Consider the following 57,671-nt stretch of genomic DNA (forward strand, 5'->3'; position numbering starts at 1 on the left):
TAAGTGTGGCGAAGGTAAATGTGGTTCTAATCACTAAGCGCTCATTTAGCTTTTAAAAGGGCCGTAAAGGCCCTTTTTAGTAGGAGGTAGTATGTTAAATGAATCAGTAGCTGATTTTGGGCTGATTGGCTTAGGTTTGCGCCGAGAAATGCTTGATGAAATGCTCATTGATGTTCCTAAACCTATTGAGTTTTTAGAAGTTGCACCTGAAAACTGGCTAAAGCTTGGGGGGCGTTTTGGTAAACAATTTAAACAGCTTACCGAACAACATGCCTTTGTTTGTCATGGTTTATCGTTATCGATTGGCTCACCAGCAGCGCTTGATATTGAATTTGTACAATCGCTTAAAACCTTTTTTAAAGAGCATAATATTCGTTTATTCAGCGAGCACTTAAGTTATTGCTCGGGCGAAGGACATATGTACGATTTAATGCCCATACCATTTACTGAAGATGCTATTAAGCATGTTGCTTCTCGTATTAGGCAAGTACAAGATATTTTAGAACAGCCAATTGCTATTGAAAACGTGTCTTACTATGGCGCCCCTGGGCAACAAATGACAGAACTTGAATTTACTAATGCTGTTTTAGAAGAAGCTGATTGTAAACTGCTGCTCGACGTGAATAATATTTACGTTAATTCGATTAATCATGGTTATAACGCTGAGCAATTCCTAGCTGAATTACCAACAAAACGGATTGCCTATGGGCATGTTGCGGGCCATTACACTGAGGCCGAAGATCTACTGGTTGATACCCATGGTGCGCCAGTTATCGATCCTGTTTGGCAATTGCTTGAAAAAGCTTATGAAGTTCATGGCGTATTTCCCACCTTATTAGAGCGTGATTTTAATATTCCGCCGATGAGTGAGTTGTTAACCGAGCTAAAAACCATTGAAGCACTGCAGCAAACAGTGAGCAAGCAAAACCAAGCAAGGGTGAAACACAGTGCCTGAACATTTTACTCAAGTACAGCAAGCGTTTATGGCGCATATCCGCGACCCCCAGCAACATGCTAAGCCTAGCGATATTGAAGAGCGTCGGATGGCTATTTACCGCGACTTATTTTTTAATAATGTGGATGGCTTTGTCAGCTCTGCGTATCCAGTATTAAAAAGTTTATATTCAGAGCAAGCTTGGCACAGACTCGTTAGGCAGTTTTTTAGCCAGCATGATTGTAAATCACCTTATTTTTTAGATATTGCAGGGGAGTTTCTGGCTTTTCTTGCTAATGACTATGAAGTGCAAAGCGATGATCCCGCGTTTATGTTAGAGCTAGCGCACTATGAATGGGTTGAGCTTGATGTATCGGTTGCTCAAGAGGTGGCAGAAGAAGTCAGTTTATCGGCTCATCAAGTGACAAGCTCTGCATTATTCTTAAGTTCACTTGCCCGTAATTTGAGTTACAGTTTTCCTGTTCATACCATCAGTGCAGATAATCAACCAAGTGAACCGGCTGCACAACCCAGTTACTTTGTGGTTTATCGTGATAGCGATGACGAAGTACAATTTTTATCGACAAATGCGATGACCGCATTACTTCTTAATATTATTGAATCTCAGCCGGGTGCAGATTTAAATGATGTATGCCAAGCAGTTGCAGAGCATGCGCCTCAATTTAGCCAAGAGCAGTTGTATCAGGGGGCGCTCAATACCTTAAGTGCAATGGCAGAACGCGGCATTGTGGTTTCTAATACCTTGGTTTAAAAATCAGCTAAAAGTCTTTATTGATGTATTTAGTTCGACTATTATGAGCGCCTTATTTTGTCGTGCTTAAATAAAGGTAGTAATTATGTCGAATGATAAAGACTTTAAAGATCCGTTCAATGCAACTTATTTCATTGCGTTTTTAGCTGTATTCGGTGGCATTGGCTGTCTAAACGCTATTCTTGGTTGGATCACTACTTTATCTTAATCTGCGTAAGCAAATTAAAGACAATAGGCTGCATTATGCAGCCTTTTTTATAGCTTATATTTCTTGTTAAGTGATTAATTTCGAAACTTGCTACCGACTTTCTACTAAGGTGATGTTATACTCTCGAGCTTTGTTAGATAAACTTTTTGAGCAGTATAATTATGACTCAAGCAACTTCAACGCTCATCAAACAGAGCATTGCAACGATCGCTGATTACCCAAAGCCGGGCATTATGTTCCGCGACGTAACTACTTTAATGGCTAATGCTGACGCATTTAAAGCAACCATCGACAGCTTTATTGCAGCATATAAAGACCAAGGTTTTACAAAAATCATCGGTACTGAATCTCGTGGTTTTATCTTCGGTGCACCACTTTCTTACGCACTAGGTATTCCATTCATTCCTGTTCGTAAACCAGGCAAACTTCCTCGCGAAGTGATTTCACAAAGTTATCAATTAGAGTATGGTGAAGATATTCTTGAGCTTCATACAGACGCAATTGTCCCTGGCGATAAAGTGTTACTAGTAGATGACTTACTGGCTACAGGTGGCACAATCGAAGCAACGGCAAAATTAGTTGCTAAACTTGGCGGTAACGCAACTGATGCGGCATTTGTTGTTTCTTTACCTGAGCTGGGTGGTGAGCAACGAGTTGCTGATATGGGCATCAAAATCTTAAAGTTGGTTGAATTCGAAGGCGAATAATTAATGAGTTATCAGGTTCTAGCAAGGAAATGGCGACCACAAACCTTTCACGAGTTAGTGGGGCAGTCTCATGTTAAACAAGCATTAGTTAATGCATTAACACAAAATAGACTCCATCACGCTTATCTCTTTACTGGAACCCGTGGGGTGGGTAAAACAACCATTGCACGTATATTCGCAAAAAGTCTCAACTGCGATAAGGGTATCTCTGCTGAGCCATGCGGCCAATGTTCAAGTTGTACTGACATTGAAGCAGGCCGTTATATTGATTTATTAGAAATCGATGCGGCATCACGTACCAAAGTAGAAGATACCCGCGAAATCCTTGATAACGTTCAATACGCACCAACACGTGGTCGTTACAAGGTATACCTAATCGATGAAGTTCACATGCTGTCAAAGCACAGTTTCAATGCATTACTAAAAACATTGGAAGAGCCGCCAGAGCATGTGAAGTTTTTATTAGCGACAACCGATCCGCAAAAACTACCCGTGACGATTTTATCGCGTTGCTTACAGTTTAATTTAAATGCTTTGTCGCAATCAGAAATTCATGATCAGCTTGCCCATGTTCTTAATCAAGAACAGCTAAGTTTCGATGATAAATCATTGTCTATTTTAGCTAAGGCAGCCGATGGTAGTATGCGTGATGCATTGAGTCTTACAGACCAAGCAATTGCGCAAACCAATGGCAATATTAATCATCAGGCTGTGCAAACTATGCTTGGCTTGATGGATACTCAATATAGCCAAACCATGTTAGCAGCGTTACTGTGCCAAGATGGCGATGCATTACTTCAAGAAGTAAAAGCAGTCGTTAGCCGAAACCCTAACTTTGTAGCCTTGCTCGACGATTTAATTGCCCTGACGCATCTTATTCAGCTTGTGCAACTTGTGCCTAGTGCAGCGGCACTTGATGATACTAACCGAGATTTTATTGAGCAGGTGGCACAAACCACTGATGCACAGCAGATGCAGGTTTACTACCAATTGCTATTAAATGGTAAAAAAGATTTGCAATGGGCACCCGATGCTAAACTTGGCTTTGAAATGATCATGTTGCGACTGCTTGCATTCCAACCTACGCAATTTGCACAAAGCCAAACACCAACGAATACCCAGCAACAGGTTAAGCCAAGTGGTGCCGGTGCACTGCGTGATATTTTGAAAAAATCTACGGCGCAACGTGAGCAAGCTGCTTCAGAGCAAGCACCAGTTGCACATAGCTCTGCACAGACAACTGCTGTTCCTTCAGAGCCTCAGCCAACACAAGCTGAGCCTATTCAAGCAGCCAAGGCAGAAACGGCACATAGCCATGAGCCTGCCCAGCAAGTTGAAGCAACAGCAGTAGAGCAGCCTGATGCTGGTCAACAGCCTCAGCAATCTGTTGAAACTGCAATGGTTGCTGAAGTTCAACCTGCGCCACAACAGCAAGAGCCAAGCCACTCAGAGCAAGTGCCAGCAGCTGAGTACTCATCACCAGAGTATTCTTCGCAAGATTACATGGACGATCATGATGCGCAAATGGATTCATCACTTGCAGCGCAATACGATGATGTGATGAATAGCGCCTATGATCAGGGCTTTACTGCCAATGAAGCATCTGCGCCTCAGCAACAGCAAACAGCACCAGCACAATTACAACAGCAGCAAAGTCAGGCGCAGTCGGCCATTGCTCGTATTTTACAAGATCGCAATATTTCAGGTGCTGGGCGTTTAAGTGGTGCAGCAACGCAAACTCATGCTAAAGCAGAACCACAGCCTGAAGCTAAGCCCAAAGCAGAGCCGCCAGTGCAACAAAGCACAGCCGCGACCAACATTCAGCCTCAGCAGCAAGCAATGGCTGCTGAAGTAAAAAAGCCCATCCCCCAGCAAACGGGGGAGAGCAGTAGTAAAGTAAAAAAAGTCGACTTTCGAGAAAAGCATCAAACAATCACCGAAAACTTAGCGCCAGAGTTACTTGAGCAGATCAATCCACAAAAAGCGCCAGAGCCAGTAGTTGAAGAAGCCAGTATTCCGATACCTGATGATTTTGAAAGCCCGATCAGCAGTATTAAATTTGCACACGAACAAGACGAATGGGCGTATTTAATTAAACGCATGGGACTGGGTGGTCGCATGCGCCAATTTGCGCTGCATTCAATCTTTACCAAGCAGAATAATCAGCTGCACATTGAAGTTGATTCATCACAGCGCCATTTAGATAGCGCTGTGCTAAGACAAAAGCTCAATGCCGCATTAAGTGAAATTTATGGCCATAATGTTGAGCTTAGTATCGAGTTTGCTGATGGCGTAATTGATTCACCGTATTTGATTCAACAAAAAATTGATGCGGGACGTCATCAACAAGCGATTGATGTAATAAATAGCGATGAAAATATAGTGCAATTTCAGCAGTTATTTAGCGCTATAATCGATGAAAACAGTATTCAGGCATTGTAATTAGTTACAATAGCCCTTATCTTCATGCCAATTAAAGTAGTTTAGAAAGAGAGACAGTTATGTTTAAAGGTGGAATGGGTAACATGATGAAGCAAGCGCAGCAAATGCAAGAGCGCATGCAAAAAGCCCAAGAAGAAATCGCAAACCTTGAAGTTGTAGGTGAAGCAGGTGCAGGCCTAGTTAAAGTAACTATGCTTGGTAACCACAATGTTCGTCGTGTTGAATTAGATGACAGCCTAATGGAAGACGACAAAGACATGATCGAAGATTTATTAGCGGCAGCGTGTAACGATGCTGTACGTCGTGTTGCTGAAGAAACACAAGAGCGCATGAGCAAAGTAACTGGCGGTATGCAATTACCACCAGGTATGAAAATGCCATTCTAAGTGATTTTGTATGCAACTATCTCCTAGTTTAACACAGCTAATTGAAGCGCTACGATGCCAGCCGGGCATAGGCCCTAAGTCGGCACAGCGCATTGCTTTTCATTTGCTTGAGCGTGACCGTCAAGGTGGTAAACAGCTTGGCCATGCATTAACCAAAGCAATGGATGAAGTAGGGCATTGTCAATCTTGTCGTACTTTTACAGAGCAAGCGGTATGCGATATTTGTTCAAGTGTTAAACGCCAGGATAGTGGTTTATTGTGTGTGGTCGAATCACCAACCGATGTACTCGCTATTGAGCAAACTGGTCAATACCAAGGTCTTTACTTTGTTTTAATGGGTCACTTGTCGCCAATTGATGGCATAGGGCCAAAAGAAATTGGCCTTGATATTCTTGAAAGCAAGTTGCAACAAGGTGGCATTAATGAGGTGATCCTCGCAACCAATCCAAGTGTTGAAGGGGAAACCACAGCCCACTACATTGCTGAGCTTTGTCATAAGTATCAGGTTGGTGCATCTCGTATTGCTCACGGTGTCCCTGTTGGTGGTGAGCTCGACTTACTTGATGGTATGACATTGATGCACGCATTTAGCGGACGACGCGCCGTAAACCAAAACTAATACCTAATATGGTATCAAAAGCCTGCTTTAAGCAGGCTTTTTTGTGTGTAGCCCCCCAATTTAGCCGTAAATTTAATTTTTTGCCTTGAAGTTCAAAAAGCCTGCCCCATATAAAGAGTCATAGTGCAGATTAGACACTTTGTTAATTGGAGATTTACACAATGACTGCAGCACAAAAAGAAACATTAGGCTTTCAAACAGAAGTCAAACAACTATTAAACCTGATGATTCACTCTCTTTACTCTAATAAAGAGATTTTCCTACGTGAGCTTGTATCAAACGCGTCAGATGCGGCAGATAAATTACGTTTCCTTGCGCTTTCTAATGGCGATTTATACGAAAACGATGCGGAACTAAAAGTACGTATCAGTGCCGATAAAGAAGCAAACACGGTCACCATTACTGATAATGGTATTGGTATGAGCCGTGAAGATGTGATCAATTCACTAGGTACAATTGCAAAATCAGGCACCGCAGAATTTTTCCAAAACCTAACTGGTGACCAAAGCAAAGATTCACAATTGATTGGTCAATTTGGTGTTGGTTTTTACTCAGCGTTTATCGTTGCTGACAAAGTAACAGTGCGTACGCGTAAAGCAGGTGAAAGCCAAGGTATTGAATGGCAATCTGCAGGCGAAGGTGAGTACACATTACAAGAGATTGATAAACCATCACGTGGTACTGAAATCATTCTTCACCTTCGTGAAGACGAAACAGAATTTGCTGATGAGTTCCGTTTACGTAGCATCGTAACTAAATATTCAGACCATATTTCTATTCCAGTTGAGATGTATAAAGCAGAGGTACCTGAATCTGAAGGTCCTGACGGCGAGAAAATTCCAGCACAGCCAGGCGAGTGGGAAGGTATTAACCGCGCGACAGCACTATGGACCCGTGACAAGTCAGAAGTAACAGACGAAGAGTACAAAGAGTTTTATAAGCATATCGGTCACGATTGGGAAGAGCCACTAAGCTGGGCACATAACAAGGTTGAAGGTAAAACTGAGTACACTAGCTTGTTATACATCCCGAAAAAAGCACCTTTCGATTTATGGAACCGTGAGCGTCAATCAGGTTTAAAACTGTATGTACAACGCGTTTTCATCATGGATGACGCTGAGCAGTTCATGCCAAGCTACTTACGTTTTGTGAAAGGTTTACTTGATTCAAACGACTTACCACTAAACGTGTCGCGTGAAATCTTACAAGACAACAAAGTAACACAAGCAATCCGTAAAGGGTGTACGTCGCGCGTACTTAAGATGCTTGAGCGTATGGCGAAAAACCGCGAAGAAGATTACCAAACGTTCTGGAACGAGTTTGGTCAGGTGTTAAAAGAAGGCCCAGCTGAAGATGCGGCTAACAAAGAAGCCATTGCTAAGCTACTGCGTTTTGCTTCTACACACACTGATGAAAGCACACAAAATGTATCGCTTGAGCAATATATTGAGCGTATGAAGCCAGAGCAAGACAAGATCTACTATGTAGTTGCTGATTCATTCGCTGCAGCGAAGAACTCACCACACTTAGAGATCTTCCGTAAGAAGGGCATCGAAGTATTGCTATTAAGCGACCGTGTTGATGAGTGGATGATGAGCTACTTAACAGAGTTCAACGAAAAATCATTCCAGTCAATTACTCGTGGTGACTTAGATTTAGGCAACATGGATGACGAAGAAACTAAAAAAGCGCAAGAAGAGTCAGAAAAAGAAGTTGCAGGCCTAGTTGAGCGCATTAAAACTGCACTAGGTGATAACGTTAAAGACGTACGCTTTACGCACCGTCTAACTGACTCTCCTGCATGTGTTGTTGCAGATGAGCACGATATGAGCTCGCAAATGCAAAAGTTAATGGAATCAGTTGGTCAAACAGTGCCTGAGCAAAAGCCAATTTTTGAGCTTAACCCAGAGCATCAGCTTGTTAAACACTTAAATGTTGAACAAGATGAAGACAAGTTTGCCCAGTGGTCACAAGTGCTTCTAGATCAAGCATTACTGGCTGAACGCGGTACGTTAAAAGACCCTGCAGGCTTTGTAACTCGTTTGAACAAACTTATGCTAGATTTAAGCAAATAAGTGTTTTAGCGCAATGAGTTGGAAAAGGGAGCAAGGCTCCCTTTTTTATTGCCGCTAATATAGGCAATTGGTATAAGTTACTTGAGGTATAGCCTTAGTTGTGGAAGAATTCAGGCTCTAAAAACAAAACTCCACTGATCGACCATTTTTAAGATTAGTATCACACAGAGGACAATGATATGCGCATTATTCTTTTGGGCGCGCCGGGTGCAGGTAAAGGTACTCAAGCTCAGTTTTTGATGGACAAATACGGTATTCCACAAATTTCTACGGGCGATATGCTGCGTGCAGCAATCAAAGAAGGTACACCACTTGGTCTTGAAGCTAAAAAAGTAATGGATGCAGGTCAATTAGTATCTGACGAAATTATTATCGGTCTAGTTAAAGAGCGCATTGCTAAACCTGATTGCGAAAAAGGTTTCTTACTAGACGGTTTCCCTCGTACTATTCCTCAAGCAGATGCAATGAAAGAGAATGGCGTGGTAGTTGATCACGTTATCGAATTTGACGTTGCCGACGAAATCATCGTTGAGCGTATGGGCGGCCGTCGCGTACACCCTGGCTCTGGTCGTGTTTATCACGTTGTTTATAATCCACCTAAAGTTGATGGTAAAGATGACATCACAGGTGAAGACCTAATCATTCGTGATGACGACACTGAAGAAACAGTGCGTAAGCGTTTAGGTATTTACCACGACCAAACTAAACCATTAGTTGATTACTACCAAGCAGAAGCAAAAGCGGGTAACACTCAGTACCACAAGTTAGACGGTACTCAAGCTGTTGAAGCTGTTAGCCAACAACTTGGTGAGCTTTTAGGTTAATAGCCTAATTGCTGATATGAAAAAACCGCCTTGGGCGGTTTTTTTGTGTTTGTATCACTGCAAGTTAAAATTGCGCTTTTACAGTTTCTTTAATGCCGCAATAGCACTGTCGTAATCAGGCTCTTTTGAAAGGTTATCGACAAGCTGCTTGTAAACGATGTTATGGTCTTTATCGAGCACAAATACGGCACGGGTTAACAAGCCCATATCTTTGATAATCAAACCGTAGTTCTTACCAAAGTCACGCCATACAGAGTCAGATAAGGTCACTATTTTGTCTATATTCTCGGCTTTACAAAAACGCTTCTGTGCGAATGGTAAATCTGCGCTTAAGGTCAGCATCGCCACACTTGGGTATTCTGAAGCTACTTTTTCATTGAAGTGCTTGGTTTGAATACTACATACACCTGTGTCTAAACTTGGCACAACGCTTAAAAGCACTGCTTGGCCTTGATAGTTGTCTAGTGTGACGGGGGTAAAGTTGCCATCTACTACTTTAAAATTAGGCGCTTGTTGGCCAACTTCAACACCTTGCCCTAGTAAAGTAACCGGTTTAGACTGGGCTGAAACCTTACCTGCGTCTAAACTATTTTCTGATAAATCACCTGCATAACTAAACGTGCACACAGCGCCTAATGCAAACATTAGCGGACGTAACATAATAAAATTCCTTTAAATTAACGCATTTAACTTCAGTGTATTATACTCATGAAGTGGCTCCAAGGATTAGTACAATTTAAAATTGTAAATAACCATTAGTTTGATTAACATGTGCCTGTGACCCTATTTTTTACATATAAAAATAAGAATAAAGTTACTAGTTAATGTTTTTGCTAGTTAGAAAGTGTGGATTTAGAGAGAATATATGTCAACATCGGTATTAGTTTGTGATGATTCAAAGTTAGCACGTCGACAATTAGCACGCTCTTTACCCGATGATTGGGATATAAAAATTGAGTTTGCTGAAAATGGTGTTCACTGTATTGAGCAAATCAAAAAAATTCAGCCGGAAATTTTATTTCTCGATTTAAACATGCCTGAAATGGATGGTTACGAAGTACTGCAAGCCATTCAAGAACAAGACCTTCATGTTCTCACTGTTGTTGTATCTGGAGACATCCAACCTAATGCTCATCGACGTGTGCTTGAGTTAGGCGCAATCGACTTTATTCAAAAACCTTGTTCCGCCGAGAAACTAGCGAGTATTATTGAACATCATGGTATTAAAGATAAAGCCATGCGTGAGCGCCTTGCTAATAAGCTAGGTGAGCAAGTTGATCCCGATGTGCGTGATATCTACCAAGAACTCACCAATGTCGCAATGGGGCAAGCTGGAGACTTATTAGCGCGTCTTCTTAATGTATTCGTAAAGCTTCCTATTCCTAATGTAAATGTTTTAGAAGTCAATGAACTAGATATGGCTTTGCGCTCGATTGATGCCAATGCCGCAACCTCAGGTGTATGTCAGGGTTTTATTGGCGGTGGTGTTTCTGGCGAAGCACTATTGCTGTTAAATGATTCAAGTTTTAAAGAAATCGCCTCGTTAATGAATTATGAGGGTGAGCTCAACGATAAAGTTGAATTAGAGCTATTAATGGATGTGAGTAACATATTAATAGGGGCTATTCTGACAGGACTGTCGCACCAATTAGATATGCGTTTTAGCCAAGGTCATCCTGTGGTGCTAGGACAACACTGTGATGTATCTGATTTAGTAAAGGCGAATAAATCTCGCTGGCAACGAACGCTGGCGATTGAGATCAGCTATGGCATCGAAAATCACAATATTAACTGTGATTTGATGTTGCTGTTCACCGAGGACTCATTAAAAACCCTTAAGTACAAAGTAGCTTATTTATTAGAAGACTAAACTATGCCTGCAGCCGATTTTAATATGAATGAACTCCATTGGTTAATGGATATGTTTAATACCGTTGATGTAGGCCTAGTGGTGCTCGATAGAGACTACAAAGTATGCATCTGGAATGGGTTTATGGAAAACCATTCTGGCCTATTGCCAAGCGCGGTGAAAGATAAAGACCTGTTTGATTTGTTTCCATCAATCGATGAAAAGTGGTTTCGCAGCAAATCTGAGTCTGTGTTCATTTTAAATAATCGCTCATTTACTATTTGGGAGCAGCAGCCATATATTTTCCGTTTTAAGAATTATCGCCCAATTACCGGTAAAGCGGATCATATGTATCAAAATGCCACTTTTATTCCACTGACGACGACCACAGGTGAAGTATCGCATATCTGTATCATTATCTATGATGTAACCGATGAAGCGGTGAATAAAAAAGAGCTAGAAGAAGCGAATAGCAAGCTTGAACAAATGAGCCGTACCGATGCACTTACTAAGCTTACTAACCGTGGTTATTGGGAAGAAAAGCTACGCAAAGAATACATGCGCATAGTGCGCAGTGGCGGGTGCAGCACCTTGTTAATGTTTGATATTGATCACTTTAAAAAGGTCAATGATGAACATGGCCATCGCGGCGGTGATGAGGCGCTGCGTCATATAGCAGACTTACTGCGTAAAACTCTGCGTGAAACAGACTTAGCAGGTCGCTATGGCGGTGAAGAGTTTGCGGTAACCTTGCTTGATACTGATCATGAAGGTGCACATATATTTGCTGAGCGATTAAGAACACTGATTGAGAACTCATCAATTTACTTTGATGGCAAACAAATTCAACTGACGGTCAGTATTGGCTTTGCCTGCTTCGACGAGAAGTTTGATCGCTACGAAAAGTGGGTTGAAGCCGCCGATAAAGCCTTATATCACTCAAAAGAAAACGGCCGTAACAAGGTTACAGCTTACACAGATTTATAAACAAACAAGGGGCAATTAAGCCCCTTTTCATAGTAACTCTATTCAGTTAAGCAAATTAAACCCCAAGTGGCGGTAAAACAAGAATATCTGTTTTAAGTAGCTTCATGACTTTTTCGGCGGTATTACCAATTAAATGACCTTTAATACCCGTATTACCCACCGAACCCATAATCACTAAGTCAGCATTTAATTTAGCTGCAACACTTGGGATCACTTGCTCAACCACACCGGCTTTGATTTTAAGCTTGTCTTTTAAGTCGTGCGCTTCGATTAAGGTTCGCTGTGCTACGGGTAGCTTTTCAAAGGCGTTAATCACTTGCTCATCTGAAAATACAATGCCTAAATCACGTAAAAACGGTGATACATGTACGGTATAACAGGCATAAAACTCGCTGTCGTAGTCTTTTGCATAGGCTAAGCCTGCTTTGATAATTGCTTCGTTTAAACAGTATTTAGTCGCCTTCTCACTGCCTAAATCAAGGGCTGCCAGCACATTGGTATTGTTACGCCATTTGTTATCGGCGGCCAAATAAAGTGGCAGCGGGCTAAAGCGAATAAGCTGCCAGTCTAGCTCTGTAAATTGCGTTTCTTCGTCGATGTGGCGAGTTTTAATCACCATTTCATAATCTGACGTATCAAGCTCATTGGCTAGCCATTGTACTGGGCTTTCATGCCACAGGGTTTGCAAAGTATAGCTACCATCATCTAAATACTCGCTGATAAGTGGACCAAGTGCTGCACGTACTTTAGCAAGCTCTTTGTCTTGAATAGCCAGCGCTTCATCAGGTGGAATAGAGAATAAAATGTTATTGGTGTCTTCGTAGCTAAAAGCAACAATATCAATATGCTTCATGCCTTTGGCTTTTTGTCTTGCATGTAATATAGATGTTTTAGCATCGGCCGTTGAGTCGATGATCACCAATATCTTTTTATTCATTTTTGGTTACTCTGTTGTGTGTCGGGCATCACTGCTTGGGCATTCACCCAATAATGAAACTTCACCTGTTGCGCTTTCTTGTTCCAGTTTTACCTTAAAGCCCCATAGCCTGTAAAGGTGTTTTAGTACTTCATCTTTAGACTTGTTTAAAGGAATATTGTTATGGGGTACATAACGCAGAGTAAGTGAACGATCTCCTTTAATATCAACATTATAGACTTGAATATTTGGTTCGTGATTACTTAGGTTGTATTGTGCCGACAGGGTTTCACGAACTTGGTGATAACCCATTTCATCATGAATGGCACCGACATTGAGGGTTGGCTCTTTTTCATGATCAATAATGGTAAAGAGCTTAAAATCACGGATAATTTTTGGCGATAAAAACTGGCTAATAAAGCTCTCGTCTTTAAAGTTTTGCATTGCAAAGTGCAAGGTTTCTAACCAATCACTGCCGGCATACTCTGGAAACCACTTCTTGTCTTCTTCTGTTGGGTTTTCGCAAATACGGCGAATATCAACCATCATGTTAAAGCCAAGAGCATAGGGGTTGATCCCTGAATAATAATTGCTGTTATAGGGCGGTTGATACACCACATTGGTGTGACTTTGTAAAAACTCGAGCATAAAGGCATCGGTGAGCTTACCTTCGTCGTACAGATGGTTCAAAATGGTGTAATGCCAAAACGTAGCCCAGCCCTCATTCATCACTTGAGTTTGTTTTTGTGGGTAAAAATATTGCGAAATTTTACGCACAATTCGAATTATTTCTCGTTGCCATGACTCTAGCAGCGGCGCATTTTTTTCGATGAAGTACAAAATGTTTTCTTGTGGCTCTTCTGGAAAACGGCGTTCTCGTTTTTTTGACTCTTGCTGCGAAGTAGGGATTGTGCGCCACAACTCGTTGACTTGAGATTGTAGGTAGTCTTCACGTTCTTGTTGACGTTTTTGCTCTTCATAAAGTGAAATACGTTGCGGGCGCTTGTAGCGGTCTACACCATAATTCATTAATGCATGACATGAATCAATCAGGTTTTCGACCTCGGTAATACCGTATTTCTCTTCGCACTTGGCAATGTAGTTTTTGGCAAATAATAAGTAATCGATAATTGAGCTGGCATCAGTCCAGGTTTTAAATAAGTAATTGCCTTTAAAAAATGAGTTGTGACCATAACAGGCATGGGCCATTACCAAGGCTTGCATTGGCAGGGTGTTTTCTTCCATTAAATAGGCAATGCAAGGATCTGAGTTAATAACAATTTCATAAGCGAGGCCCATTTGCCCACGCTTATAATTCTGCTCTGTTTGAATGAATTTTTTACCATACGACCAGTGGCTATAGCCAATCGGCATACCCACACTCGAATAGGCATCCATCATTTGTTCAGCAGTGATCACCTCAATTTGATTAGGGTAGGTATCGAGTTTATAAATTTTCGCTACCCGTTCAATCTCAGTTTGATACTCTGTTAATAGATCAAATGTCCAATCAGGACCGTCGCTAATACGTTTATCGGCCATACTTTACCTCACTGGCAAGGCTATGCGGCGCCTTGCTGCTGACGATTCTTTTTAAATAATTCACGGAAAATAGGGTAAATGTCCTCAACGCCACGAATGTGTTGCATGGCAAAATTGTCGTGGGTTTGCACTATTGATTGATACTCTCGCCATAAACTTTGATGAGCACGAGCGGTAATTTCGATATAGGCGTAATAGCGCACCGCCTTTAACAGTTTATTACGTAAAATTTCACCACAGTTTGGCGAATCATCAGCCCAGTTATCACCATCAGAGGCTTGCGCTGCGTAAATGTTCCACTCTTCAGGGTTATAACGTTCAGCGATGATTTCGTTCATCAGTTTTAATGCACTTGATACTATGGTGCCACCCGTTTCTTGAGAATAGAAAAACTCTTGCTCATCAACTTCTTTCGCTTGGGTATGATGACGAATATAGACAACCTCTATATTTTTGTAGCTACGAGTTAAAAATTGATAAAGCAGAATATAAAAGCGTTTTGCCATGTCTTTCGTGGCTTGATCCATCGAGCCAGACACATCCATTAAACAAAACATCACAGCTTTGCTTGTTGGGTGTGGTTGCTTTTCATAATTACGAAAACGTAAGTCGTAATTATCAATAAATGGCACTGCTTTTATGCGGTTTTGCAGCTCCTCAATCTGACGTTCAAGTAACGCAATGGCTGCCTTGTCTGGCTGCTCTTCAGCTTGTAGCAGAGCGAGCTGACCTTCAAGCTCTGCAAGGTGGCGTTTTTTGCCTGCAGTCATCGCCACTCTTCGAGCAAGCGAGCCTTGTAATGAGCGAACAATATCAATATTGCTTGGCATGCCGTCGTTACAAAAACCAGCGCGATGGGTTTTCATTTGCACCAGTTTATCGAGCTGGTTTTGTTGCAGGTTGGGCAGTTCAAGATCTTCGAACAATAAGTCTAAGTATTCATCTTTTGAAATAGAAAATACAAAGTCGTCTTGTCCTTCACCAGAGTCACTGGCTTCACCTTCGCCGCTACCACCACCTTGACTGCCTCCTTGCGGGCGCTTGATTTTGTCGCCCGTAGAAAACTGGTCATTGCCTGGGTGGATCTGTTCACGGTCGCCACCACGTCCTTGATGAAAGATAGGCTCACTGATATCACGTTGCGGAATAGAGATACTCTCGCCGCTGGTGGTATCGGTTACGCTGCGCTTATTAATGGCATCAGATACCGCTTCTTTAATCTGTTTTTTATAACGCCTGATGAACCGTTGACGATTCAAGGTACTTTTGTTTTTTCCATTCAGGCGTCGGTCAATAAAATGCGCCATAACAACCCCCTTAAAACAAACGTTTTTTACTGCGATTTTCTAACGCGTAAATACCATTCAGAAAGTAAACGTACTTGTTTTTGGGTATAGCCTTTCTCAACCATACGATTGACAAAGTCTTCGTGTTTTTTCTGATCTTCTGCAGAGGTTTTCGCATTGAAGGAAATAACCGGCAGCAGATCTTCGGTATTTGAGAACATTTTCTTCTCAATAACTGTGCGAAGTTTTTCGTAGCTGGTCCAAAGCGGATTCTTGCCTTGGTTGTGGGCACGCGCCCGCAGTACGAAATTAACTATCTCATTACGGAAATCTTTAGGGTTTGAAATACCCGCAGGTTTTTCAATCTTCTCAAGTTCTGCGTTAAGCGCAGCACGGTCAAATAACTGGCCAGTATCTGGGTCGCGGTATTCTTGATCTTGGATCCAGAAATCTGCATAAGTGACGTAGCGGTCAAAGATGTTTTGCCCATATTCAGAGTAAGACTCTAAATAGGCTGTTTGTAACTCTTTCCCGATAAACTCTACATACTGTGGAATGAGGTAGCCTTTTAAGTGGCTTAAGTAACGCTCTTCAACATCGGCGGTAAATTGCTCTCGCTCAATTTGCTGTTCAAGAACATAGAATAAGTGCACTGGGTTGGCTGCCACTTCAGTGGTATCGAAGTTAAATACCCGCGATAGGATCTTAAACGCAAAGCGGGTAGAAAGCCCGGTCATGCCCTCATCAACACCCGCGTAATCGCGGTATTCTTGATACGACTTCGCTTTCGGATCAGTATCTTTTAAGCTTTCGCCGTCATACACCCGCATTTTTGAATAAATACTTGAGTTTTCAGGCTCTTTAATACGCGAAAGAGTGGTAAATTGTGCCAGTGTTTTTAATGTGCCTGGTGCACAAGGTGCATCATGTAATTCACTGTTTTCAAGAAGTTTGTTGTAAATTTTAACTTCTTCAGAAACACGTAAACAATAAGGCACTTTGACGATGTAAACACGGTCTAAAAATGCTTCATTGTTTTTGTTGTTCTTAAATGTTTGCCACTCAGATTCATTTGAGTGAGCTAAAATCATGCCATTGAACGGCAGGGCACTAATGCCTTCTGTGCCGTTGTAATTGCCTTCTTGCGTGGCTGTAAGTAGTGGGTGTAGCACCTTGATTGGCGCTTTAAACATTTCCACAAATTCCATTAAGCCTTGGTTTGCTAAACAAAGTGCACCTGAGTAGGCATAGGCATCAGGGTCGTTCTGTGCAAAGTGCTCAAGCTGGCGAATATCTACCTTACCAACTAACGCTGAAATGTCTTGATTGTTTTCATCGCCGGGCTCAGTTTTCGCAATCGCGACTTGATTTAAAATAGATGGGAAGCGCTTAACCACTCTAAATTGGCTAATATCACCGTTAAATTCGCTTAAGCGTTTTGCAGCCCACGGTGACATTACCGTTTTTAAATAACGCGGTTTAATGCCGTATTCTTTTTCTAAAAGCTCAGCGTCTTCATTTGGGTCAAATAACGCTAAAGGGTGGTCGTTAACAGGCGAGCCTTTGATTGAGTAAATAGGTACCTGCTGCATTAAGTATTTTAGTTTTTCAGCAATGGATGATTTACCGCCACCTACTGGGCCAAGTAAATACAGTACTTGCTTACATTCTTCTAAGCCTTGCGCAGCATGTTTTAAATAAGAGACGATTTGCTCAATGGCATCTTCCATACCATAAAAATCGTGAAATGCAGGGTAGCGTGCGACTACGCGATTAGAAAACAGCCTGCTTAAGCGCGCATCGGTTGAAGTGTCGATAATCTCCGGCTCACCGATGGCCATCAATAGCCGCTCAGGTGCACTGGCATAAGCTGATTTATCCTTCTTACAGATCTCGAGAAATTCCTCAATACTGTATTCTTCTTCTTGCGCTGCTTCGTATCGTGATTGGTAATGCTCAAAAATACTCATAGAGACCTCCGAAAACCCGCTAAAATGACGTGTAATTAGATTAAGAGAAAAGCAAAGGCTAATTAAAGCTTAGTCACGATTTTGAATTTTTGCGCAAGAAAATTAAGAATTTAATTGAAAAAAGCTCATCTTGATTACGCTTTTTGGCTGAGGGCTTGGCTGCGACTTAGAAGGGGCGTGCATCCGCAATAAAAAAGACGCCGAAGCGTCTTTTTTTGATTACTGCTAGTAACAGAAGATTAAGCGAAGTTAGCGTTCGCGAAGTCCCAGTTAACTAATGCCCAGAAACCTTTTAGGTAATCTGGACGAACGTTACGGTAATCGATGTAGTAAGCGTGTTCCCAAAGATCCACAGTTAGGATTGGAGTAACACCTTCATCAGTTAATGGCGTTGCAGCATTTGATGTGTTAACGATATCAAGTGTGCCGTCAGCTAGTTTAACTAACCAAGTCCAACTAGAACCGAAGTTGTTTACTGCTTTGTCGTTTAACGCTTCTTTGAATGCGTCGAAAGAACCCCATTTAGCGTTGATCGCGTCAGCGATTGCGCCTGTAGGCTCGCCACCACCGTTTGGAGATAGGCTGTTCCAGTAGAACGTGTGGTTCCAGATTTGTGCAGCATTGTTAAATACGCCACCTTCTGAAGAACATACGATTTCTTCTAGAGATTTGTTTTCGAATTCTGTGCCTGGGATCAGACCGTTTAATTTCACAACGTAAGTGTTGTGGTGTTTACCGTGGTGAAACTCTAGAGTCTCTTTTGAAATATGTGGCTCTAATGCATCGATTGCGTATGGTAGTGACGGTAGTTCAAATGCCATTTTTTATCTCCATCTTCTTGGTTGATAGTCCACTCAGTTATAGGTAATAGCAAGGTAAACAGCGTACTTCCCTATACCAAGTGGTATTATAGTGTTACTATAATTGTTGAGTATTTTACTCAAGTTTTAGCAAACAGCAATGCTATTGCTAAAGACTATTTAAAATTGTGGCTACGAATGCCGATTTTAAGTTATATATCTGAGGCCACAGTGAAACTTTTTCAAGGCCAATGTAGTAAGCCAATGTCTTTTTTGAGGTTGTAAATGGAAACCATCGATAAAATTAAACAGCAAATTTCTGAAAATCCAATTCTTCTTTACATGAAAGGATCACCAAAGTTACCTAACTGTGGTTTTTCTTCACAAGCATCACAAGCACTTATGGCGTGTGGTGAGCAGTTTGCTTACGTTGACATTCTACTTAACCCAGATATCCGTGCAGAGTTACCTGCATACGCAAACTGGCCAACATTCCCACAGTTATGGGTAGAAGGCGAGCTTATCGGTGGTTGTGACATTATCATCGAAATGTTTCAACGTGGTGAATTACAGCCACTAATCACTGAAACAGCTGCAAAGTACAAAGAAAAAGACGCTGAATAATTATATTTAGTGTTGAAAGAAGCCGCTGATTGCGGCTTTTTTTTTACCTATTTTCTTAGTTAAGTACAACTTAAAAATAAAATGCATGTTCAATTTTCTGCTGGGTTGATTATTAAATGAAATGTGAAGCTCCACCACTTGTTGTGTCTGGTGCGCTAGTAAAACAGGAAAGTTCCTACTTTTTCAAAGGGGTGCCTTTTACGGGGGTTGCGATTTTCACTGAAAGCGGGGTTGTTGTTAGCAAAAAGCAATTTTTTAATGGCGAAATATTAGGAGAATACAATTTTCCTTATATCGATATTAAAGGGCTTGAGTTATTAGATAGTATCATTGATGAAAAATGGGATGGAAACTTACAGCTTTTTCATGAAGGTAAGCCTTTTAATGGTGTTGTTTATGAGATTGCTTATGACTGGGTGTGTGATGTACGTTGTATCATTGAAGGGTGGGAATTAGATGGTTTGTCTCAACATTTTCAAAAGCATGATTGTTACTCTGAATTAATTTATGGCGCTGGTCCTATTCAGTATGAATATATATGGAATGAGCCTTCAGTGTTGTCTTATTACAAAGTGAAGGTTCAAGCTGGGGATAAAAGAAGTTTAAAGTTATCATTTAATAAAGAGAATAAGCTTCGTGGTATATATATCTATAAGAGTATTGACGATATCTTTTCTTTGAATGCTAAGGTTGATGACTCACCGCTAAAAATCACGAGTTTTAGCGATATAAAAAAATTGCTTTCTGATAATGTTATAGAGCTTAGCTTACAAGACGTAACGGATGTAAAATTTACAGAATTATTGCCGTCGCTGTTAGAGTTCCCAGTTAATACGCTTTTAGTTTCAAATATTAGCTGGGGTGTTTTATACGAGCTGAAAAAACATGCTTGGCTGGAGCTAGAAGAACTAAGCTTTCACCATTTAGTTAATTTAACATTAGATGAGGTCATTTCTTTTCGAAATGATAATTTTAAGAAGGTAAAAATATTATACAAACTTAAGCTTTATTAATGAGTTAAGATTTATGTTTTTTCATAAGTCTTTTCTCTATGTTCTTTTAAAGTTTTATTTACCAGTTGATCAGCTTGACGTGTTGTCTCGGGAAGTCTGTATTTAGGCGTTAGCTTGAGAACCCACTCAACTGCTGTATCTAAAGATACTTTATGGCCAATAGATACATAAACAGGTTTAATGTTATCTTGTGTGCGTAACACTTTGCCAATAACTTCGTCGTTATCTAATAAATCTGCCGTTGCGCCGCGGTGTGCTGCAAGTTCATTAAACTCGCCTAATAACTTGGTTTTTCCGCAACCTATGGTGGGGATATCTAATGTGACACCCAAGTGGCAAGCAAGACCAAAACGCCGTGGATGTGCAAGGCCATGGCCATCGCAAACAATTAAATCAGGTGTTATGGTCAGTTTGTTATATGCATTTAAAAGCGGTGGCACTTCACGAAATGAAAATAGCCCTGGTATATAAGGAAAGCTGATGGCCTCAATACTAGTTTGTACTTCAAGTACTTTTAATGTATCAGCATTCAGTACCGTAATTGCGCCAACAACTTCAGATGATTGTTCGTTATAAGCAACATCGACACCAGCAATTGTCTTAACACACTGCTTTTCATCGGATGCTCTTACTTTTTTAGAGAGCGACAGCTGTGCTTCTTTTAAACTATTGATATCCATAACATCTTAAAAATTCAAAGTATAATGTGAGATTTTATCATAATTAAAAAATGCTAGTTGTATGAAAAAAATAAAGTTTATTATTACTCATCAAAAAAGCAGGTACATGTAAATAATGAATAAAAACTTAGAAAAATTTTTACGAAAGCGTAAGCGTGCAATCAAAGGCCCGGAAAAGTATAAAAATATTTTTGAGGATAATATTGTTAGAATTACTCACTATATTGAGCATGGTAAAACCCAGGGAGAAGAGTTTTCTAATGAGCGATTACCTTTTGCTCCTTGGGAAAAGCTTAATATTGAACTGTCAGGCCAATGTAAAATTTACGAAAATATTGCACAAGCTAGTTTAGTTAAGGACAGCGTGATTGATGCAGAGCACTTAAGTTATTATTTAAATTATGGATACTATGAATTAGCAATTGCGCATATAAAGCAAAAACGCTGTTTTATTCGTTTTGGAGTTGAAAACGAAGGAGTTATTTCACCTGGCAGTGTATTTCAATTAGCTACAGCTTTTTTATTACATCAGTATGATTATGCTCGGCAATTTTATAGATTATTCGAAAACGGTTATATGAAAAACTGGATAAACCGTTCGAAAAGTCATATTGGTGATTTTATCATCTTGTTGTTTGATAGGGCGAAAGGTGATAATACTCTAAAACCGATTGTAGATGACTTTGCTTACCAAGCTATTTTAGATAATTGGAATAGTACTGACTTAACAAAAGTCACCGCTTATCTAAATCAGTTATGTGATGATCAAGTCACTCAGGTAGCATCACCACCGAGTAAGATGTTTTTTGAGTTCGATAATATGAACTGGCAATTTACACCTTATGCTGCACTTATGCTGCTAACGTTAAGAGCACAACATGGCCTTGAGAACCCTGATTTTGATCACCCAGGTTTTGGCAATGTGACTTCTTTACTATTAACACAGCCTGTAGCCCCTCAAAAAGATGAGGTGCTTGAACAACTCGTTGCCAAGTTACATGAGCAAGGTTTCAACGAAAAGGCTTTATTAGCATAGAGGTTTAAATAAGTGGTAATTTAATCAGTATGATACGACTTAGCATTGCAAAAGCTCATATTATGTTACGGGTTTCTTTGTTAATCATGATCCATCTCGAATGTGTTAAAGGCCATTAGGGCAGCAAAACATGCACGCTTAATCCACCTTGCTCGCGGTTATGTAAGCTGATTTGCCCGTGGTGTGCTTCAACTATTTCTCTGCAAAGTGCTAACCCTAAGCCACTACCTGTTGCTTTGGTTGAGTAAAAGGGAATAAGTGCGTTCGCCATTACAGCTTCACTCATACCTTTGCCTTTATCACTCACCGTGATGTGTGTGCCACTTGCTTCTTGTTGCACAGTTAAGCTGACACCTTCGGGGTTTGACCCTGACTCATAGGCATTTTTTAATAGGTTTATAAGTAACTGTTCGAGCTGAGTGTGATCAGCGTCAGTTGTCACTCGCTCATCAAGTGAGACCTCAACCTGCCACTGACTTTTTAATTGCTCAATCAGTGTCGGCCAGTTAATCGTTGATAGTTGAGGGGTGGGTAACTTGGCAAATTTACCATAACCTTGCACAAACTCATTAAGGTGTTTTATGCGGTCTTCAATGGTTGTAAATACCCGTTTTAAGCGTGGTTCATCGACTTCTTTTGTTAAAAGTTGCGCGCTATGAAGCATTGATGACATTGGCCCAAGGGAGTTGTTAAGCTCATGGCTAATAATACGAATAACTTTTTTCCAAACCTCTACTTCTTGGCGGCTTAGTTCGCGGGTCAGCTGTTTAAAAACATACAGTTGATGAAACTGATTATTAAGTAATAATCGGCCTGTTGCCATATGCCAAGTTTGTGATTCTTGATCCGCTTTGTCGAGGGTAAATAAGCCATCAACACCTTTGTGTATGGCACGCGTTAATTGCTCGCAGCTTGAATCTAATAAGTTTTCTAGCTTGGCGCCTTCAAGGGCTGATTTAGCATCAAGTAAGCTGCGGGCACTGTGGTTGCTATAAACAATAAAGCCTTGGTCGTTAGTCAAAAGCACAGCTTGTGGGGAGCTTTGCAGTACTTTGTCGAGCATCAACTCACGCTGATAAATCCATTGTTTTTCTTGGCGAAGCTGTTTTGCAGTTTGGTTATAAAGCCGGCATAAATCACCTAGCTCATCACTGCCATCATAGGCTAATAATGTAGCCAGCTCACCATCTTTAAAATTAAGCAGCCCGGTTTCGAGCGAGTTCATGCCATCAATGAGCGGAGCTGATAATTGCGCGGCAAAAAATCCGCTTATCAAGGTGCAAGCGAGTAGGGCTAATAGGCTGTAAAGCAAGCTTATGCCCGCAAAATAACAAACCAATATAAGCGGCAATGCAGACGCTGCAATACACAAAGTGATGATTTTATATCGAAACGAAAAACGCATTAGTATTCAATCTTAAATTTATCAAGCCTGCGGTAGAGTGCTTGGCGGCTTAAACCAAAATGGCGAGCCACTTTAGCAATCACACCTTTGTACTCGCTCATGGCAAGTTCGATCTCTTGTTTATTAGGCTCTGCTCTTGTATGTGTTGGGCTGTTTGTTTCAACTTGTAAGCCAAAATCAGCAAGCTCAATCACCCCTGAGGGTTTTAAAACGCCAGCGCGTTTACAGGCATTTTCAAGCTCACGAACATTACCCGGCCAGCTATGGGCGAGCAGGGTTTTTTCTGTACTTAACGACAGTGTGCGCTCAGGCAAAAAGTGTGCGACTAAAGCTAAAATATCATCTGGGCGATGGGCAAGGCTTGGTAAATTTAACTCAATTACATTTAAGCGGTAGTAAAGGTCTTCGCGAAATTGACCTGTTTTAATTGCATGGCTTAAATCTTCATTGGTTGCTGAAATCACCCGCACATTCACTTTACGTGTTTGTGTTGAGCCTAAACGTTCAAATTCACCAGTTTGTAAAATGCGTAATAATTTCATTTGTCCAGAAAGTGGCAAGTTACCAATTTCGTCTAAAAATAGGGTGCCACCATCGGCCGCTTCAAAACGGCCAATGCGTTGTTTAGTAATACCGGTGTAGGCGCCCGCTTCTGCACCAAATAATTCAGCCTCAATAAGCTCGCTTGGTAAAGCACCGGCATTAACAGTGATAAAGGGTTTATCAGCTAATAATGAATTAGCCTGTATTATTTGCGCAATGCGCTCTTTACCACTGCCGTTGGGGCCTGTGATAAGCACTGAAATATCCGATTTAGCCACTTGAATCGCAAGATTAACAATGTGCTCCATAGCGGTACTTTTATAAACCAAGCCCACCAAATTTGCTTGTTGCACAGATGCGTCACGCTCTTGCTGGTGGCGTGTAAAGGTTTCGTTTTGCTGTTTTGCTCTACCCAGTTCGATTAGGTTATTTACACAAGTAAGTAGCTTGGCATCGTCCCATGGTTTTGGTAAATAATCAGCAGCCCCTGCTTTGACAAGTTCAACGGCAGTAGAAAGCTCTGTCCATGCGGTGATCAAAATAATCGGTAGGTGAGGGTTTATGTCTCGTAAGGCATAAAAAAGTTCTTTGCCTTCTTCGCCGGAAGTGGTGTCGGCGGTAAAGTTCATGTCTTGAATAACAAGCGCAATACGTTGGTATTGTACGGCTTGAATTGCCTCAAACGGGTTACTTGCTGTAACAACATCAAAACCGTGAATTTCGAGTAATAACGACAATGCATCCAAAATGGCTGGGTTATCGTCGACGATAAGTATTTTTTCCATATTATTGTTTTAGTTATTTTCCTAATAAGGGTGCAAGATGAATGCTACACTGTTAATCCAGTGTAGCATAGGTTGGGAGAACTAAATTGTTCGAGTTGCAATGCTCGGTGAGATATTCGCCGCCCGTTTTGCAGGTGCAAGGACTGCTAATAAACTCATAACGAACACTGCCAGCGCTGTAGCAAGCACGTAGCTAACATCAAGCTGAGCTATTGAAAAGTGCTGCATGAGCAACTGGCCTAAATACACGGCAGCAATCACACCAATCACTAAACCAACTATACATATCATGGCGTTTTCAACTAAGAAGTAGCTGATGATGGCCGATTTTCTGGCGCCTAAAGCGCGGCGAGTGCCTATTTGTTTAGTACGCTTGCTAATATTGAACAGCGTTAGGCCGAAAATACCCAGGGCCGTCACCAACACTAAAATAGTAATAAGTACAATCAACATGCGCATCATTAATGTATCTTCAGCCATGTATGACTCTTTATCGTCATCTAAGCCACGAATGCGAGAAATAACGCGTTTGTTGTAGTTTTTCAGCATGGCTTCTTCAACACGGTTCATGACTGATTGGCGTTGACCAGGCTCTGTTCTAACCACAAAGCGTGCATTTGTACCAGGTTTAATAAAAGGCAGCAGTGCTACGTTATCTGGGCGGCTGTCTTTAAGCCAAGGGCCTTTCATTAGATCAATAACACCAATTATTTTCATTGGAATGTCACCAAAGTAGACTGTTTGCCCTAAACCATTGCCTTCAGGGAACAACTCATCGAGTAGAGTTTTAGTAACAACGGTTACTTTTGAAAGCTCATCATAGTTATCGGTGACGATCACTTCGTCTTCGGTGTAGTTACGCCCAGCAATGAGTTTTACACCATAAGTATTAATGCCATGCTCATCGATAAACATGTAAGAGCTACGCGCTGATTTACTCTCTTCAGGTGCTGGCTTTAAACTAAAATCTGACGAAGAGCCACTGCCCGAAAGCGGTGTATTACTTGAATAAGCAGCATCAACTACACCAGGTATTTGACGAAGCATGGCTTCATCAAGCTCATATTGCTGTGACGGCGACACATCTTTGCCAAACATCATGACATTAAAAACGAAAATGTCTTGTTCAGGATAGCCAGTCTCTTGGCTTAAATAGCTAATTCTGTCTTGAATAATAAACGCTGCGTTACTAACAATTGCAGTGGTGATGGCAATTTGGATCAGTAATAAAATGGCGCCAACTTTTGAGCGGCATAAGGCGTGAAAGATAGGTTTAATTTCTAACATGGGTGTCTTCCTTATTGGCTCTTAAGATAAATAGCAGGGTTGGTTTTACATACCAGCCAAGCAGGGTACAGACCCGCTATCACACAGGTGCTAATTGCAATCACAGGTGCGCTGAGTAGCATGGTTAAATCCATAGTGGCTAAGCTTTGGTAGTAGCTATAGCTTTGACGTACGCCTAATAAGCCCACTTGCGCCAAAATAATTCCGAAGATGCCACCTAAGAAACCTAACATCGCGACCTCAACAATATGTTGAAAGAATATTTGGCGTTTGCTTGCACCTAATGCACGGCGCACACCAACCTCAGGAGCGCGGCGTAAAAATTTCGCTAGTAATAAACCTAAAATGTTGGCAAGGCATACTGCTAAAAACATAAAGCTTAGGCCAACCAGAATTTCGTTGTCTTCGCTAACGACATTGTTGTACTGCATCCACTCATTTACATCGCGTAAGGTGGCGGTTAATTTTTCGCGGTTAAAACGACCTAGCTTTTGTTGCTCTTGCATATAGGCCATTAAAAAGTCTTGGTAAGCTTGTTTTTCTGCAGGTGTTTTTAGTTCAACCCAAAATTGTAACCACACCATTTCAGAATTGAGTTTGTCGTTAAAGGTATTGGTTTTTTCGTGCTTCCAACCATTGGTATTACCCCAGTTTTCAAGCTCTCGGGCTTTCATTAGGCTAAATGGTAAAAATAGTTGCTCGGTCTTATTAAATGCACCGTTGTTCAGATCATAATATTTGGTGGTGATATCCCAATCATCAATCACGCCAATAACTTCGTAGCTGGCATCATCGAGGTACACCATTTTACCGACAGGGTTTTCACCTGCGAATAACTTGTCGTTTAATTCTTTATTGATCACCACAACAGGGGCTGCATCGGCTTCTTGTTGCGCGCTCCAAACCCCACCGTAAATAAACGATAGGTTAAACATATCGAAAAAATCAGGCGTGGTTAGGCGTGCTTGTCCAATAAATGGTTTAACTTTATCTGAGTCTAAATAAACCGAAAAACCCGTTCTAACCATAGTGACACGTTTGCCACCCGCATTTGCTTGATTAAGATTAACGGCATCCTGATAAGTTAATTGCAGTGGCATGTTATCGACTGTCCACCACGTACGGCCTTCATCCATGGTTTGTAGCTGTACTGTATAAAGGTCGCTACTTTTTTCAGGAATAGGGTCTGCCGACATCATGTGGTACACAGATAAACTGGTCATGGTTACGCCAATACCAATGGCAATGGCCAGTACCATTAAAAAGCTCACAAGTGGCGTGCGCTTAAAGCTGCGCCAGCTTAAATCTAAATAATGAAGGAACATGGTTACACTCCAGCCGCTTTAAGATTTTGAGTGCCTTGGTACAAGGTGAAGTCAGCGAGTTGGCCGTCAACAACTTGGATATTACGTGGTGCTCTGCGAGCAAGTTCTGGATCATGAGTAACCATGATGATGGTTGCGCCATCACGGTTGATTTGCTCAAGTAGCTCCATTACTTGACGGGCCATTAAGCTATCTAAATTACCGGTTGGCTCATCGGCAAGTAAAAAGCGCGGTTCACCAGCAAGGGCTCTGGCAATAGCTACACGTTGTTGTTGGCCACCAGAAAGTTGTTGCGGTAAGTGTTTAGCGCGTGATGCTAAACCAACTTGCTCTAAGCATTGCTCGATTCGGCGTTTACGCTCGGCGGCTTTGATACCGCGATAACGCAGTGGTACTTCAATATTTTCATAGAGGTTCAAATCTGGGATCAGGTTGAAGCCTTGGAAAATAAAACCAATTTTTTGATTACGAAGATCTGCACGCTGGTTGTCGTTTAGCTTACCCACGTCAATACCATCTAGCATGTATTGGCCTTCGCTAAAGGGTTCTAACATACCGGCGATGTTTAAAAATGTGGTTTTACCTGAGCCACTTGGCCCTGTTACGGCAATAAATTCACCTTCTTTTACTTGTAGATTAAAGTCACGAAGGGCATGTGTTTGTACCATATCTGTTTGATACACTTTGCTGATGTTGTTCATTGTAAGCATGTTGATTATTCCTTTTATTTGTTAGCGTAAAACCAGTGTGGGTGCTTTTTTAAAGCGATCGTAGTTTGAGATAATTAGCTTATCGCCAGGCTCTACGCCTTCAATTATCTCCACAGCATTGATACTGCTTGCACCGGTTTTTATATCGATTAAATAAGCCATGTCACCGTCAACTTTATAAGCATGGGTGCCACCTTGTTGTAAGAATGCGCCTCGTTTTACTTGTAATACATCGTCGCGATTCTCTAGTAAAATACGTGCAGTTAAGCGTTGGTTTTGGCGAATGCCAGAAATCTCATTGTCAAAGCGTACGCGGGTTGTCACCTCGCGGTTATTCACTTCAGGTGATATAGCCGATAGTATGCCTGTGACATGACGAGCACCTAAAGTAAGCTCAACTTGCATACCAAGACCTAGCTCATTGGCGTAACTTTCTGGTACTTGCAGTTCTGCTTCAAAGTTACTTAAATCTACCAATGTCATTAATGGTTGGCTTTGTGTGACCACTTCTTTTTGTTGCACTAATAAGTTACCCACAATGCCGCTTACACTCGCGGTAATAGTGAGTTCATTTACTTGTCTGAGTAAGTCATCAACAATCAGTTGCTGACGTGCCAGATCACGCTCTGCAGCTTTTAGCTCAAATGCGAGGGTATCTTTAGCTAAGCTGACTTCTTGCTCGGCGTGCTTATAAGACAGCTTGGCACGAGCTAAGTCATCAACGGCTTTTTCTAAATCTATTTGGCTAATTAAATGTTTTTCGATTGAGATTTTAGCTCGGCGGTTTTCTCTATCTGCGGCATTGAGTTCAACTTGCGCTAAATCGAGCGCTTTAGTCAGGCTTAGTTTTTGTCTGCGCGCTTCAAGTTGCTTGCGCTGTAATTCGCCTTCTAATCGCGCTAATACTGATTGTTGTTGTTTTAGCTCGTTGGTTAGCTCAGGGCTGGTTACGGTTGCGATCACTTCATTTACTTCAACGCTGTCACCGGCTTTTACTTTTAAATCGACAAAGCCGCGTTCTGGGCTATAAACCTTTGGCGCATTAGCTGCAACGATTTTACCGCTTGCTGCTACATCTCTGGTGAGTGTCTTTTGGCTTACTTCACTAATTTGTAGGCTTGCTGCATCAACCGAAATGCTGCCATCGTTACTGGCAAACAATGCTTGAAAGCCGAGTGCACCAACAAGTATTACACTTGCAGCTAGTATAAGTGGCTTTTTAATGGTGGTTTTCTTGGCCACGGTAATATCTTGGGCACTGGTATCCTTAATCATCATAACTCCTTACGATTCTCAAAACACACAATCATGAAGCCAACGGCAAGCATGGTAAGTGGAGAAGCCATAAACAAACTGATAGTGAACATTTTGAAATCCTCAATTTCGCTGATGTCTTATCTATACCAGTAGCGTGCCAGTTTTTAATTTATTGATTTTTAATTATTTTATGTTTTAACAGTGAGTTAATGTCTGTCCGCGGACAGAAAAAGTGTCCGCTGCGGACACTTTTAAATTGCTGATTGTTGACGCAAGGGTAAAGAACTCAGTCATTGCGACTAAGGTAGTCTGCTCAGATACGTAGTTTGTAACTATGCTAAAGCCAAGAGTAAATAATGATGCAGTTAGGCTAGGCGAGACCCCGTAAAAAACTGCATTGATATTCATATCTTGAATAATTATTCAAAACAAAGCGCAGTTTACGTTAACGTAAATCGGCGGGTTTTTAGATTGTTTTTTTACAAGTTGTTAAATTTGACACCAGTGTCATAAAAAAATAACGGGTAAAATACGACTAAATGTAAAAAAATAGCATAGAATTTAAAAAGTGCTTTAAGTGAGAAATATTCATGAATATGAATATGTATTCAAAACTCTATTGACTCATGAGGTATTTGGCGATAGTTTTGTTCGTCTGCTAGCACTGTCACAAAAGACTGAACCGCTAGTCGTTGTAGCAAGGGGAGGGGTCTATGTTATACGACTCAAAATTAGAAAAAGATAATTGTGGCTTTGGCTTAATAGCCCAGGTCAATGGTCAGGCGAGTCACCGCTTGATTCGAACAGCAATCACTGGCTTAGATCGCATGGAACACCGTGGGGGTATTTCTGCTGATGGTAAAACAGGTGATGGCTGTGGTTTATTAATGCAAAAACCTGATAGCTTCTTTCGTGCTATAGCCAGCGAACATGATTGGCATTTAGGAAAGAACTACGCCGTTGGCATGGTATTTTTAAATGCCGATCCTGTACTTGCGCAAACAGCTAAAGATGTGTTGAGTGAAGAACTCGAAAAAGAAACCTTGAGCATTCAAGGCTGGCGCGTAGTACCTACCGATGCGTCATGTTTAGGGCCAATTGCAAAAAAACAACTACCAGGCTTTGAACAAATTTTTGTAAGCGCACCAGAAGGCTGGCGTCCAAAAGATTTAGAACGTCGCTTGTATGTAGCGCGTCGTCGTGCTGAAAAGCGCCTCGAAAACGATGAACATTTTTATATTGCCAGCTTATCTGGTTTAGTTACTGTCTATAAAGGCTTAATGATGCCTGTAGACTTACCTAACTTTTATTTAGACCTAGCTGACATCCGCATGACCAGTGCGATTTGTGTATTCCACCAACGTTTCTCTACTAATACACAACCTCGTTGGCCACTGGCGCAACCATTCCGCTATCTAGCACATAATGGTGAAATTAATACGATTCAAGGTAACCGCCAATGGGCTCGTGCCCGTGCGTATAAGTTTGCCTCACCACTTATTCCTGATTTGCAATCAGCAGCACCATTCGTGAACGAAAGTGGCTCTGACTCTTCAAGTTTAGATAATATGCTTGAATTGTTCTTAGCCGGTGGCATGGATTTATTCCGTGCAATGCGTATGCTTGTGCCGCCAGCATGGCAAAAAAACCGTGCTATGGATGATGACTTACGTGCATTCTATGACTTTAATTCAATGCATATGGAACCATGGGATGGCCCAGCTGGTATTGTCATGTCTGACGGTCGTTTTGCTGCTTGTAACCTTGACCGTAACGGTTTACGCCCAGCGCGTTATGTAATTACCCAAGATGGTTTTATTACCCTTGCCTCAGAAGTAGGTATTTGGGACTACGCGCCAGACGAAGTGGTTGAGAAAGGCCGTGTTGGCCCTGGTGAGTTATTAGTAATTGATACTCATCAAGGTAAAATTTGGCATTCAGATGAGATTGACCAAGATCTTAAGTCACGCCATCCATATAAAGCATGGCTTGAAGCAAACGTTAAGCGTTTAACGCCATTTGAACAGTTATCTGAAAAAGATGCGGGTAACCGTTCTTTTGATGACGAAACACTGCTTAAGTATCAAAAAATGTTTGGCTACACCAACGAAGAGCTTGATAGCGTGATTCGTGTAATGGGTGAAAATGGTCAAGAAGCAACAGGTTCAATGGGTGATGACACGCCATTTGCGGTTCTGTCAGAAGGCCATCGCTCACTGTTTGATTACTTCCGACAAAAATTTGCGCAAGTAACCAATCCACCAATTGACCCACTTCGTGAAAATCACGTTATGTCACTGGCAACCTGTATTGGTAGTGAGCAAAACGTATTTAACGAAACAACCGGCCACGCTAAGCGTTTACAGTTTGATACGCCGATTTTGATGTACGCTGATATGCAACAGCTGATCAATGCTGACGATGAGCATTACAGCTACTGTAAAATTGATATCACTTACACACAAGAAGAAGGCTTAGAAAAAGCAATCACACGTATTTGTGATGAAGCACAAGAAAAAGCAGCGTCAGGCTGTGTCATGCTTATTTTAAGTGATCGTAACTTTAGCGAAACGCATTTGCCGATCCCGGCTGCGATGGCGGTTGGTTCAATTCAAAGGCGTTTAGTCGATAATAACTTACGTTGTGAATCTAATATCATCATCGAATCGGGTAGTGTCCGTGATGCGCATCAGTTTGCGGTATTACTTGGTTTTGGTGCAACGGCAATTTATCCGTACCTTGCATATGAATCATTAGTTGCAATGAGTGACAAAAAGATTTTAAACAAGAGCTATTGCGAAGTAACGCTTGCTTATCGTAATGCGATCAACAAGGGTCTGTATAAAATCATGTCGAAAATGGGGATCAGTACTGTTGCTTCGTACCGCTGCTCGATGTTATTTGAGGCAGTTGGTTTATCAGATGCGGTTGTAGAAACCTGTTTTAACGGTGTAGCTAGTCGTATCAAAGGGGCGTGTTTTACTGATTTTGATGATGACCAACGTAAACTTCATAAGCTGGCATTTAGTAAACGTAAGTTATTAAGTCATGGTGGCTTACTAAAATATGTTCACGGTGGTGAGTACCATGCTTATAACCCAGATGTTATTCAAACACTGCAAAAGGCAGTGCGCTCTGGGGATTATAAAGACTACTTGGCTTATGCTGATTTAGTAAATAACCGTCCGATCACCAATTTACGTGACATGTTGGCGGTGAAAATTCCTGATAGCGGTGTGAGTGTTGATGACGTAGAGCCAGCAACTGAGCTTTACAAACGTTTTGACTCAGCAGCAATGAGTATTGGTGCATTATCGCCAGAAGCACATGAAGCACTCGCGATTGCAATGAACCGCTTAGGGGGTTGTTCAAACTCTGGTGAAGGTGGTGAAGACAAGCTTCGCTATGGTACAGAGAAAAACTCACGTATTAAGCAAGTTGCTTCGGGCCGTTTTGGTGTTACACCACATTACTTACGTAGCGCTGATGTCATTCAGATTAAAGTGGCGCAGGGTGCAAAACCAGGTGAGGGTGGTCAATTACCGGGTGAAAAAGTAACGCCGTATATTGCAAAATTACGTTACTCAGTGCCTGGTGTGACCTTGATTTCGCCTCCGCCGCATCACGATATTTACTCGATTGAAGACTTAGCCCAGCTTATTTTCGATTTAAAACAAGTAAACCCAGATGCACTGATCTCGGTGAAACTCGTTTCTGAGCCGGGTGTGGGTACTATCGCAACAGGCGTAGCTAAAGCCTATGCCGATTTAATTACCATTGCTGGTTATGACGGTGGTACAGGTGCAAGCCCGCTTACTTCTGTTAAGTATGCAGGTAGCCCTTGGGAGCTTGGTCTTGCTGAAACCCAGCAGGCGCTGGTAGAAAATGGTTTACGTCACCGTATTCGTTTGCAAACAGATGGTGGTCTTAAAACGGGCCTAGATATCATTAAGGCGGCTATTTTAGGTGCTGAAAGCTTTGGCTTTGGTACTGGCCCTATGGTGGCACTTGGTTGTAAATATTTACGTATTTGTCACTTAAACAACTGTGCGACTGGTGTTGCAACGCAAGACGATACGCTGCGCCAAAAGCATTATCATGGCCTACCAGAGATGGCGATGAACTACTTTAAGTTTATAGCTGAAGAAGCACGCCAAATTATGGCAAGCCTAGGTGTAACTCGTTTAACAGATTTAATTGGTCGTTTGGACTTACTTGAAGCAATCGAAGGCAACACAGAGAAACAAAAGAAAGTCGATCTGTCGTCAGTGATTGCTGTGCCTAACAACCCAACGGGTGAAACACTGTATTGTAGTGCGCCAAATAGCTCACACTACTTAGGTCAGCTAAATGAAACCTTGCTTGAAAAAGCTAAACAAGCAATTGATGAAAAATCAGGTATCTCACTGGTTAACCGTATTTGCAATACAGACCGTTCAGTGGGCGCTATGTTATCTGGCTATATCGCTTCTAAACACGGTAACCAAGGTATGGCTGCTGATCCTGTCTCTGTTGAGCTTCATGGTACAGCGGGTCAATCATTTGGTGTATGGAATGCGGGTGGCCTTGAAATGACACTCGTTGGTGATGCCAATGACTATGTTGGTAAAGGCATGGCTGGCGGTAAGCTAGTAATTCGCCCACCGCTGGGTTCATCGTTCGAAAGCCACAAAGCGACTATTGCCGGTAATACCTGTTTATATGGTGCAACAGGCGGTAAGTTATTTGCTGCAGGCTGTGCCGGTGAGCGTTTTGCAGTGCGTAACTCAGGCGTTCAAGCGGTTGTAGAAGGTGTTGGTGACAATGGCTGTGAATACATGACAGGTGGTGTGGTTTGCGTACTTGGCAAAGTGGGTATTAACTTTGGTGCAGGTATGACAGGGGGATTTGCGTATATTCTTGATGAAGGCAACGACTTTGAAAAACGCATTAACCCTGAGCTTGTTGAAATTGTTACCCTTGAAGGGTTGGCGTCACACCAAGAACATTTACGCGGCCTCATTGCTGAGCATTTAGAGCTTACCGGCTCAAACCGCGCTGAGCAGATTTTAGCTAACTTCGATTTATACATGCCAATGTTTAAATTAGTTAAGCCAAAGTCTAGTGATGTAAAAAGTTTACTCGGACACCGAGCGCGCAGTAGCGCAGAGCTTCGTGTTCAGGCTCAGTAAGGGGGTAGTATGAGCGAAAATGTATACCAGTTTATCGATGTACAACGTGTTGATCCGCGCAAAAAGCCAATTTCAGCACGTAAACAATCTTTCGTAGAAATTTACGAGCCGTTTTCTGAGACACAAGTTAACTCACAGGCGGATCGCTGTTTAGATTGTGGTAATCCATACTGTGAATGGAAATGCCCAGTGCATAACTATATTCCACAATGGTTAAAACTCATTCGTACTGGCCGTATTTTAGAAGCGGCAGAGCTGTCTCACCGTACAAACAGCTTACCAGAGGTGTGTGGACGAGTTTGTCCACAAGATCGCTTGTGTGAAGGCTCTTGCACACTTGAAGAAGAGTTTGGTGCTGTCACTATCGGTAATATCGAAAAGTACATCACTGATACGGCATTTAAAATGGGCTGGAAACCAGATATGTCGTATGTGGTATGGTCTGACAAAAAAGTGGCTATCATTGGTGCAGGTCCAGCGGGCTTAGGTTGTGCGGATATTTTAGTACGTAACGGTGTTAAGCCTGTGGTGTTTGACCGTCACCCAGAAATCGGTGGCCTTCTTACGTTTGGTATTCCTTCATTCAAACTTGAAAAAGAAGTAATGCAAAAGCGTCGTGAAATTTTCACGGAAATGGGAGTTGAGTTTCAGCTAAACACTGAAGTTGGCGTTGACATTACCCTTGATGAAATTTTGGCTGAATATGATGCCGTATTCTTAGGGGTGGGTACCTATCAAAGTATGCGTGCAGGCCTTGAGAATGAAGATGCAGAGGGTGTGTTTGATGCACTGCCGTTTTTAATTGGTAACACTAACCGTGTTATGGGCTATGCAGAAGACAAGCAAGCTTATATCGATATGGCGAACGAAAAAGTCGTTGTATTAGGCGGTGGTGATACAGCAATGGACTGTGTGAGAACCTCTATCCGACAAGGTGCTACACAGGTTACCTGTGCGTATCGTCGTGACGAAGAAAACATGCCAGGCTCAAAGCGCGAAGTTAAAAATGCTCGTGAAGAGGGCGTTGAGTTTACCTTTAACGTTCAGCCAAAAGGCATTGTGGTTGACGAGCAAGGGAAAGTTGCTGGTGTTAAGATGGTGAAAACGCAACTTGGTGAACCGGACGAAAATGGTCGTCGTCGTGCTGAAGAAGTAGCGGGTTCTGAGCATGTTATTGAAGCAACTAAAGTGCTCATGGCGTTTGGTTTTAAACCTCATAAAATGGATTGGTTAGAACCGTACGGTGTTGAAATCAATCATTGGGGTGGTATCAATGCACCAGAAAAAGGTGAATTTACTCACCAAACAACCAACCCTAAGATTTTTGCCGGTGGCGATATTGTCCGCGGCTCAGATTTAGTGGTAACGGCTATTTTCGAAGGCCGAAATGCCGCGGAAGGGATTATGGATTATTTAGGCGTTTAATTCTAAGGCGCCATTCAACACTTTTAAAAGCAAGCTACCGAGCTTGCTTTTTTATTGCTTATCATTTTATTGATACGAAAATTTAACCTAGTTTTAGAAAAATAATGAAAAAATAGCGCTTATTACCTAAAATTTAGGAATGAATCTAACTGTTGAACAGAAAAAATTCATTATTTCGTACTAACTCCATATTTGCTCCATATTGTTGCGTTTTAATATTTAGTAGAGGCAGAAGCCCATCTTAATATTTGATGCTAACAACATGGATAAAAAGAAAATGTTTTGCGAACACACAAATGACGAGCAGTTAAGCTTTTTTCAGCCAAATTCGAAATCTGAAAATGATTTACTCAATGAGGTTATGAATAGTGAAGATCTGCACGATATTCTGACTATGGTTTTATTAGATGAAACCTTATCAGATACGCTTAAAGCGATGGTGAAGCAACAACTTAGAACAATAAAAAAAATATAAACGGAAATAGAAATGCCGCAGATATTAGTCGTTGAAGACGACTTAGATATTGCAGAACAAGTGCTGTTGTTCTTCAATGCATCTGGCTTTACCACTCACCACATCACTGATGGCAGTGCTGTGGTGTCGTGGGTTAAAGAAAATAATCCGGATGCGATAATTTTAGATGTAATGTTACCCAATTTAGATGGCGTGGAGTGCATGAAGCAGATCCGCGCTTTTTCTATGGTGCCGATTATTATGGTAACCGCGAAAGTCGAAGAGGCTGACAGGTTAAAAGGGTTGGAACATGGTGCCGATGACTATGTTTGTAAACCTTTTAGCGGTGCAGAGCTGGTGATGCGTGTTAAAGCTATTTTAAGGCGTTGTGCGTCAGCACCTAGTAGCGATGTAGTAGTGCAAGCGACTGATGCAATTTGCTTAATAGAAGATGCGCTTGAAGTTGAAATTAAAGGTGTCTCTTTAGGTTTAACAAAAGTGGAATTTGACGTATTTAAACTTTTGTACAAAGCCCCAAAGCGTGTTTTTTCTAGGCAGCAGATACTTGACCATATCCAACCAAACAACTTTGATATTACCGATCGGGTAATCGACAGCCATATTAAAAATATTCGCAAAAAGCTTAAGAGTTTAGATTTCTCTCCTAAGATAGTCGCTTCCGTTTATGGTGCTGGCTATCGCTATGATGAACGTCAAATCAATTGATTTGGCGTTCATCGCTTTCTAAATTACATACTGTTCGATCACCTTTTCGAATCGAATGGCTAAACACATACACTGATAATTCCCTCGTTTTGATATCTTGCCAAATGCGTTTGCTAGCCACAGGGCATAAAGCGTAATGTAAATATTGACTCAAAGCTTCACCTTCTAGAGCAATTTTGCTTGGCGTTTGCACATACACCTGAATTGCATCAGATGAGTAGTTAATTTTATTTAAGCGCCATTGCCCCAGTAAAAACTGTTTGGCAAAAAATTGCGAGATACGCTGTTTCGCCGCTGCAGATAACGGTGGATACTCTTTCGGTTTTTCATAGCTCGCATAATAAAACCCAGCACTCAATAGCACACAAGCAAGCGCGGCGCAGATAGGAAGAGGTGATTTTTTGGTTTTTTTAACTTTGCTTTGGCGGTGTTTACGCTCAACAGATTTTGCCCATTGAGCATGCTTTAATGACTCTGACATGGTTCCATTCCACAGTAGTTTATTATGCTATTTAAGCAATAAAATATGGTGGAAAAATGGAGGAGCTTATTTATTGCTTAAAGGCAGTAAAATTCGGATACATAATCCACCCGACTTACCCGGTAATGCACTGATACTGCCAGACATTAATTCGACAAAACTCTGGCAAATTGATAGCCCCAAACCTGAGCCTCCTGATGCGCGGCTTCGAGATTCTTCAACACGATATAAACGGTCAAAGAGTTTGCCTATATGGGCTTTACCTACACCCGGAGAAGTATCATCGACTTGAATAAACAGCTCTTGCTTGTTAGTTCTCACTTTGAGCCGAACATGACCAGGGCTGTCGGTATATAGGCAGGCATTAGTAAAAATATTATTAAGGATCTGATCGAGCTTTTGTTTATCTACCGTGATCTCTACATCTTTAGCAATAATAATGTCTGAAAAAAATGTCAGGTGGTGGCTGCGAACATAATGACGCATGTCTTGCTCGTACTCAGCAAAGACATTTGCAGCATTTAAGCGTTGGAGATTTAGCGCGAGAGTTTTGTTTTCTGCTTGAGATAACTGATACACATCTGAAATTAGGTTGTTAAGTTGCGCTATTTTGCCATTAATCTTGCTATAGGCTAGATCGCGGTTTTCTTGAATATCGAGCTCAAGTGCTTCTATATGCAGTTTTAATACGCTTAAAGGGGTGCGTAATTCATGGGATATATCAGCAAGCATTTTGTCTTTTTCAAGCAGGTTATATTGATAAAGTTTTGCTTTAAATAGCGCTTTTCGATGCTTGAAGTAATAAAGCACGAGCGCAAGAGTCGTGAACAACAAAACAATACCCGCAGACAATAACCAAATCTGTTTTTCTAGTCGTTGGTTATTCATTTGTGCAGTAGTGAGCTTATTTTTTTGCACTTCATCATCAATACGTTGCTGTTGCTCGATTGCTGTTAATTGCTTTTTGTTTTTTTCAACGGCTTGATTTAAATGTTCTTCAAACAAAGACTCGGCTAGTTTATTTTCAAGCTTCAATTGCTCAGTTGCGAGTTTGTAGTCACCGATAAGTTCGGCATAAACTGCGGTGTAGCCATGCAGCTTTTTATTTAGTAACCGATTATCAATTCCTTCGATAAGTTCTTTTGAACGACTTAAATAGAGGTCAATCAATTGTGAGTTCTTAAGTGGCAGGTGGAGTTCAATTAAATTGAAATATGAATATATTTGACTCAATGCTGAGCCAGATTTAAGTGCTGCTCTGAGGCCTGAATCTGCACTACTTAAAGCCATATGTTTATTTTCGAGCTTTAAATATAGTTGCATTAGCGTATGCTTTGCTGTTGCCATTCCTTCATAAGCATTTAAATCAGCTAAGCGTGAGTAGGCATTTTTTAATAAGGGTAAAGCTTGCTCATAGTCACCACGTTTATAAACTAACTTTGCCAACTGTAAGCTGGTATCTGCAATGTTTATTTGATTTTTTGTTTTAATATCAAACTCAAGTGCTTTTTTGTAGAAGTATTCAGACTGGGCAAGATCATCTAGGCGATGAGAAAGGTTTGCTAAATTATAAAAATTGGTGGCGATTAACTCATTATCTTTACTGCCAATTAAAAGCTTTTGTGCTTTTAATTGCTGAAACATAGACTGGTCTAGGTCATTCAACGTGTCATATAAGGTACCCAGATTACTATGGCTTTGTGCCTGTTTGTTTTTATCCTTTAACTCGTAAGCTAGTTTGAGTGCAGCCATATAATGCTGCTGAGCTTGGGTCGTTTTAACTTGGCGTCTGTAATTGATACCAAGCTCTTTTTGGATTTGATAATGCTCTTCTTTGGACAACTCAGCAATATGCTGTAAAGGTAAAAGTAACTCTATTGCAGCCTCGTATTGCCCTTGTTTTCTTAATATGGGGGCTTTTATCAAATCAATCGTCGATTTTGCGACAGGCGTGTTATTGCTTTGTAGTTTTTCAATTAACAATAGTGCTTTTTTTAGGTTTCCTTTCTGCTCTAAGGCAAATATTTCTTCTATCTGCGGTATGTGATCTGTATTAGCCATACAAGGAAGAGAAAGAAGAGCAAGGATTAAAGTTACAGTTAGCTTCATTAAATATTTCGGTGACCAAGTTTGCCGTTATGCTACTGAGAAAATGTGTGGAAAATATGGAGCAGTAAGAATATTAAAACATTGGGAATATAGAAAATCAGAAGTTATTAGCCATTGCCAATACTAAAGTGTGTTTTACATAATTGGTGCTAATTGTTATGTCTGTTTTTATAATAAATAGAGACAAATCAGTAATTTCTGATTGTGTTTGAACTGTAGCGAAATAAAATTATTGCGTACAAAATTTAAACGTAATGGCCTGATGTTAAAGCAGTAATTTAATTATTTTTATTAATTATTTTAGTTAGTCGGCCTAATTTTTAGGTGTAATAATATGAAAAAATCGCTACTTTCAGTTCTTGCAGTCACAAGTGCTTTATCTACAAATGTAGTCGCTAATGAATGTACGGGTGACTTGTATGGAATTAATTCTGGTCGCGGCCATCTAGGCATTGTTTTTTCTTTAAATGAGCAAGAGCAAACAGCCGCTATTCACTCAAAAGCAAAGTTTTCTTCTGCTGCTATGGCCTATGATAGTGCAAGAGATCGCTTATATTATGTTTCAGCTCCTCGACCGCTAACTTACAAACTTGATCCTAGTGATTTGAACTTATCTGAAGATGAGTTAAAAGATCTGCCAATTAAGGGGGCTAAATACAAATATACTCAGCTTGCTTATGTTGATATGGCAACTGGTGAACACACAGTAATTTCTCGATCTAATCCAATGACTCGACTGGCTTATGACGCTAATACTGACATGATGTATGGCTCTAAAGGAAGCAAGTTATATACTGTTGATCCTGTATCAGGAAAAACTACATTACTTGGTAACTTAACTGGCTATGGCGACAGCTCAGATATTTTGCGCGGCGACATGGTTTTTAAAGATGGCCAACTATTTTTGATCAGTGCTACGAGTATTTTTTCCGTTAATTTGAACACATTGGAGTTAACGAAAAAATCAGAGCATGGCTTAATTGCTGTTACAGGTGCTGCGCTTGATCAAAATGGTGAGCTATTAATTTCTAGAGAAATTATAAACGATCAAGGTCACTATAATACAACCAAGTTATATAAAGCATCGATTGAGACTGGCAAAACGTGTGCAATGGGAACCTACCCGATGCGCATAAATGATTTGGCGCTAAATACAGCAAAACCAGTTGCTTGCTATGCTCAACCTACATGTAGTGTAGAGCCAGACTCTTTTGTTGTTACAAGTATTGATACGCTAAGAAAAGCAACGTGGCAAGGTTATACACTAAATGGCCACTTAATGGATAAACCACTTGCGAAGCTTTTAAGTACAGAAAACTTTGGTGAACAGGGAACTGTTTATAAAACAGTATCTGTAAATCATGATTTTGCAGCGGCAAATTCGATTACTGAAGCTGCGATAGATGCTTATGGCACCGATGTTTTCTTTATTGGTAGTTTCCACAAAAGCGACTTCACAGATAGCGAATTAAATGAAGCTTACAATTGGTCCCTTAAAAAAGGAAACGTAGCGATAATAGCGGGTGATTCTGACTACCCTGAAGAAAAAGTGTATACGACTTGGGGCTACACAGTTACTCGCGATGGTTATGTTGATGGTCCAAATACACAAAACCCAGAAGGAGTGGGTAGTGCAGCTCAAGAGGCAATCTTTGCAGGACCATTTGGTGAAGTATCTCGCTTTTTCCAAGCTGGTGGCGCAAAAGGTTACTTCTCTGAAATGCCTTCAGGGACTCAAGTCTTAGCTGTAAATCAGGATGGCTTGCCTACAATTGTTTTAGATGCTGCAACAGGCGACATAATACTTGCTGATAGCGGTATGCTGACAACACAAAATAAAGAAGACAACTTTACTGATGGTACCGAGGTATCGAGCATGTCAGACCGTTTATTTATGAACTTAATCAATTATGCGAGTGAAATCGATTAATTGTAATTTTAGACGCTAATTGAAATCGCGAGGCTTGTGGCCTCGCGATTTTGTTTGTGAGTTTTATACCAATTTCGTTCAAAATTATAAGGAGGATAGTAATAAAGTTGAACAGGAAGTGAGTTATTTTTACATTGAAAGGAATTTAAAATGAAAAAGTTTTTATTATCTACAGTTAGCCTTTTAGGCTTAATACCTGCTGGCCTTAGCGCGTCTGAATGTACGGGTGAGTTATATGGAATCAACTCAGGGAGAGGGAGCTCGGGCTTCGTTTTTTCTTTAGATGAGCAAGCGCAAACGGCTAACATTCATTCTGCTGCAAAGTTCTCATCCGCAGCAATGGCTTTTGATAGCTATCGAAATAGACTCTATTATGTTTCAGCCCCAAGACCTTTAACTTATAAACTGGATACGAGTGTTCTCAACTTATCAGATGAAGAGTTAAATGATCTGCCTATAAAAGCCGACAAGTATCGATTTACACAACTCGCCTATGTTGATATGTCTACAGGCAAACACACTGTAGTGGCACGTACTAACCCTATGACCCGTCTTGCTTATGACCCTAACAAAGACGTTATTTATGGCTCTAAAGGGAGTAAGCTTTACCAGGTTGCTATTGATTCAGGTGAAACTCAGTTCTTAGGCAATATGAAGGGCTACGATAGTAGTTCAGATATTCTGCGTGGCGACATGGTTGTTAAAAATGGTGAGGTTTACCTCATCTCTGCCACAAGCATTTTTTTATTGGATCCGGAAACACTGGAGTTAACAAAAAAATCTGAACATGGTTTAACGACGGTAACAGGTGCTGCTCTAAATCAAAATGACGAATTGGTAATTTCTCGTGAAGTCATTAATGATCAAGGTAATTTTAATATTACTAAATTATATAAAGCATCAATCGAAACGGGTAAAACATGCACATTGGGGACATACCCAGTGCGAATAAACGATTTAGCACTAAATACTCTAAAGCCTGTTGCATGTTATGCGCAGCCTACTTGTAGTACAGGAGTAGAGTCGCTTGTAATTACGAGTATTGATAAGCAAAGAAAGGCACGATGGCAAAACTACACATTAAACGCTTACTTATTTGATCTACCGATGGCTAAACTTGCAAGCCCAGAAAATTTTGGTGAAAGTGGGGTTGTAGCTAAATCAGTATCGGTTAATCATGATTTTGCGGCATCAGGCTCAATTACTCAGGAAGCGATTGAAAGCTATAACACTGATATCTTCTTTATGGGTAGTTTTTACAACAGTGATTTTACTGAAACAGAAATTGCAGAACTATATAATTGGTCAGAGAAGAAAGGAAATGTTGTCATCATAGCATCAGATTCCGATATGACTGACGAGAAGGTGTATTCAAAGTGGGGTTATACAGTAACCAGAGAAGGCTACAAAGATGGACCAAATACCCAAAACCCAGAAGGTTTAAACTCTCAAATACAACAAGCTATATTTGCAGGTCCTTTTGGAGAGGTTACACGCTTTTATCAGGCCGGTGGTTCAAAGGGGTACTTCTCAGTAATGCCAGAAGAAAGCCAAGTGTTAGCTGTCAATACAGATGGCTTACCGACAGTGGTTTTTGACTTGAAATCGGGTGATATATTACTGGCAGATAATGCAATTATTAACTCTCAAAATAAAGTTGGTAATTATACCAATGGTACCGGAGTTAGTAGTATGACAGACCGTTTATTTATGAATTTGATATATTTAGCTAGCGAAATCGAATAACGCTAATCAGCAAATAAGAACTAAAATCGCGAAACGTGCTGTTTCGCGATTTTTTTTGCAGCCAAAGTAATTTCATTACCAGCAACTAGTAAGTGTATTTTTTATCCTGTTAGTGTGTTGTTTAACCAATAAATAATTAATGCCAACAAGCAATGAATGAATACCAGCAAACACAACTAACCATGATGAAAGCCCAGCTGTTAGATGATTAACCATTATCAAGCTAGCTAACATGATGACCAGTGAATAATTTAATACTGTTTGTAATAATTGCTTAAATCTTAAGTGCTTCCAGTGACTCCATAGAACCAGCAACAATGTAGTTGAGGGCAAGACAAACAAAATACATTTAAATAAAGCAACGACTAACTGCGTATCGTTATAGGGTGGCTCAACCACTGCGCCAAACGAATGCCCTGAGTTAAGCGTTATTAAGGCAAGACCCAAAGCTGTAAGTATATTTTTATTTTTCATTTATAAACTCTATACCATCAAATTCATCAACAATCTAAGTTTCATAGCTAAAAATGGGTTATGCATGTGCGCTTATAAGCTCTTTGGCATTTGCTCTAGCCATTTTACTGATATTGTCACCGGCAAGTAGTCGGGCAATTTCATCAATACGGCCTTCTTTAGATAGCTTATTCATTTGAGTGTAGGTTTCGCCGTTTGCAATTTCTTTAGCTACAAAAAATTGCTGATGTCCAGAGCTTGCAACCTGCGGCAAGTGAGTTACACAAATAACTTGAGTTGATTTACCTAATTGGCGTAAAAGCTTGCCAACTGCAGACGCGGTTGGTCCAGAAATACCCACATCTACTTCATCGAAAATAAGAGTCGGCGTTGTAACACGCTGAGCAATAATGACCTGAATAGCTAAACTAATTCGCGATAACTCACCACCAGAAGCCACTTTAGACAGTGCTTGTAACGGTTGACCTGGGTTGGTAGATACTAAAAACGACACCGTATCAAAACCCATTGCACTTGGCGCTTTATCGCTAGTTTGTTGAATATCAATCGCAAACCTGCCGTTTTCCATTGATAAGTTAGCCATGCTATCACTAATTAATTGATTAAGCGTATCTGCGTATTTATGGCGGCTTTCACTTAACAGTTTTGCTGCTTGTTTATATTGCTCAAGGGCATTGTTAATTTCGCTTTCGAGAGCAACAAGGCGGTCGCTGTTATAACTAATTGATGCTAACTCTTCTGCGATTGACTGATGAAATTCTACCAGCTCTTCTGGTTTTATATGATGTTTTCGGGCAAGGTCCATAGCACCTGTTAAACGCGTTTCAACTTCGTCTAACCGGGCAGGGTCTAAATCAGTTACATCAACATAGCTGCGTATCTCGCGGCTAGCTTCTTCAACTTGAACGGCAGCTTCACTCAGTAATGATGCTATGTTAGATAAGCTTTCATCGTAGCTTGCCAGCTCTGTAAATTGTTGGGCGCTATGTTGCAGCAATGAACACGCACTTTGCTCATCACTTTCGTATAAGTGTTGTAGCTCACGTTGGCATGACTCTAAAATAGTCTGGCTATGGCTTAGTTTATGATGCTCAGCTTCAATCTCTTCGAACTCACCCGGTTGCAGGGCAAATTCATCAAGTTCAGCTACTTGATACTCCAGTAATTGCTTTTGAGCTGCTTGTTGCTGCTGTTGTTGTTCAAGTTGATTAAATTCTTTAATTAATGCTTGGTAGGCTTTAAAGCGCTCTTTAACATCAGCTAATAGCTGGTTGTGGCCGGCATAGGCATCAAGCAGGTGCAACTGATGTTCAGCTTTTAATAAATGCTGATGGGCATGTTGCCCGTGAATAGAAATTAAATACTGACCTATCTCTTTTAATTGTGCAGCGGTAACTGAGCTGCCATTAATGTAGCTCTTGCTGCGGCCATTTTTGCAAATAACACGGCGTAGTAAACATTCGCCTTCACTGTTTGAGAGTAAATGTTGCTCTAAAAAGTGCTGGGCAAGAGGGAGTTGGCTAATATCAAATTGTGCACAAATTTCTGCACGATCCGTACCTGGGCGAACAGCACCTGCATCTGCACGCTCGCCTAAACATAATGACAGGGCATCAATTGCAATTGATTTACCTGCACCCGTTTCACCTGTAATAGCTGTCATACCATTGTGCCACTCAGTACTTAAATTACTTACAATGGCAAAGTTTTTAATTTCTAACCCGATTAACATACTGTTTATCCATCCAGTCAATTAACTGTTAATTTATACAGTGTTTTCGGGTTTTGCAAATTAAATTTTTAAGCTTTGCTTAATTCTGGCAGTTGATTTTCTTGGACTGATTCATTTGCAGCTTGCGTGCTCTGGGCTAGCGGCTGATCGTCCTGTAAATCGGTGGGGGGCTGATATTTAATTACTTCAATCAGCGATGGTAAGGCTTCTTGATAAAACGCTTTATTGTACTCGATGCCGTTGTAAGGCAATTCAGCCATAAAATACTGTAACCTGTCAGCGAGCTGATCAATTTCCTCAGGGCTTTGCGCTTTACTGGCTTCCATTATGATTGTGTTGATAAGCAAATCGCTAATGAATTCGAGGTAAGTGAGATTTTCTTCATTGTGCGCTTGCACTACAAAGTAATTGCTGGTGATCATATTTAGGCGCGAAATATTCTTAGGGCGGATAATTTTGCCTTCGCTAAAATCAATTAATTTATTTTTAAAGTCATTATTGATTTCTTTGACTCGTTGATTAAAACGTTTTTTTTCAGCTTCAATAGCTTTACGACGATTGCTCTCAACCACCCAGTAACAACCTAGTAAGGTGATAAGTAATAATAGAGCAAGAAAAACGATATAACTCATTTCGCCTTAGAATCCTTTAAAAAATACAGCTTTTAGTCTTATTATTTTGCGCTAATCAATACGCCTTGGCAATTAGCTTGAGATAAAAAAAGCCACTTAAAATAAGCGGCTTCCCCAATTTAATTTTTTTCTTAATACATTGTAGTAAGAGTATTCCTTTGGATGAATCAAACGTAGACGCTTGTCTGCTTTTTTAATCACTACTTCGTCACCAGGTAATACAGCTAAAACTACGTGACTATCACAGCTGACTTGTAGGCTGTCGGTATTTTCGAGGCTAAGCTTTAAACGTACTTCATTGTCAGCATCAACCACAAGAGGGCGGCTTGATAATGTATGCGGGAACATAGGAACTAATGAAATCGCATTCAGCTCAGGGGTTAAAATAGGCCCGCCGCCAGATAATGAATAGGCTGTTGAGCCAGTTGGTGTTGAAACGATTAATCCATCAGAGCGTTGAGAGAATACAAAGTCGTTATTAATAAAGGCCTCAAACTCGATCATATGCGCAACTTTATCAGCATGAAGTACCGCTTCATTCACTGCCAAGTTTGCACTTTTGAGTTCGGCATGGCGATATACTTCAACTTCAAGCAAGAAGCGTTTTTCCTCAAGGAACTGGCCACTTAACACTTGTTCTAGGCTCGCTTCAAAACCTTCTGGGTTTAAGTCAGTTAAAAAGCCTAAGTTGCCACGGTTTACGCCAATCACAGCGACATCAAAACGCGCTAATACTCGAGCTGCGCCAAGCATATTGCCATCACCACCGACGACTATGGCTAAGTCTGCTCGTTCACCTAAATCTACCAATTTAACTAGGTTTTCTTGAGGAAGGTCTTGAAGTTGACGTCCAGTGCGCTGTTCTACTAGCACTTCGAAACCCAAGGCTCGCAAAAATGTGTGCAGGCGAGCAAGTGTGGCAGCTGCCCCGCTGTGATTAGGTTTGCCAATTAAACCTATGGTTTTAAACGGTGAATCCATGTTATTTGCACTTAAACTTTCATATCGATAGATTACATTAAAAATTAATGCTTTGAAAATAACTTGAAATAAACTTGCTGCGCCCAAATATCCACTGGCAAGAAGCAAGATGTATGAATTATGAAATTAAATCCGCGCGACCAACAAATTTTTTCAGCTGTGATGAGCCTTTACTGTAACGGGGAAGGTCAGCCTGTAGCCTCAACTCGTATTGCCAAACAAAAAGGCATGGCGGTATGTTCAGCTACAGTGCGTAATGCTATGGCACGGCTAGAAAAAGTGGGCTTACTCTATTCGCCGCATACTTCTGCTGGCCGCGTACCAACCAATGCCGGTTTTGATTATTGGCTTGCTGAGTTTTTTGCTCTACCTGAAATCGCACCATATTGGCAGCCTGAGCAAGCACAATTAGTCGAGCTAGCCCATGGTTTGAGTCAGCGCTATAAAGTGTGTTGTTGTGTGGGCTTACCTCAAGTCAGCTCACAGTTGGTCTTTCGAGTAGAGGTGCTTGATTTTGATGGTAGCAATTGGCTAATTCTACTAATAGATAGAGCAGGGCAAAGCCATAACATTTGCATTACCAAACCTGAAGATTCATCTGATGCCGTTCGTTACCAGTTTGCTACTTGGCTTAATACCGTGTTTAGTCAGCAAACCTTAATGGAAGGCTTATATCGTATGCAGGCAATGGCAGCCACTGCACCACATAATTGCCATGACTCTTTAACACAATGGACTCGGCAATTAAGTCAAAAACTCGGTTCAGATAACAGCATTGTGGTAGGTGAAAACTACCTTTACCGCCAAGTTGATTGCCAAACCAGTTTAAACATTGGTGTATCGTTTTTAAATTTTGTTGAAGATAAACTCGCATTTAAAAATGGGTTATCGGTGTTAAACACAGAACAATTGCCATTTACAGACTGTAATGAGTTGATGGTGATCAGCGTTCCTTATTTTAATAACCATGAATACCAGAGCCGATTTTGTGTAATTTGTCCAAAATCAGCGCAAATAGAAGCAATCATCCAAGAATTTAAGTTAATCGGCTCATCAGCCTCTTGAATCTTTTAATTCAATCCCCATAATTACCGCAGTTGTAAAGAATTGGAGCATGTAAGCTATGTCTGAGCAGACAAAATCACCAGAGCAAGAAGTTGAACTAAACGAAGAATTTGAACAAATGCAAGCTGAAGTAGAAGCTGCAGAAAAAGCGGCTGAACAAGTTGACGGCGAAGAAATGAGCCCAGAAGCTGAAATCGCACTATTACACAGTGAATTAGAAGCGGCTAAACAAACTATTAACGATCAAAAAGACAGTGTTGTTCGTGCTGCTGCAGATGTTGAGAACATGCGTCGTCGTGCCGCTCAAGATGTAGAAAAAGCGCATAAGTTTGCACTTGAAAAGTTTGCTAACGAATTATTACCAGTTATCGATAACCTAGAGCGCGCAATTGAGTTTTCTGATAAAGAAAATGAGCAGCTTAAACCTGTGCTTGAAGGTATCGAAATGACTGTTAAGAGCTTTAATGATGCGGTATCAAAATTCGGTGTTGAAATTGTTAACCCACAGGGTGAGCAATTTAACCCTGAATTCCATCAAGCAATGTCAATTCAACCAAGCAATGATGTAGCACCTAATACTGTTCTTGCAGTAATGCAAAAAGGTTATACATTAAATGGCCGTTTATTACGCCCTGCAATGGTTATGGTATCAAAAGAAGCTGAATAAGCTTTAAAGAAAAATAAAAAAATGCCTGTTAATTACAGGCATTTTTTTTGTCCAATTTTCGATGCCAAAGCTGCACGAATAAGATAAGTATCAGTGCGCAGAACATCATCGCAGAAAATGGAATAGCACTTTGTGGGTGAACAAAAGCAAGAATAGGCCCAACGAGAGCGCCACTGCCGAATCTCAGGGTACCAATAACAGCTGTTGCAGTGCCTGATTTTTCCTCAAATTGCATCAGTATTAATGAGTCTGCATTACTCGCTACAATACCCAAGCTCATCATCAATGGTGCGATGCTTGCTACAATAAAATACAGCGATAGATGCATCACACTGAATAACAACAATGCCCCACCAGACACAAAGCCAATACCTAGCCCAATAAATAACAGTTTACGAGAACCTAAGCGCGGTACTAAACGTGTATTCATAAAGTTACCGAACATTAAAGCCAGCACGTTAAAGGCGAATAACACACCGAACAATTGCTCATCTACTTTGAAGAAATCGAGATATACATAAGGTACCGATGTTAAAAAGCAAAAGAATGCGAATGAGGCAAACATGGAACTGGAAATATCGGCAAGGGCACTACGACGAGAAAATACCGTTTTATAACTATTAAAGAACAGTGCCAAACCACGTTGCTGACTCTTAAAGATTGGAATATCGATTAAATGAATTTGCACCAAAGCTAAAATGACAAAGCTATAAGCAGCTAATGCGATGAAAATGACCTGCCATGTTGAAATTCCCATGATTAATGAGCCTAGAGTAGGGGCAATTAACGGGGCAACCATCATAATCATCGAGACATAAGACATGCCCTTGGCGGTGTTCTCTCGATAAATATGACGAATAATACCCGGCACTACAACGGTTGCAGCAGCGCCAGTGAATGCTTGCACAGCTCTTAAAGACCAAAATAATTCGATGTTAGTACAAAATGCTAGTGCTAATGAGCTGATACCAAATAGCGCTAAACCCACCTTAGCGAGTAATCGCCTGCCAAGTTCATCGGCAATCGGGCCAAAAAAAAGCATGCCAAGAGCATAACCTGCTAAATAAATGCTGAGTGATATTTGCACATTTGGCATGGTTGTTTGCAAGTCGTTGGCAATCACCAACATCGCTGGTAAATATAGATCAATTGCCAAAGGCGTAATCGCGACAATACTTGCCAGTAAAGGTAATAAAATGCGTTTATTTAAAGTCTCAGGGGAAGGCATTGTTTACTCAATAATCAAATAGTAGGTCACTATTGTAGCAGTGTGAGTCACTGTGGTGAACTTAGTTTGCCTGCTAAGTAAAAGAATTAACTAAATGGTAACAACTGAGTGGGTGATTGTTCATTTTCATATAAAATTAAGCAATGCTTTGCTATATTAGCCTCAATTACACAAAGTATTTGAAGGACTAGTATGAAAAAGTTAATCATGGCAGTGTTAGCCACCGCTGTTTTAGCTGGCTGTAAAACCTCTCCTACGGGACGTACCCAAATCGCACTTTATTCAGATCAACAAATGAGCCAAATGGGTCAAGCAAGCTTTGCTGAAATGAAAAAAACACAGCCTGTTAATACTGATCCAGGTGTCAATGCTTATGTAAAGTGTATTGCCGATGATGTTATTGCGGTTTTACCTAACGAGTATGCCAAGCAGTCTTGGGAAGTTGTTGTATTTGAAGAAGATTCAGCAAATGCATTTGCATTACCCGGGGGGTATATTGGTGTTCATACAGGTTTATTAAAAGTCGCTGTAAACCAAGACCAATTGGCTACAGTACTAGGTCACGAAGTTGCACATGTTATTGCTGAGCATTCTAATGAGCGTGTATCACAAAACGCACTGTTACAAACAGGACTACAAGTTGGTGGTGCAGCACTTGATATGGGTAATGTTCAATATCGTGGCGAAATTATGCAAGCCTTAGGCTTAGGCGCACAGTATGGTGTTGTTTTACCATTCAGCCGCTCACATGAATCAGAAGCGGATATTGTTGGCTTAGATTTAATGGCAAAAGCAGGGTTTAACCCAGAGCAATCAGTGTCGCTTTGGCAAAATATGAGTGCAGCTGGCAGTAGCGGTACACCTGAGTTTATGTCGACTCACCCAGCACCGGGTAACCGCATCAAAGAGCTTCAAAAGCACATGTCGGATGCATTAAAAGCCCAACAAGCCGCTAAAGCAAAAGGCAAAAACCCACAGTGTAAACTGTAAAAAGTATCTATATAAATTAAAAAGCCTGTACTCAGTGATGACTACAGGCTTTAATTTTTCAGCTTTCAGCTTATTAGAACGTCCACTCAACGTGAAGTTGTGGTACTGACTCAGTTGTGTCTGTACCTAGCTTGTTGTGCCAGTATTGCCACTCAAGGCCTAGCAGTAAGGTGTTTTCTTTCATGCTCATTGCGTGACCTAAATCCCACGTAATGATTGGCTGCGCTAAAATCCACGCTTTAACATCTTCGCCAAATTCATTTTCACGCTCTGCAATGTATTCAACATGGCCTGTTACGTTGAACTTTTGTGAGCCAATAGTGAATGGGTAGCCCCAAGCAACATCAATCATCCAGCTGTTCGTTTCAGTTGGAGCACCACCGCGTGCTACGCCTTCACTGTCATCGATGTAAGCGGTAAATAAAGTAGATAAAAAGCTAAAGCCAGGTGCTTGCCAGCTTAGTTTTACACCCGGTAAATACTTAAGAACTTTCGAATCGCCTGCGGCATTAAAACCTGCCGTTAAACCTACATCAGTAATTGCGCCGTATGAGAAATCACTGCCAGAGATTTTTGATAAACTGAATGTTGAATACCATTCGCCGTAAAAGTCTTTATCTTGATAACCATCTTGACGGTCGTCATTGCTGTAATCAATAAAAAAGAAGTTGTCGCCATAGTCATAACCAGACGCATGCTGTAGTGATACAACCGTGGTGTTTGACTTAGTCAATGAAAACGGGTTTTTGTGTTCACCGTTATTAACGTGTAATTGCGTAGAGCTCCAATTAGCGGCATAGCTCGAAGTACTTACTGCACAAAGCGCAGCAACAGAAAGGATCTTTTTCAAGTTCATATCTCAATATTGATGGTGTAATGGGGGATATAAAGTGAGGATTATAGCAGATACGCCCATATTTGGGCGTATCGAGAGAAAAAATTATTTAACTTATGCTTTATTTCGGCGTAAGCAAATTACTGCAACGGCAGTAAAGGCAAGAATAAAGCAGTAATAAGAAGAGGTAGAGACTTCCCATGGGCTAATTTTGAAGGTTGCGCCCAGTAGAAGTGCTTGTGCGCCATACGGCAATGAGCCTTGCGTAACACAAGCAAAAATATCAAGTAAGCTTGCTGAACGCTTTCCTGTAATTTCACCATCATCCGCTAATTTTTTAGCAATCGGGCCTGCAACTATAATAGACACGGTATTATTAGCGATGCATAAGTTACTGGTCATAACCAGTGCTGCAATCCCTAATTGATCTGCAACTTTACGGTGCCATTTTGCAACGATTTTTGTAATTGCTTGAATTTTGTTAGCAATATAATCAAGACCACCATTAATACGGATAAACTCTGAAAGGCCACCAATAAACATCGATAGCAAGAAGATTTCCTGCATATCAGTAAAGCCTTTATAAATATCTTTAACAAAGCTTGCACCTTCATAGCTGCCAGTAAAGCCCATGAGTGCGGCAAAGATAATACCACTAAACAGCACCACGAATACGTTAAAGCCCATTACCGCGAGCACTAAGATAAAGGCATAAGGTAACACTAATAAAATATCGAAGTCTTGTGTCTCTACAGCTTCTGCTACAGGGGTTAAGAAGAATAATAAGCCGATAGTTAATGCCGCAGCAGGTAAGGCGATTTTTAAGTTCTCACGGAATTTATCTTTCATTTCACAGCCTTGCGTGCGGGTTGCAGCAATAGTTGTGTCCGAGATGATTGATAAGTTATCACCAAACATGGCACCCGATACAATCGTGCCTGCCATCAGAGATGGATCAATGCCTGTTTTTTGGGCGACGGCATAAGCAATCGGGCCAATCGCACCGATAGTACCCATAGAAGTGCCCATCGCAGTCGACACAACCGCAGCAATTAAAAATAATCCTGGTAGTAACAGAGCCGGTGGAATAAGTGATAAGCCCGCATTAACAACGGCATCAACACCACCGGTTGCACCAGCAACCGCAGAAAACGCACCAGCAAGCAAATAAATCAAACACATAGTGATGATGTTGCTATGGCCAGCACCTTTAATAAAGGTTTCAACACTGTGGTTGATGGTATTTTTATTTAAGATAAACGCCAGCATGATGGCAGGTAAAATTGCCACAGGAGCTGGTAATTGATAGAAGGCGTAATCGACACCTTGAGACTGTAAGTATAAGCCAGCGCCTAAAAATAAGCCGACAAACACCAAAAGCGGCAGCAAAGAAAGTTTTGCTTTTGTTTTATTAAATGATGGCTGCATCATATTCCTCGTTAGATAACCAATAACACAGCCAAACACTTCTTTTAGCTGTATTTAGTTGTGTCTAAAAGACAACAACAGCGCCCGCAAGCCAAAGACCAAATCGGCGCAAATGAAGAAGTTTAAATGTATAGATGGCTAAATGCAAAGACTATCTGTTATTATTGTTGTTCTATTAATAAATCTAAAATTAGTTCTGTATTTTTTATAAGCTAACCTGACTATTACATGAGTTTTCGATAAAATCCAGCCAGCTAAGAAGAATAGATAAGGTAACTATATGAACCGCATAGGTGTATTTGGCGCAAACGGCCGCATGGGACTTGCACTTTTAGAAGCAGTCTCAAAAAAAGATGACGCAACATTAACGGGCGCGTACGTACGCGAAAACTCACCACTTTTAGATAGTGCGGTTAATCAATTAAACAGCGCTGCATCAGCAGATGTATCATTTAGTAAAGAAACAGACGTAAAAGATGCAGATGTATTGATAGATTTCACCTTACCTCAAGGAATGCGCAACCACCTGCAAACAGCGGTCGAAAAAAATATCGCCATGGTAATTGGTACTACGGGCCTTAACCAAGATGATCTTGATGCGCTAAATGATGCCGCGAAACACATTCCGATTGTTTTTGCCCGCAACTATAGCGTAGGTGTGAATTTACTGCTTAACTTAGTGCAGACTGCGGCTGTGAAGTTTGGCGATGATATGGATATCGAAATATTTGAGGCCCACCATCGTCACAAAATCGATGCGCCATCAGGAACTGCATTGGCAATTGGTGAAGCGATTGCTGAGGCAAAAGGCTGGCAGCATGATGAAGTCGCGCGTTTTGATAGAAGCAATGACGAACACGCAAAATCGCAAAATGAAATCGGTTATTCAGTCATGAGAGGCGGAGATATAGTAGGTGAACACACCGCATATTTCGCAACTTCTGGCGAAAGGCTAGAATTAACTCATAAAGCAAGTTCAAGAATGACCTTCGCATTAGGTGCTGTAAGAGCTGCGGGCTGGTTGAAAAATAAACCAGCTGGACTTTATGACATGCAAGATGTGCTTGACTTGAAGTAGTTTAGTTTCTTTTTTGGCGGTTTCAGTGATTTTTTAGTTAATAACGCTTATTTTTACTAATTTATTAATTAAGGTTAGATCTGAAAGCTAAATTACTGTAGAATAGCGCCAATTTGCCAAAAATTCATAAATGCGTGTTTCCAATCGCTATAAACGGGCAGTAGAGCAAATGACTTTACTCCCGTTTTTTACTGTTAGGAGGTTAACTTGACTAAATCCGCTCTGTTAGTCCTAGAAGACGGCACAGTGTTTCGCGGTACTGCAATCGGCGCTGACGGCATGTCAGTCGGTGAAGTAGTATTCAATACGTCTATGACTGGTTATCAAGAAATTTTGACTGACCCTTCATACGCGGAACAAATCGTAACTTTGACGTACCCACATATCGGTAATACGGGTACTAACAGCGAAGACGAAGAAGCGGGTCAAATCTGGGCTAAAGGCCTAGTGATCCGTGATTTGCCACTGCTAGCAAGTAATTTCCGTAACGAGCAATCGTTAAGTGATTACTTAAAAGAACGCAATATCTTAGGTATTGCCGACATCGACACTCGTAAATTAACACGTATCTTACGTGATAAAGGCGCTCAAAATGGTTGTATCATTGCAGGCGACGAGTTAGATGAGAATAAAGCGCTTGAAGCTGCGCAAGCCTTCCCAGGCTTAAAAGGCATGGATTTAGCAAAAGTTGTCTCAACCAAGGAAAATTTTGAGTGGCGCGAATCAAGCTGGACGTTAGGTTCAGGCTTTAAAACGCTAGAAGCAGCAGACGAGAAGTTCCACGTTGTTGCTTATGACTTCGGTGTTAAACGTAATATCTTACGTATGTTAGTTGACCGCGGTTGTAAATTAACCGTTGTTCCTGCACAAACATCTGCAGAAGACGTACTGGCATTAAACCCAGACGGTATCTTCTTATCAAATGGCCCAGGCGACCCTGAGCCGTGTACTTACGCGATTGAAGCAATTAAAACTTTCCTAGAAAAAGACACGCCAATTTTTGGTATCTGTTTAGGTCACCAATTACTTGCACTTGCTTCAGGTGCACAAACGGTGAAAATGAAGTTTGGTCACCACGGTGGTAACCACCCAGTTAAAGACCTTGACCGCAATGTTGTAATGATCACAGCGCAAAACCACGGTTTCGCAGCTGATGAAGCAACCTTACCAGCGAATTTACGTGCAACTCACGTTTCATTATTCGATGGCACGCTACAAGGTATTCACCGCACAGATAAGCCAGCGTTTAGCTTCCAAGGTCACCCTGAAGCAAGCCCAGGTCCACATGATGCGGCACCATTATTTGACCACTTCATCGACCTGATGCAAGCACGTTCTAACTAATTTAACCGGAGTAACAATGCCAAAACGTACCGACATAAAAAGCATTCTTATCTTAGGCGCAGGCCCGATCGTAATCGGTCAAGCTTGTGAATTTGACTACTCTGGTGCACAAGCGTGTAAAGCACTACGAGAAGAAGGCTTTCGAGTAATTCTTGTAAACTCGAACCCTGCAACTATCATGACTGACCCTGAAATGGCGGATGCGACGTACATCGAACCAATTCATTGGGAAGTGGTAGAGAAAATCATTGAAAAAGAAAAGCCAGATGCGGTACTACCTACTATGGGTGGTCAAACAGCATTAAACTGTGCGCTTGATTTAGATAAGCACGGCGTACTGGCAAAACACGGTGTTGAGCTAATCGGTGCAACTGCTGATGCAATCGATAAAGCTGAAAACCGTGAGCGTTTTGACGTAGCAATGAAGAACATTGGCCTTGAGTGTCCGCGTGCAGAAATTGCTCACTCAATGGAAGAAGCACACGATGTACTTAGCCGCATCGGTTTCCCATGTATCATTCGTCCATCATTCACTATGGGTGGTACCGGTGGTGGTGTTGCATACAACCAAGAAGAATTTGATGAAATTTGTGAGCGTGGTTTAGATTTATCACCAACAAATGAACTTCTAATCGACGAATCGTTAATCGGTTGGAAAGAGTACGAAATGGAAGTTGTTCGTGACAAAAACGACAACTGTATCATCGTATGTTCTATCGAAAACTTTGACCCTATGGGTGTTCACACTGGTGACTCAATCACGGTTGCTCCTGCGCAAACACTAACTGATAAAGAATACCAAATCATGCGTAATGCATCGATGGCTGTACTTCGTGAAATCGGTGTTGAAACAGGTGGTTCAAACGTACAGTTTGGTGTGAATCCAGTTGATGGCCGTATGGTTATCATCGAGATGAACCCACGTGTATCGCGTTCTTCTGCACTAGCATCAAAAGCAACCGGTTTCCCAATTGCGAAAATCGCAGCGAAACTAGCTGTAGGTTACACCCTTGATGAGCTACAAAACGACATCACTGGCGGTAAAACACCAGCGTCTTTCGAGCCGTCAATTGACTACGTTGTTACTAAGATCCCACGTTTTAACTTCGAAAAATTCGCAGGTTCAAACGACCGTCTAACAACACAGATGAAATCTGTGGGTGAGGTTATGGCGATTGGTCGTAACCAACAAGAATCACTGCATAAAGCATTACGTGGTCTTGAAGTAGGTGCAACGGGCTTTAACCCAATTGTTGCCCTTGATGATCCGAAAGCAAAAGAAAAAATCATCCGTGAATTACGTGAGCCAGGTGCTGAGCGTATTTGGTACGTTGCTGATGCAATGCGTCACGGTATGAGCGTAGAAGACGTATTCGAATTAACTAAGATTGACCCTTGGTACTTAGTTCAAATCGAAGACATCTTAAAAGACGAAGCAACAATCAGCGAAGTAGGTATGGCTGGTTTAAATGCTGAGTTTTTACGCAAGCTTAAGCGTAAAGGTTTTGCTGATGCACGTATCGCTGAAATTGCCGGTGTTTCTGAAGCAGAAATTCGTAAGAAGCGTCACCAGTTAGATATCGTGCCTGTATATAAGCGCGTTGATACCTGTGCTGCAGAGTTCAGCTCAGACACAGCTTACATGTACTCATCTTATGATGAAGAATGTGAAGCGAATCCATCTGACAAAGATAAAATCATGGTAATCGGTGGTGGTCCTAACCGTATCGGTCAAGGTATCGAATTCGATTACTGTTGTGTTCACGCAGCATTAGCTTTACGTGAAGACGGCTATGAAACAATCATGGTTAACTGTAACCCTGAAACTGTTTCGACTGACTACGATACATCTGATCGCTTATTCTTCGAGCCAATCACGCTTGAAGATGTATTAGAAATCGTACGTGTTGAAAAGCCAAAAGGTGTTATCGTTCAGTACGGTGGTCAAACACCACTGAAACTTGCTCGTGAACTTGAAGCGAATGGCGTGCCAGTTATTGGTACTTCACCAGATGCAATCGACCGTGCAGAAGACCGTGAGCGTTTCCAACAACTTGTTGAGCGTCTAAACCTTCTTCAACCAGAGAATGCAACGGTTACTTCATTAGAAGAAGCGATTGTTAAGTCTGCTGAAATTGGCTTCCCACTGGTTGTACGTCCTTCGTACGTACTAGGTGGTCGCGCGATGGAAGT

At 41.2% G+C, this 57,671-nt stretch carries 48 protein-coding genes (1 of these 48 running past the window's edge); 26 read left to right on the forward strand and 22 right to left on the reverse strand.

The window, feature by feature from the left end; genetic code table 11:
* Nucleotides 1–91: 91 nt before the first annotated feature.
* The 9 genes from CWB80_RS04235 (at nucleotide 92) to adk (ending at nucleotide 8,967) form a co-directional block, all read left to right on the forward strand.
* On the forward strand, nucleotides 92–955 hold the full coding sequence (locus CWB80_RS04235) for an HvfB family MNIO-type RiPP peptide maturase (protein ID WP_138600427.1): 864 nt from the start codon (nucleotides 92–94) through the stop codon (nucleotides 953–955).
* A complete protein-coding gene (locus CWB80_RS04240; RefSeq protein ID WP_283235034.1) occupies nucleotides 948–1,706 on the forward strand; it encodes an HvfC family RiPP maturation protein in 759 nt (252 codons plus the stop codon). The genes CWB80_RS04235 and CWB80_RS04240 overlap by 8 nt, the downstream gene beginning before the upstream one ends.
* Nucleotides 1,707–1,791: 85 nt before the next feature.
* Entirely contained in the window at nucleotides 1,792–1,914 is a 123-nt protein-coding gene (locus CWB80_RS23080) for a hypothetical protein (RefSeq protein ID WP_283235035.1), read from the forward strand.
* A gap of 161 nt (nucleotides 1,915–2,075) precedes the next feature.
* Entirely contained in the window at nucleotides 2,076–2,621 is a 546-nt protein-coding gene (gene apt, locus CWB80_RS04245) for an adenine phosphoribosyltransferase (protein ID WP_054551549.1), read from the forward strand.
* 3 nt (nucleotides 2,622–2,624) lie between these two features.
* Nucleotides 2,625–5,063: a DNA polymerase III subunit gamma/tau gene (gene dnaX, locus CWB80_RS04250; protein WP_138600429.1), complete on the forward strand. Its 2,439-nt coding sequence runs from the start codon at nucleotides 2,625–2,627 to the stop codon at nucleotides 5,061–5,063.
* A gap of 59 nt (nucleotides 5,064–5,122) precedes the next feature.
* Nucleotides 5,123–5,449 carry a YbaB/EbfC family nucleoid-associated protein gene (locus CWB80_RS04255; protein WP_054551547.1) on the forward strand — a complete coding sequence of 109 codons (327 nt, stop codon included), beginning with the start codon at nucleotides 5,123–5,125 and terminating at the stop codon, nucleotides 5,447–5,449.
* A gap of 10 nt (nucleotides 5,450–5,459) precedes the next feature.
* Nucleotides 5,460–6,068, forward strand: a complete 609-nt coding sequence (recR, locus tag CWB80_RS04260; RefSeq protein ID WP_054551546.1) for a recombination mediator RecR — start codon at nucleotides 5,460–5,462, stop codon at nucleotides 6,066–6,068.
* 161 nt (nucleotides 6,069–6,229) lie between these two features.
* On the forward strand, nucleotides 6,230–8,143 hold the full coding sequence (gene htpG / locus CWB80_RS04265) for a molecular chaperone HtpG (protein ID WP_138600431.1): 1,914 nt from the start codon (nucleotides 6,230–6,232) through the stop codon (nucleotides 8,141–8,143).
* A 179-nt stretch (nucleotides 8,144–8,322) separates the two neighbouring features.
* Nucleotides 8,323–8,967: an adenylate kinase gene (adk, locus tag CWB80_RS04270; RefSeq protein WP_036967590.1), complete on the forward strand. Its 645-nt coding sequence runs from the start codon at nucleotides 8,323–8,325 to the stop codon at nucleotides 8,965–8,967.
* A gap of 78 nt (nucleotides 8,968–9,045) precedes the next feature.
* Here the strand turns inward: adk and tpx are convergent, their stop codons facing one another.
* Nucleotides 9,046–9,627, reverse strand: coding sequence for a thiol peroxidase (tpx, locus tag CWB80_RS04275; protein WP_138600433.1), 582 nt, complete (start codon nucleotides 9,625–9,627; stop codon nucleotides 9,046–9,048).
* Between the two features lie 205 nt (nucleotides 9,628–9,832).
* Between tpx and CWB80_RS04280 the strand changes: the two genes are divergently transcribed.
* Both CWB80_RS04280 and CWB80_RS04285 read left to right on the forward strand, forming a co-directional pair.
* Nucleotides 9,833–10,837 carry a response regulator gene (locus CWB80_RS04280; protein ID WP_054551543.1) on the forward strand — a complete coding sequence of 335 codons (1,005 nt, stop codon included), beginning with the start codon at nucleotides 9,833–9,835 and terminating at the stop codon, nucleotides 10,835–10,837.
* 3 nt (nucleotides 10,838–10,840) lie between these two features.
* Nucleotides 10,841–11,803 carry a sensor domain-containing diguanylate cyclase gene (locus CWB80_RS04285; protein WP_054551542.1) on the forward strand — a complete coding sequence of 321 codons (963 nt, stop codon included), beginning with the start codon at nucleotides 10,841–10,843 and terminating at the stop codon, nucleotides 11,801–11,803.
* Between the two features lie 55 nt (nucleotides 11,804–11,858).
* Here CWB80_RS04285 and CWB80_RS04290 read toward each other — a convergent pair whose 3' ends face one another.
* The 5 genes from CWB80_RS04290 to CWB80_RS04310 form a co-directional block, all read right to left on the reverse strand.
* Complete coding sequence (locus CWB80_RS04290; RefSeq protein WP_054551541.1) at nucleotides 11,859–12,740, reverse strand: universal stress protein; 882 nt, start codon at nucleotides 12,738–12,740, stop codon at nucleotides 11,859–11,861.
* A 6-nt stretch (nucleotides 12,741–12,746) separates the two neighbouring features.
* On the reverse strand, nucleotides 12,747–14,261 hold the full coding sequence (locus CWB80_RS04295) for a SpoVR family protein (protein ID WP_138600435.1): 1,515 nt from the start codon (nucleotides 14,259–14,261) through the stop codon (nucleotides 12,747–12,749).
* Between the two features lie 20 nt (nucleotides 14,262–14,281).
* A complete protein-coding gene (locus CWB80_RS04300) occupies nucleotides 14,282–15,568 on the reverse strand; it encodes a YeaH/YhbH family protein (RefSeq protein ID WP_138600437.1) in 1,287 nt (428 codons plus the stop codon).
* A gap of 26 nt (nucleotides 15,569–15,594) precedes the next feature.
* Nucleotides 15,595–17,517, reverse strand: coding sequence for a PrkA family serine protein kinase (locus CWB80_RS04305; RefSeq protein WP_054551538.1), 1,923 nt, complete (start codon nucleotides 17,515–17,517; stop codon nucleotides 15,595–15,597).
* Nucleotides 17,518–17,756: 239 nt separating this feature from the next.
* On the reverse strand, nucleotides 17,757–18,338 hold the full coding sequence (locus tag CWB80_RS04310; RefSeq protein ID WP_054551537.1) for a superoxide dismutase: 582 nt from the start codon (nucleotides 18,336–18,338) through the stop codon (nucleotides 17,757–17,759).
* A gap of 264 nt (nucleotides 18,339–18,602) precedes the next feature.
* Between CWB80_RS04310 and CWB80_RS04315 the strand changes: the two genes are divergently transcribed.
* Together CWB80_RS04315 and CWB80_RS04320 are read left to right on the forward strand one after the other, a co-directional pair.
* Nucleotides 18,603–18,941, forward strand: a complete 339-nt coding sequence (locus CWB80_RS04315; RefSeq protein WP_054551536.1) for a Grx4 family monothiol glutaredoxin — start codon at nucleotides 18,603–18,605, stop codon at nucleotides 18,939–18,941.
* Between the two features lie 116 nt (nucleotides 18,942–19,057).
* Nucleotides 19,058–19,954 carry a hypothetical protein gene (locus CWB80_RS04320; protein ID WP_138600439.1) on the forward strand — a complete coding sequence of 299 codons (897 nt, stop codon included), beginning with the start codon at nucleotides 19,058–19,060 and terminating at the stop codon, nucleotides 19,952–19,954.
* 11 nt (nucleotides 19,955–19,965) lie between these two features.
* Here CWB80_RS04320 and nfi read toward each other — a convergent pair whose 3' ends face one another.
* Nucleotides 19,966–20,634, reverse strand: coding sequence for a deoxyribonuclease V (nfi, locus tag CWB80_RS04325; protein WP_138600441.1), 669 nt, complete (start codon nucleotides 20,632–20,634; stop codon nucleotides 19,966–19,968).
* Between the two features lie 115 nt (nucleotides 20,635–20,749).
* Here nfi and CWB80_RS04330 point away from each other — a divergent pair, with 115 nt between their 5' ends.
* Nucleotides 20,750–21,670 carry a hypothetical protein gene (locus CWB80_RS04330; protein WP_138600443.1) on the forward strand — a complete coding sequence of 307 codons (921 nt, stop codon included), beginning with the start codon at nucleotides 20,750–20,752 and terminating at the stop codon, nucleotides 21,668–21,670.
* Between the two features lie 115 nt (nucleotides 21,671–21,785).
* Here the strand turns inward: CWB80_RS04330 and CWB80_RS04335 are convergent, their stop codons facing one another.
* From CWB80_RS04335 to CWB80_RS04360, 6 genes are all read right to left on the reverse strand, one after another.
* Nucleotides 21,786–23,075, reverse strand: coding sequence for a sensor histidine kinase (locus tag CWB80_RS04335; protein WP_138600445.1), 1,290 nt, complete (start codon nucleotides 23,073–23,075; stop codon nucleotides 21,786–21,788).
* Nucleotides 23,075–24,403 (reverse strand): sigma-54-dependent transcriptional regulator, encoded by a 1,329-nt coding sequence (locus CWB80_RS04340; RefSeq protein ID WP_138600447.1) that lies wholly within the window; start codon nucleotides 24,401–24,403, stop codon nucleotides 23,075–23,077. Before CWB80_RS04340 ends, CWB80_RS04335 begins: the two co-directional genes overlap by 1 nt.
* Before the next feature lie 81 nt (nucleotides 24,404–24,484).
* On the reverse strand, nucleotides 24,485–25,690 hold the full coding sequence (locus CWB80_RS04345) for an ABC transporter permease (RefSeq protein ID WP_138600449.1): 1,206 nt from the start codon (nucleotides 25,688–25,690) through the stop codon (nucleotides 24,485–24,487).
* 11 nt (nucleotides 25,691–25,701) lie between these two features.
* Nucleotides 25,702–27,015, reverse strand: coding sequence for an ABC transporter permease (locus CWB80_RS04350; RefSeq protein ID WP_138600451.1), 1,314 nt, complete (start codon nucleotides 27,013–27,015; stop codon nucleotides 25,702–25,704).
* A gap of 2 nt (nucleotides 27,016–27,017) precedes the next feature.
* A complete protein-coding gene (locus tag CWB80_RS04355; protein WP_138600453.1) occupies nucleotides 27,018–27,725 on the reverse strand; it encodes an ABC transporter ATP-binding protein in 708 nt (235 codons plus the stop codon).
* Between the two features lie 21 nt (nucleotides 27,726–27,746).
* The gene (locus CWB80_RS04360; protein WP_138600702.1) at nucleotides 27,747–29,000 is read right to left on the reverse strand and encodes an efflux RND transporter periplasmic adaptor subunit; all 1,254 of its coding nucleotides are present in this window, start codon (nucleotides 28,998–29,000) and stop codon (nucleotides 27,747–27,749) included.
* Between the two features lie 695 nt (nucleotides 29,001–29,695).
* On the opposite strand from CWB80_RS04360, the gene gltB reads away from it, so the two are divergent.
* The 4 genes from gltB to CWB80_RS04380 all read left to right on the forward strand — a co-directional run bounded on the left by gltB (nucleotide 29,696) and on the right by CWB80_RS04380 (nucleotide 36,758).
* On the forward strand, nucleotides 29,696–34,153 hold the full coding sequence (gene gltB / locus CWB80_RS04365; protein ID WP_138600455.1) for a glutamate synthase large subunit: 4,458 nt from the start codon (nucleotides 29,696–29,698) through the stop codon (nucleotides 34,151–34,153).
* Between the two features lie 9 nt (nucleotides 34,154–34,162).
* Entirely contained in the window at nucleotides 34,163–35,578 is a 1,416-nt protein-coding gene (locus CWB80_RS04370) for a glutamate synthase small subunit GltD family protein (RefSeq protein WP_138600457.1), read from the forward strand.
* A gap of 262 nt (nucleotides 35,579–35,840) precedes the next feature.
* Entirely contained in the window at nucleotides 35,841–36,053 is a 213-nt protein-coding gene (locus CWB80_RS04375) for a hypothetical protein (protein WP_228290467.1), read from the forward strand.
* A gap of 12 nt (nucleotides 36,054–36,065) precedes the next feature.
* Complete coding sequence (locus CWB80_RS04380) at nucleotides 36,066–36,758, forward strand: response regulator (RefSeq protein WP_138600459.1); 693 nt, start codon at nucleotides 36,066–36,068, stop codon at nucleotides 36,756–36,758.
* Here the strand turns inward: CWB80_RS04380 and CWB80_RS04385 are convergent.
* Both CWB80_RS04385 and CWB80_RS04390 read right to left on the reverse strand, forming a co-directional pair.
* Nucleotides 36,751–37,239: a hypothetical protein gene (locus tag CWB80_RS04385; RefSeq protein WP_138600461.1), complete on the reverse strand. Its 489-nt coding sequence runs from the start codon at nucleotides 37,237–37,239 to the stop codon at nucleotides 36,751–36,753. The two genes, CWB80_RS04380 and CWB80_RS04385, sit on opposite strands and share 8 nt — an antisense overlap.
* A 66-nt stretch (nucleotides 37,240–37,305) precedes the next feature.
* Complete coding sequence (locus CWB80_RS04390; RefSeq protein WP_138600463.1) at nucleotides 37,306–39,348, reverse strand: ATP-binding protein; 2,043 nt, start codon at nucleotides 39,346–39,348, stop codon at nucleotides 37,306–37,308.
* A 334-nt stretch (nucleotides 39,349–39,682) separates the two neighbouring features.
* On the opposite strand from CWB80_RS04390, the gene CWB80_RS04395 reads away from it, so the two are divergent.
* Entirely contained in the window at nucleotides 39,683–41,278 is a 1,596-nt protein-coding gene (locus CWB80_RS04395; RefSeq protein ID WP_138600465.1) for a hypothetical protein, read from the forward strand.
* A gap of 150 nt (nucleotides 41,279–41,428) precedes the next feature.
* Nucleotides 41,429–43,024 carry a hypothetical protein gene (locus CWB80_RS04400; RefSeq protein ID WP_138600467.1) on the forward strand — a complete coding sequence of 532 codons (1,596 nt, stop codon included), beginning with the start codon at nucleotides 41,429–41,431 and terminating at the stop codon, nucleotides 43,022–43,024.
* 75 nt (nucleotides 43,025–43,099) lie between these two features.
* Here the strand turns inward: CWB80_RS04400 and CWB80_RS04405 are convergent, their stop codons facing one another.
* The 4 genes from CWB80_RS04405 to nadK all read right to left on the reverse strand — a co-directional run bounded on the left by CWB80_RS04405 (nucleotide 43,100) and on the right by nadK (nucleotide 46,843).
* Nucleotides 43,100–43,498, reverse strand: coding sequence for a hypothetical protein (locus CWB80_RS04405; RefSeq protein WP_054551519.1), 399 nt, complete (start codon nucleotides 43,496–43,498; stop codon nucleotides 43,100–43,102).
* A 58-nt stretch (nucleotides 43,499–43,556) separates the two neighbouring features.
* Nucleotides 43,557–45,230, reverse strand: coding sequence for a DNA repair protein RecN (gene recN, locus CWB80_RS04410; protein ID WP_138600469.1), 1,674 nt, complete (start codon nucleotides 45,228–45,230; stop codon nucleotides 43,557–43,559).
* Nucleotides 45,231–45,298: 68 nt separating this feature from the next.
* A complete protein-coding gene (locus tag CWB80_RS04415; RefSeq protein ID WP_054551517.1) occupies nucleotides 45,299–45,862 on the reverse strand; it encodes a hypothetical protein in 564 nt (187 codons plus the stop codon).
* A gap of 96 nt (nucleotides 45,863–45,958) precedes the next feature.
* Nucleotides 45,959–46,843: an NAD(+) kinase gene (nadK, locus tag CWB80_RS04420; RefSeq protein WP_054551939.1), complete on the reverse strand. Its 885-nt coding sequence runs from the start codon at nucleotides 46,841–46,843 to the stop codon at nucleotides 45,959–45,961.
* Between the two features lie 120 nt (nucleotides 46,844–46,963).
* Here nadK and CWB80_RS04425 point away from each other — a divergent pair, with 120 nt between their 5' ends.
* A complete protein-coding gene (locus CWB80_RS04425; RefSeq protein WP_138600471.1) occupies nucleotides 46,964–47,908 on the forward strand; it encodes an HrcA family transcriptional regulator in 945 nt (314 codons plus the stop codon).
* 58 nt (nucleotides 47,909–47,966) lie between these two features.
* The gene (gene grpE, locus CWB80_RS04430) at nucleotides 47,967–48,575 is read left to right on the forward strand and encodes a nucleotide exchange factor GrpE (protein WP_054551515.1); all 609 of its coding nucleotides are present in this window, start codon (nucleotides 47,967–47,969) and stop codon (nucleotides 48,573–48,575) included.
* Nucleotides 48,576–48,603: 28 nt separating this feature from the next.
* On the opposite strand, the gene CWB80_RS04435 is transcribed toward grpE, so the two are convergent.
* A complete protein-coding gene (locus CWB80_RS04435; RefSeq protein ID WP_138600473.1) occupies nucleotides 48,604–49,803 on the reverse strand; it encodes a Bcr/CflA family efflux MFS transporter in 1,200 nt (399 codons plus the stop codon).
* Between the two features lie 192 nt (nucleotides 49,804–49,995).
* Here CWB80_RS04435 and CWB80_RS04440 point away from each other — a divergent pair, with 192 nt between their 5' ends.
* Nucleotides 49,996–50,793 (forward strand): M48 family metallopeptidase, encoded by a 798-nt coding sequence (locus CWB80_RS04440; protein ID WP_138600474.1) that lies wholly within the window; start codon nucleotides 49,996–49,998, stop codon nucleotides 50,791–50,793.
* A 73-nt stretch (nucleotides 50,794–50,866) separates the two neighbouring features.
* Here CWB80_RS04440 and CWB80_RS04445 read toward each other — a convergent pair whose 3' ends face one another.
* Complete coding sequence (locus CWB80_RS04445; protein WP_054551512.1) at nucleotides 50,867–51,649, reverse strand: outer membrane protein OmpK; 783 nt, start codon at nucleotides 51,647–51,649, stop codon at nucleotides 50,867–50,869.
* A gap of 93 nt (nucleotides 51,650–51,742) precedes the next feature.
* Nucleotides 51,743–53,056, reverse strand: a complete 1,314-nt coding sequence (locus tag CWB80_RS04450; RefSeq protein WP_138600704.1) for a Na+/H+ antiporter NhaC family protein — start codon at nucleotides 53,054–53,056, stop codon at nucleotides 51,743–51,745.
* A 280-nt stretch (nucleotides 53,057–53,336) separates the two neighbouring features.
* On the opposite strand from CWB80_RS04450, the gene dapB reads away from it, so the two are divergent.
* The 3 genes from dapB to carB all read left to right on the forward strand — a co-directional run.
* Nucleotides 53,337–54,134, forward strand: coding sequence for a 4-hydroxy-tetrahydrodipicolinate reductase (gene dapB, locus CWB80_RS04455; RefSeq protein ID WP_138600475.1), 798 nt, complete (start codon nucleotides 53,337–53,339; stop codon nucleotides 54,132–54,134).
* Between the two features lie 207 nt (nucleotides 54,135–54,341).
* A complete protein-coding gene (carA, locus tag CWB80_RS04460) occupies nucleotides 54,342–55,478 on the forward strand; it encodes a glutamine-hydrolyzing carbamoyl-phosphate synthase small subunit (protein WP_138600476.1) in 1,137 nt (378 codons plus the stop codon).
* A 16-nt stretch (nucleotides 55,479–55,494) separates the two neighbouring features.
* Nucleotides 55,495–57,671, forward strand: the 5' portion of a protein-coding gene (gene carB, locus CWB80_RS04465; RefSeq protein ID WP_138600477.1) for a carbamoyl-phosphate synthase large subunit. 1,042 nt of this gene lie beyond the right edge of the window; only the first 2,177 of its 3,219 coding nucleotides appear in the window; it begins with the start codon at nucleotides 55,495–55,497; its stop codon lies off the right edge, out of view.

This window comes from Pseudoalteromonas sp. S1650, assembly GCF_005887195.1.
GTDB lineage: Bacteria > Pseudomonadota > Gammaproteobacteria > Enterobacterales > Alteromonadaceae > Pseudoalteromonas > Pseudoalteromonas simplex.

What these genes read in the sequence shown, in the direction of transcription:
- CWB80_RS04390 (WP_138600463.1), bottom strand. Translation starts at nt 39,348, where the DNA reads ATGAAGCTAACTGTAACTTTAATCCTTGCTCTTCTTTCTCTTCCTTGT.
- CWB80_RS04415 (WP_054551517.1), bottom strand. Translation starts at nt 45,862, where the DNA reads ATGAGTTATATCGTTTTTCTTGCTCTATTATTACTTATCACCTTACTA.
- CWB80_RS04300 (WP_138600437.1), bottom strand. Translation starts at nt 15,568, where the DNA reads ATGGCGCATTTTATTGACCGACGCCTGAATGGAAAAAACAAAAGTACC.
- CWB80_RS04310 (WP_054551537.1), bottom strand. Translation starts at nt 18,338, where the DNA reads ATGGCATTTGAACTACCGTCACTACCATACGCAATCGATGCATTAGAG.
- CWB80_RS04320 (WP_138600439.1), top strand. Translation starts at nt 19,058, where the DNA reads ATGAAATGTGAAGCTCCACCACTTGTTGTGTCTGGTGCGCTAGTAAAA.
- gltB (WP_138600455.1), top strand. Translation starts at nt 29,696, where the DNA reads ATGTTATACGACTCAAAATTAGAAAAAGATAATTGTGGCTTTGGCTTA.
- CWB80_RS04330 (WP_138600443.1), top strand. Translation starts at nt 20,750, where the DNA reads ATGAATAAAAACTTAGAAAAATTTTTACGAAAGCGTAAGCGTGCAATC.
- CWB80_RS23080 (WP_283235035.1), top strand. Translation starts at nt 1,792, where the DNA reads ATGTCGAATGATAAAGACTTTAAAGATCCGTTCAATGCAACTTATTTC.
- CWB80_RS04425 (WP_138600471.1), top strand. Translation starts at nt 46,964, where the DNA reads ATGAAATTAAATCCGCGCGACCAACAAATTTTTTCAGCTGTGATGAGC.
- CWB80_RS04380 (WP_138600459.1), top strand. Translation starts at nt 36,066, where the DNA reads ATGCCGCAGATATTAGTCGTTGAAGACGACTTAGATATTGCAGAACAA.
- htpG (WP_138600431.1), top strand. Translation starts at nt 6,230, where the DNA reads ATGACTGCAGCACAAAAAGAAACATTAGGCTTTCAAACAGAAGTCAAA.
- CWB80_RS04370 (WP_138600457.1), top strand. Translation starts at nt 34,163, where the DNA reads ATGAGCGAAAATGTATACCAGTTTATCGATGTACAACGTGTTGATCCG.
- dapB (WP_138600475.1), top strand. Translation starts at nt 53,337, where the DNA reads ATGAACCGCATAGGTGTATTTGGCGCAAACGGCCGCATGGGACTTGCA.
- CWB80_RS04435 (WP_138600473.1), bottom strand. Translation starts at nt 49,803, where the DNA reads ATGCCTTCCCCTGAGACTTTAAATAAACGCATTTTATTACCTTTACTG.
- CWB80_RS04290 (WP_054551541.1), bottom strand. Translation starts at nt 12,740, where the DNA reads ATGAATAAAAAGATATTGGTGATCATCGACTCAACGGCCGATGCTAAA.
- CWB80_RS04360 (WP_138600702.1), bottom strand. Translation starts at nt 29,000, where the DNA reads ATGATTAAGGATACCAGTGCCCAAGATATTACCGTGGCCAAGAAAACC.
- nfi (WP_138600441.1), bottom strand. Translation starts at nt 20,634, where the DNA reads ATGGATATCAATAGTTTAAAAGAAGCACAGCTGTCGCTCTCTAAAAAA.
- CWB80_RS04350 (WP_138600451.1), bottom strand. Translation starts at nt 27,015, where the DNA reads ATGTTCCTTCATTATTTAGATTTAAGCTGGCGCAGCTTTAAGCGCACG.
- CWB80_RS04305 (WP_054551538.1), bottom strand. Translation starts at nt 17,517, where the DNA reads ATGAGTATTTTTGAGCATTACCAATCACGATACGAAGCAGCGCAAGAA.
- CWB80_RS04335 (WP_138600445.1), bottom strand. Translation starts at nt 23,075, where the DNA reads ATGCGTTTTTCGTTTCGATATAAAATCATCACTTTGTGTATTGCAGCG.
- CWB80_RS04405 (WP_054551519.1), bottom strand. Translation starts at nt 43,498, where the DNA reads ATGAAAAATAAAAATATACTTACAGCTTTGGGTCTTGCCTTAATAACG.
- CWB80_RS04355 (WP_138600453.1), bottom strand. Translation starts at nt 27,725, where the DNA reads ATGCTTACAATGAACAACATCAGCAAAGTGTATCAAACAGATATGGTA.
- CWB80_RS04440 (WP_138600474.1), top strand. Translation starts at nt 49,996, where the DNA reads ATGAAAAAGTTAATCATGGCAGTGTTAGCCACCGCTGTTTTAGCTGGC.
- dnaX (WP_138600429.1), top strand. Translation starts at nt 2,625, where the DNA reads ATGAGTTATCAGGTTCTAGCAAGGAAATGGCGACCACAAACCTTTCAC.
- CWB80_RS04375 (WP_228290467.1), top strand. Translation starts at nt 35,841, where the DNA reads ATGGATAAAAAGAAAATGTTTTGCGAACACACAAATGACGAGCAGTTA.
- CWB80_RS04400 (WP_138600467.1), top strand. Translation starts at nt 41,429, where the DNA reads ATGAAAAAGTTTTTATTATCTACAGTTAGCCTTTTAGGCTTAATACCT.
- CWB80_RS04385 (WP_138600461.1), bottom strand. Translation starts at nt 37,239, where the DNA reads ATGTCAGAGTCATTAAAGCATGCTCAATGGGCAAAATCTGTTGAGCGT.
- recR (WP_054551546.1), top strand. Translation starts at nt 5,460, where the DNA reads ATGCAACTATCTCCTAGTTTAACACAGCTAATTGAAGCGCTACGATGC.
- apt (WP_054551549.1), top strand. Translation starts at nt 2,076, where the DNA reads ATGACTCAAGCAACTTCAACGCTCATCAAACAGAGCATTGCAACGATC.
- CWB80_RS04450 (WP_138600704.1), bottom strand. Translation starts at nt 53,056, where the DNA reads ATGCAGCCATCATTTAATAAAACAAAAGCAAAACTTTCTTTGCTGCCG.
- CWB80_RS04285 (WP_054551542.1), top strand. Translation starts at nt 10,841, where the DNA reads ATGCCTGCAGCCGATTTTAATATGAATGAACTCCATTGGTTAATGGAT.
- CWB80_RS04345 (WP_138600449.1), bottom strand. Translation starts at nt 25,690, where the DNA reads ATGTTAGAAATTAAACCTATCTTTCACGCCTTATGCCGCTCAAAAGTT.
- CWB80_RS04295 (WP_138600435.1), bottom strand. Translation starts at nt 14,261, where the DNA reads ATGGCCGATAAACGTATTAGCGACGGTCCTGATTGGACATTTGATCTA.
- CWB80_RS04235 (WP_138600427.1), top strand. Translation starts at nt 92, where the DNA reads ATGTTAAATGAATCAGTAGCTGATTTTGGGCTGATTGGCTTAGGTTTG.
- CWB80_RS04395 (WP_138600465.1), top strand. Translation starts at nt 39,683, where the DNA reads ATGAAAAAATCGCTACTTTCAGTTCTTGCAGTCACAAGTGCTTTATCT.
- CWB80_RS04445 (WP_054551512.1), bottom strand. Translation starts at nt 51,649, where the DNA reads ATGAACTTGAAAAAGATCCTTTCTGTTGCTGCGCTTTGTGCAGTAAGT.
- CWB80_RS04340 (WP_138600447.1), bottom strand. Translation starts at nt 24,403, where the DNA reads ATGGAAAAAATACTTATCGTCGACGATAACCCAGCCATTTTGGATGCA.
- CWB80_RS04280 (WP_054551543.1), top strand. Translation starts at nt 9,833, where the DNA reads ATGTCAACATCGGTATTAGTTTGTGATGATTCAAAGTTAGCACGTCGA.
- adk (WP_036967590.1), top strand. Translation starts at nt 8,323, where the DNA reads ATGCGCATTATTCTTTTGGGCGCGCCGGGTGCAGGTAAAGGTACTCAA.
- CWB80_RS04255 (WP_054551547.1), top strand. Translation starts at nt 5,123, where the DNA reads ATGTTTAAAGGTGGAATGGGTAACATGATGAAGCAAGCGCAGCAAATG.
- recN (WP_138600469.1), bottom strand. Translation starts at nt 45,230, where the DNA reads ATGTTAATCGGGTTAGAAATTAAAAACTTTGCCATTGTAAGTAATTTA.
- CWB80_RS04315 (WP_054551536.1), top strand. Translation starts at nt 18,603, where the DNA reads ATGGAAACCATCGATAAAATTAAACAGCAAATTTCTGAAAATCCAATT.
- nadK (WP_054551939.1), bottom strand. Translation starts at nt 46,843, where the DNA reads ATGGATTCACCGTTTAAAACCATAGGTTTAATTGGCAAACCTAATCAC.
- grpE (WP_054551515.1), top strand. Translation starts at nt 47,967, where the DNA reads ATGTCTGAGCAGACAAAATCACCAGAGCAAGAAGTTGAACTAAACGAA.
- tpx (WP_138600433.1), bottom strand. Translation starts at nt 9,627, where the DNA reads ATGTTACGTCCGCTAATGTTTGCATTAGGCGCTGTGTGCACGTTTAGT.